This is a genomic window from Campylobacter concisus (genome assembly GCF_002165775.1).
In the GTDB taxonomy this organism is placed as follows: domain Bacteria; phylum Campylobacterota; class Campylobacteria; order Campylobacterales; family Campylobacteraceae; genus Campylobacter_A; species Campylobacter_A concisus_E.
Window position 1 is genome coordinate 1 of record NZ_NDYP01000010.1, and the last position, 57671, is coordinate 57671.

The 57671-nt window shown below is 38.4% G+C and carries 55 protein-coding genes, 2 tRNA genes and 3 rRNA genes (1 of these 60 running past the window's edge); 30 read left to right on the top strand and 30 right to left on the bottom strand.

Features of this window, described 5'->3' with window-relative positions:
- The 3 genes from B9N66_RS08585 to B9N66_RS08595 form a co-directional block, all read left to right on the top strand.
- A partial coding sequence (locus B9N66_RS08585; protein WP_180382095.1) for a flavodoxin-dependent (E)-4-hydroxy-3-methylbut-2-enyl-diphosphate synthase occupies positions 1 to 529 on the top strand: 529 nt, incomplete at its 5' end.
- A gap of 10 nt (positions 530 to 539) precedes the next feature.
- Positions 540 to 1952: a replicative DNA helicase gene (locus B9N66_RS08590; RefSeq protein ID WP_087580679.1), complete on the top strand. Its 1413-nt coding sequence runs from the start codon at positions 540 to 542 to the stop codon at positions 1950 to 1952.
- Positions 1952 to 3226, top strand: a complete 1275-nt coding sequence (locus B9N66_RS08595) for a ComEC/Rec2 family competence protein (RefSeq protein WP_087580680.1) — start codon at positions 1952 to 1954, stop codon at positions 3224 to 3226. Before B9N66_RS08590 ends, B9N66_RS08595 begins: the two co-directional genes overlap by 1 nt.
- On the opposite strand, the gene B9N66_RS08600 is transcribed toward B9N66_RS08595, so the two are convergent.
- The 8 genes from B9N66_RS08600 to B9N66_RS08635 are packed head-to-tail and all read right to left on the bottom strand — an operon-like array spanning position 3223 to position 12619.
- Positions 3223 to 4086 (bottom strand): EamA family transporter, encoded by an 864-nt coding sequence (locus tag B9N66_RS08600; protein WP_087580681.1) that lies wholly within the window; start codon positions 4084 to 4086, stop codon positions 3223 to 3225. The two genes, B9N66_RS08595 and B9N66_RS08600, sit on opposite strands and share 4 nt — an antisense overlap.
- The gene (locus B9N66_RS08605) at positions 4079 to 5314 is read right to left on the bottom strand and encodes a TolC family protein (RefSeq protein ID WP_087580682.1); all 1236 of its coding nucleotides are present in this window, start codon (positions 5312 to 5314) and stop codon (positions 4079 to 4081) included. Before B9N66_RS08605 ends, B9N66_RS08600 begins: the two co-directional genes overlap by 8 nt.
- Entirely contained in the window at positions 5311 to 8337 is a 3027-nt protein-coding gene (locus B9N66_RS08610) for an efflux RND transporter permease subunit (protein WP_087580683.1), read from the bottom strand. Before B9N66_RS08610 ends, B9N66_RS08605 begins: the two co-directional genes overlap by 4 nt.
- The gene (locus B9N66_RS08615; RefSeq protein ID WP_087580684.1) at positions 8334 to 9077 is read right to left on the bottom strand and encodes an efflux RND transporter periplasmic adaptor subunit; all 744 of its coding nucleotides are present in this window, start codon (positions 9075 to 9077) and stop codon (positions 8334 to 8336) included. The genes B9N66_RS08610 and B9N66_RS08615 overlap by 4 nt, the downstream gene beginning before the upstream one ends.
- Positions 9074 to 10339, bottom strand: a complete 1266-nt coding sequence (locus B9N66_RS08620; protein ID WP_087580685.1) for a TolC family protein — start codon at positions 10337 to 10339, stop codon at positions 9074 to 9076. Before B9N66_RS08620 ends, B9N66_RS08615 begins: the two co-directional genes overlap by 4 nt.
- Positions 10339 to 11061: a flagellar type III secretion system pore protein FliP gene (fliP, locus tag B9N66_RS08625; protein WP_374057423.1), complete on the bottom strand. Its 723-nt coding sequence runs from the start codon at positions 11059 to 11061 to the stop codon at positions 10339 to 10341. The genes B9N66_RS08620 and fliP overlap by 1 nt, the downstream gene beginning before the upstream one ends.
- 11 nt (positions 11062 to 11072) lie before the next feature.
- Positions 11073 to 11852, bottom strand: a complete 780-nt coding sequence (locus B9N66_RS08630; RefSeq protein ID WP_087580687.1) for a flagellar motor protein MotB — start codon at positions 11850 to 11852, stop codon at positions 11073 to 11075.
- A complete protein-coding gene (locus B9N66_RS08635; protein WP_054196832.1) occupies positions 11852 to 12619 on the bottom strand; it encodes a motility protein A in 768 nt (255 codons plus the stop codon). Before B9N66_RS08635 ends, B9N66_RS08630 begins: the two co-directional genes overlap by 1 nt.
- A gap of 136 nt (positions 12620 to 12755) precedes the next feature.
- On the opposite strand from B9N66_RS08635, the gene glmU reads away from it, so the two are divergent.
- The 8 genes from glmU to B9N66_RS09815 all read left to right on the top strand — a co-directional run bounded on the left by glmU (position 12756) and on the right by B9N66_RS09815 (position 19383).
- The gene (gene glmU, locus B9N66_RS08640; RefSeq protein ID WP_087580688.1) at positions 12756 to 14063 is read left to right on the top strand and encodes a bifunctional UDP-N-acetylglucosamine diphosphorylase/glucosamine-1-phosphate N-acetyltransferase GlmU; all 1308 of its coding nucleotides are present in this window, start codon (positions 12756 to 12758) and stop codon (positions 14061 to 14063) included.
- On the top strand, positions 14050 to 15222 hold the full coding sequence (gene coaBC / locus B9N66_RS08645) for a bifunctional phosphopantothenoylcysteine decarboxylase/phosphopantothenate--cysteine ligase CoaBC (RefSeq protein WP_087580689.1): 1173 nt from the start codon (positions 14050 to 14052) through the stop codon (positions 15220 to 15222). Before glmU ends, coaBC begins: the two co-directional genes overlap by 14 nt.
- The gene (locus B9N66_RS08650) at positions 15219 to 15905 is read left to right on the top strand and encodes a hypothetical protein (protein ID WP_087580690.1); all 687 of its coding nucleotides are present in this window, start codon (positions 15219 to 15221) and stop codon (positions 15903 to 15905) included. Before coaBC ends, B9N66_RS08650 begins: the two co-directional genes overlap by 4 nt.
- A 3-nt stretch (positions 15906 to 15908) precedes the next feature.
- Positions 15909 to 16580, top strand: coding sequence for a polyprenyl diphosphate synthase (gene uppS, locus B9N66_RS08655; RefSeq protein WP_087580691.1), 672 nt, complete (start codon positions 15909 to 15911; stop codon positions 16578 to 16580).
- 7 nt (positions 16581 to 16587) lie between these two features.
- Positions 16588 to 17376: a prepilin peptidase gene (locus tag B9N66_RS08660; protein ID WP_087580735.1), complete on the top strand. Its 789-nt coding sequence runs from the start codon at positions 16588 to 16590 to the stop codon at positions 17374 to 17376.
- Positions 17369 to 18397 (top strand): LptF/LptG family permease, encoded by a 1029-nt coding sequence (locus B9N66_RS08665; protein ID WP_087580692.1) that lies wholly within the window; start codon positions 17369 to 17371, stop codon positions 18395 to 18397. Before B9N66_RS08660 ends, B9N66_RS08665 begins: the two co-directional genes overlap by 8 nt.
- Positions 18397 to 19128, top strand: coding sequence for a tRNA pseudouridine(38-40) synthase TruA (truA, locus tag B9N66_RS08670; RefSeq protein WP_087580693.1), 732 nt, complete (start codon positions 18397 to 18399; stop codon positions 19126 to 19128). The genes B9N66_RS08665 and truA overlap by 1 nt, the downstream gene beginning before the upstream one ends.
- A gap of 66 nt (positions 19129 to 19194) precedes the next feature.
- The gene (locus B9N66_RS09815) at positions 19195 to 19383 is read left to right on the top strand and encodes an Rrf2 family transcriptional regulator (RefSeq protein ID WP_236842027.1); all 189 of its coding nucleotides are present in this window, start codon (positions 19195 to 19197) and stop codon (positions 19381 to 19383) included.
- A 152-nt stretch (positions 19384 to 19535) separates the two neighbouring features.
- Here the strand turns inward: B9N66_RS09815 and B9N66_RS10125 are convergent, their stop codons facing one another.
- The 11 genes from B9N66_RS10125 to B9N66_RS08730 all read right to left on the bottom strand — a co-directional run bounded on the left by B9N66_RS10125 (position 19536) and on the right by B9N66_RS08730 (position 30344).
- Positions 19536 to 19979, bottom strand: a complete 444-nt coding sequence (locus tag B9N66_RS10125) for a ComEA family DNA-binding protein (RefSeq protein WP_087580694.1) — start codon at positions 19977 to 19979, stop codon at positions 19536 to 19538.
- Between the two features lie 221 nt (positions 19980 to 20200).
- Positions 20201 to 20319: ribosomal RNA gene (rrf, locus tag B9N66_RS08685) — 5S ribosomal RNA — on the bottom strand.
- Positions 20320 to 20452: 133 nt separating this feature from the next.
- A 23S ribosomal RNA gene (locus B9N66_RS08690) occupies positions 20453 to 23356 on the bottom strand.
- 327 nt (positions 23357 to 23683) lie between these two features.
- Positions 23684 to 23759 (bottom strand) — tRNA-Ala (locus B9N66_RS08695).
- Positions 23760 to 23771: 12 nt separating this feature from the next.
- Positions 23772 to 23848, bottom strand: a tRNA-Ile gene (locus tag B9N66_RS08700).
- A gap of 94 nt (positions 23849 to 23942) precedes the next feature.
- Positions 23943 to 25453: ribosomal RNA gene (locus B9N66_RS08705) — 16S ribosomal RNA — on the bottom strand.
- Together the 16S, 23S and 5S rRNA genes with 2 tRNA genes alongside form the textbook arrangement of a ribosomal RNA operon.
- Before the next feature lie 263 nt (positions 25454 to 25716).
- Positions 25717 to 27057 carry a DUF945 family protein gene (locus B9N66_RS08710; RefSeq protein WP_087580695.1) on the bottom strand — a complete coding sequence of 447 codons (1341 nt, stop codon included), beginning with the start codon at positions 27055 to 27057 and terminating at the stop codon, positions 25717 to 25719.
- The gene (locus tag B9N66_RS08715; protein ID WP_087580696.1) at positions 27054 to 27620 is read right to left on the bottom strand and encodes a DedA family protein; all 567 of its coding nucleotides are present in this window, start codon (positions 27618 to 27620) and stop codon (positions 27054 to 27056) included. The genes B9N66_RS08710 and B9N66_RS08715 overlap by 4 nt, the downstream gene beginning before the upstream one ends.
- Positions 27620 to 28216 carry a lipid-binding SYLF domain-containing protein gene (locus B9N66_RS08720; RefSeq protein WP_084042204.1) on the bottom strand — a complete coding sequence of 199 codons (597 nt, stop codon included), beginning with the start codon at positions 28214 to 28216 and terminating at the stop codon, positions 27620 to 27622. The genes B9N66_RS08715 and B9N66_RS08720 overlap by 1 nt, the downstream gene beginning before the upstream one ends.
- A 9-nt stretch (positions 28217 to 28225) precedes the next feature.
- Positions 28226 to 29779 carry a ribonuclease Y gene (gene rny / locus B9N66_RS08725; RefSeq protein ID WP_087580697.1) on the bottom strand — a complete coding sequence of 518 codons (1554 nt, stop codon included), beginning with the start codon at positions 29777 to 29779 and terminating at the stop codon, positions 28226 to 28228.
- Positions 29700 to 30344, bottom strand: coding sequence for a 5-formyltetrahydrofolate cyclo-ligase (locus B9N66_RS08730; RefSeq protein WP_087580698.1), 645 nt, complete (start codon positions 30342 to 30344; stop codon positions 29700 to 29702). The genes rny and B9N66_RS08730 overlap by 80 nt, the downstream gene beginning before the upstream one ends.
- A 49-nt stretch (positions 30345 to 30393) precedes the next feature.
- Between B9N66_RS08730 and B9N66_RS08735 the strand changes: the two genes are divergently transcribed.
- Genes B9N66_RS08735 through radA form a run of 4 tightly spaced genes read left to right on the top strand, consistent with a single transcriptional unit; the run spans position 30394 to position 33562 of the window.
- The gene (locus B9N66_RS08735) at positions 30394 to 31026 is read left to right on the top strand and encodes a TlpA family protein disulfide reductase (RefSeq protein ID WP_087580699.1); all 633 of its coding nucleotides are present in this window, start codon (positions 30394 to 30396) and stop codon (positions 31024 to 31026) included.
- A complete protein-coding gene (ftsY, locus tag B9N66_RS08740; RefSeq protein ID WP_087580700.1) occupies positions 31026 to 31892 on the top strand; it encodes a signal recognition particle-docking protein FtsY in 867 nt (288 codons plus the stop codon). Before B9N66_RS08735 ends, ftsY begins: the two co-directional genes overlap by 1 nt.
- Positions 31885 to 32247, top strand: coding sequence for a VanZ family protein (locus B9N66_RS08745; RefSeq protein ID WP_087580701.1), 363 nt, complete (start codon positions 31885 to 31887; stop codon positions 32245 to 32247). Before ftsY ends, B9N66_RS08745 begins: the two co-directional genes overlap by 8 nt.
- Positions 32222 to 33562, top strand: a complete 1341-nt coding sequence (gene radA, locus B9N66_RS08750; protein ID WP_087580702.1) for a DNA repair protein RadA — start codon at positions 32222 to 32224, stop codon at positions 33560 to 33562. Before B9N66_RS08745 ends, radA begins: the two co-directional genes overlap by 26 nt.
- A 145-nt stretch (positions 33563 to 33707) precedes the next feature.
- Here radA and B9N66_RS10015 read toward each other — a convergent pair whose 3' ends face one another.
- The 3 genes from B9N66_RS10015 to fliL form a co-directional block, all read right to left on the bottom strand.
- Complete coding sequence (locus B9N66_RS10015; protein ID WP_087580703.1) at positions 33708 to 34535, bottom strand: polyribonucleotide nucleotidyltransferase; 828 nt, start codon at positions 34533 to 34535, stop codon at positions 33708 to 33710.
- Positions 34536 to 34679: 144 nt separating this feature from the next.
- Positions 34680 to 35024, bottom strand: a complete 345-nt coding sequence (gene acpS, locus B9N66_RS08760) for a holo-ACP synthase (RefSeq protein ID WP_087580704.1) — start codon at positions 35022 to 35024, stop codon at positions 34680 to 34682.
- Complete coding sequence (gene fliL / locus B9N66_RS08765) at positions 35021 to 35557, bottom strand: flagellar basal body-associated protein FliL (RefSeq protein ID WP_087580705.1); 537 nt, start codon at positions 35555 to 35557, stop codon at positions 35021 to 35023. Before fliL ends, acpS begins: the two co-directional genes overlap by 4 nt.
- 58 nt (positions 35558 to 35615) lie before the next feature.
- Here fliL and ybaK point away from each other — a divergent pair, with 58 nt between their 5' ends.
- On the top strand, positions 35616 to 36098 hold the full coding sequence (gene ybaK / locus B9N66_RS08770) for a Cys-tRNA(Pro) deacylase (protein WP_087580706.1): 483 nt from the start codon (positions 35616 to 35618) through the stop codon (positions 36096 to 36098).
- Here ybaK and B9N66_RS08775 read toward each other — a convergent pair.
- Together B9N66_RS08775 and B9N66_RS08780 are read right to left on the bottom strand one after the other, a co-directional pair.
- Positions 36087 to 37073 (bottom strand): SAM-dependent methyltransferase, encoded by a 987-nt coding sequence (locus B9N66_RS08775; protein ID WP_087580707.1) that lies wholly within the window; start codon positions 37071 to 37073, stop codon positions 36087 to 36089. The genes ybaK and B9N66_RS08775 overlap by 12 nt on opposite strands.
- Positions 37070 to 37678 (bottom strand): trimeric intracellular cation channel family protein, encoded by a 609-nt coding sequence (locus B9N66_RS08780; protein WP_084110085.1) that lies wholly within the window; start codon positions 37676 to 37678, stop codon positions 37070 to 37072. The genes B9N66_RS08775 and B9N66_RS08780 overlap by 4 nt, the downstream gene beginning before the upstream one ends.
- 117 nt (positions 37679 to 37795) lie before the next feature.
- Here B9N66_RS08780 and B9N66_RS08785 point away from each other — a divergent pair, with 117 nt between their 5' ends.
- On the top strand, positions 37796 to 38458 hold the full coding sequence (locus B9N66_RS08785) for a lipid-binding SYLF domain-containing protein (RefSeq protein ID WP_084110084.1): 663 nt from the start codon (positions 37796 to 37798) through the stop codon (positions 38456 to 38458).
- 91 nt (positions 38459 to 38549) lie between these two features.
- Here the strand turns inward: B9N66_RS08785 and B9N66_RS08790 are convergent, their stop codons facing one another.
- Entirely contained in the window at positions 38550 to 38759 is a 210-nt protein-coding gene (locus B9N66_RS08790) for a hypothetical protein (protein WP_002942234.1), read from the bottom strand.
- 150 nt (positions 38760 to 38909) lie between these two features.
- Here B9N66_RS08790 and B9N66_RS08795 point away from each other — a divergent pair, with 150 nt between their 5' ends.
- The 10 genes from B9N66_RS08795 to modD all read left to right on the top strand — a co-directional run bounded on the left by B9N66_RS08795 (position 38910) and on the right by modD (position 46058).
- On the top strand, positions 38910 to 39356 hold the full coding sequence (locus B9N66_RS08795; protein ID WP_087580708.1) for a Fur family transcriptional regulator: 447 nt from the start codon (positions 38910 to 38912) through the stop codon (positions 39354 to 39356).
- Between the two features lie 100 nt (positions 39357 to 39456).
- Positions 39457 to 39780, top strand: coding sequence for an HMA2 domain-containing protein (locus B9N66_RS08800; RefSeq protein ID WP_087580709.1), 324 nt, complete (start codon positions 39457 to 39459; stop codon positions 39778 to 39780).
- A complete protein-coding gene (locus B9N66_RS08805) occupies positions 39773 to 40423 on the top strand; it encodes a ferritin-like domain-containing protein (RefSeq protein WP_087580710.1) in 651 nt (216 codons plus the stop codon). Before B9N66_RS08800 ends, B9N66_RS08805 begins: the two co-directional genes overlap by 8 nt.
- Positions 40416 to 40766, top strand: coding sequence for a hypothetical protein (locus B9N66_RS08810; protein ID WP_087580711.1), 351 nt, complete (start codon positions 40416 to 40418; stop codon positions 40764 to 40766). The genes B9N66_RS08805 and B9N66_RS08810 overlap by 8 nt, the downstream gene beginning before the upstream one ends.
- 9 nt (positions 40767 to 40775) lie before the next feature.
- Positions 40776 to 41090 (top strand): hypothetical protein, encoded by a 315-nt coding sequence (locus tag B9N66_RS08815; RefSeq protein WP_021091246.1) that lies wholly within the window; start codon positions 40776 to 40778, stop codon positions 41088 to 41090.
- The gene (locus tag B9N66_RS08820) at positions 41090 to 41413 is read left to right on the top strand and encodes an oxidoreductase (protein ID WP_087577962.1); all 324 of its coding nucleotides are present in this window, start codon (positions 41090 to 41092) and stop codon (positions 41411 to 41413) included. The genes B9N66_RS08815 and B9N66_RS08820 overlap by 1 nt, the downstream gene beginning before the upstream one ends.
- On the top strand, positions 41397 to 43472 hold the full coding sequence (locus B9N66_RS08825; protein WP_087580712.1) for a heavy metal translocating P-type ATPase: 2076 nt from the start codon (positions 41397 to 41399) through the stop codon (positions 43470 to 43472). Before B9N66_RS08820 ends, B9N66_RS08825 begins: the two co-directional genes overlap by 17 nt.
- Before the next feature lie 14 nt (positions 43473 to 43486).
- The gene (locus B9N66_RS08830) at positions 43487 to 44950 is read left to right on the top strand and encodes an alanine/glycine:cation symporter family protein (protein WP_257639819.1); all 1464 of its coding nucleotides are present in this window, start codon (positions 43487 to 43489) and stop codon (positions 44948 to 44950) included.
- A gap of 12 nt (positions 44951 to 44962) precedes the next feature.
- A complete protein-coding gene (locus B9N66_RS08835) occupies positions 44963 to 45223 on the top strand; it encodes a helicase (protein ID WP_087580714.1) in 261 nt (86 codons plus the stop codon).
- 1 nt (position 45224) lies between these two features.
- Positions 45225 to 46058: a ModD protein gene (modD, locus tag B9N66_RS08840; RefSeq protein WP_087580715.1), complete on the top strand. Its 834-nt coding sequence runs from the start codon at positions 45225 to 45227 to the stop codon at positions 46056 to 46058.
- Positions 46059 to 46416: 358 nt separating this feature from the next.
- On the opposite strand, the gene B9N66_RS08845 is transcribed toward modD, so the two are convergent.
- The 4 genes from B9N66_RS08845 to abc-f all read right to left on the bottom strand — a co-directional run bounded on the left by B9N66_RS08845 (position 46417) and on the right by abc-f (position 53419).
- Positions 46417 to 48357 carry a BCCT family transporter gene (locus tag B9N66_RS08845; RefSeq protein ID WP_087580716.1) on the bottom strand — a complete coding sequence of 647 codons (1941 nt, stop codon included), beginning with the start codon at positions 48355 to 48357 and terminating at the stop codon, positions 46417 to 46419.
- Positions 48358 to 48484: 127 nt separating this feature from the next.
- Entirely contained in the window at positions 48485 to 49930 is a 1446-nt protein-coding gene (locus B9N66_RS08850; protein ID WP_087580717.1) for a DKNYY domain-containing protein, read from the bottom strand.
- Positions 49930 to 51444, bottom strand: a complete 1515-nt coding sequence (locus B9N66_RS08855; protein WP_087580718.1) for a DKNYY domain-containing protein — start codon at positions 51442 to 51444, stop codon at positions 49930 to 49932. Before B9N66_RS08855 ends, B9N66_RS08850 begins: the two co-directional genes overlap by 1 nt.
- Positions 51445 to 51487: 43 nt before the next feature.
- On the bottom strand, positions 51488 to 53419 hold the full coding sequence (abc-f, locus tag B9N66_RS08860) for a ribosomal protection-like ABC-F family protein (protein ID WP_087580719.1): 1932 nt from the start codon (positions 53417 to 53419) through the stop codon (positions 51488 to 51490).
- A 103-nt stretch (positions 53420 to 53522) separates the two neighbouring features.
- Here abc-f and B9N66_RS08865 point away from each other — a divergent pair, with 103 nt between their 5' ends.
- From B9N66_RS08865 to B9N66_RS08875, 3 genes are all read left to right on the top strand, one after another.
- Positions 53523 to 54842, top strand: a complete 1320-nt coding sequence (locus B9N66_RS08865) for an MATE family efflux transporter (protein ID WP_087580720.1) — start codon at positions 53523 to 53525, stop codon at positions 54840 to 54842.
- On the top strand, positions 54818 to 55480 hold the full coding sequence (locus B9N66_RS08870) for a M48 family metallopeptidase (RefSeq protein ID WP_087580721.1): 663 nt from the start codon (positions 54818 to 54820) through the stop codon (positions 55478 to 55480). The genes B9N66_RS08865 and B9N66_RS08870 overlap by 25 nt, the downstream gene beginning before the upstream one ends.
- 72 nt (positions 55481 to 55552) lie before the next feature.
- Complete coding sequence (locus B9N66_RS08875; RefSeq protein ID WP_087580722.1) at positions 55553 to 56038, top strand: tetratricopeptide repeat protein; 486 nt, start codon at positions 55553 to 55555, stop codon at positions 56036 to 56038.
- 167 nt (positions 56039 to 56205) lie between these two features.
- Here the strand turns inward: B9N66_RS08875 and B9N66_RS08880 are convergent, their stop codons facing one another.
- Positions 56206 to 57671: the 3' portion of a TRAP transporter permease gene (locus B9N66_RS08880; RefSeq protein ID WP_087580723.1), read on the bottom strand. The gene runs 601 nt beyond the window's last position; 1466 of the gene's 2067 nt are visible here — the last part of the coding sequence; its start codon lies beyond the right edge, outside the window; the stop codon is at positions 56206 to 56208.

Here is a 57671-nt window from a genome sequence, read left to right on the forward strand (position 1 = left end):
TGAACGCACGATGCAAGCTTATAGAGCGCTTCGTCCAAAGACAAATTATCCATTTCATCTAGGTGTAACAGAGGCAGGTACCACTTTTCACGCCACTATCAAGTCCGCGATCGCTCTTGGTGGGCTTTTGCTTGAGGGTATAGGCGATACGATGAGAGTTAGCATCACTGGCGAGCTTGAAGAAGAGATAAAAGTCGCAAAGGCGATCTTAAAAGATAGTGGCCGCCAAAAAGAGGGACTAAATATCATCTCATGCCCAACTTGTGGGCGTTTGCAAGCTGATCTCATGGCTGCAGTAAAGCTCGTAGAAGAAAAAACAAAAGGTATAAAAGAGCCGCTAAACGTTTCAGTCATGGGCTGCGTGGTAAATGCTATCGGCGAGGCAAAAGGCGCAGATGTCGCCATAGCATTTGGTAAAGGCAATGGCATGATCATGCGACACGGCGAAGTGGTCGCTAGGCTGCCTGAGAGCGAGCTTGTGGATAGATTTTTACAAGAGATCGATGACGAGATAAAAAGTAGAGACTAAAGGAAAAGTTGTGGCAAAGCAAAGAGTTAACGAGATAGAATTTACCAACCTTTACGACATTGATATGGAGCGAGCTATACTAAGCTCCATTTTACAAAACAACGATATTTTAGGTGAAATTTTTGACATTGTTAAGGCAAAGGATTTTTATCTAAAAGGGCATTCGCAAATATACGATGCAATGGTAGCATGCCTAAATAGCGATGATCCTATAACTATGCCATTTTTAAAAAATAGACTTGGCGAAAAATACGACGAAGAGCTAATACTGGATATTTTGGGCACAAATTCCCTAATAGACATTCAAAAATACGCAAACGAACTAAGAGAAAAATCTATAAAACGAAGTCTTGTAAAGATCGCTCACAACATACCAAGCAAAGTAAATGAAGACAAGCCAAGCCGCGATATGGTCGATGATCTTAGCCAGGAATTTTACTCTTTGATAGAAGGTGGAAGCACTGGAGTTATAAAAGAAGGCAAAGAGATCATCATGAAAATGATGGATCATATTAATGCTCAAGCCTTGCTTGGTGAAAAAGATATCGTTGGACTTGATACTGGATTTAAAAAGCTAAATGAGATGATAAAGGGCTTTAAAAATGGAGACCTCATCATCGTCGCAGCTCGTCCAGGCATGGGAAAAACGACACTTTGTTTAAATTTTATGAGTCAGGTTCTAAAAAATAATGCTGGAGTTGTTTTTTTCTCGCTCGAGATGCCAGCTGAGCAAATAATGATGAGAATTCTAGCAAGCAAGACCTCTATCCCGCTTCAAGACATAATGACCGCAAAGATGGATGATGAAGCGTTGGCTAGATTTAGCGATGCTTGTGAGGAGTTTGCTGCTAGCAAGCTTTTTGTGCATGATAGTGGCTATGTAAATATCCATCAAGTAAGAACGCAAATGCGAAAACTAAAGGCTATGCATCCTGAAATTTCACTTTGCGTGATCGACTACATCGGTCTTATGATGAGTACAAATAACTACGCTGATCGTCACGTCCAAATAGCTGAAATTTCTCGTGGATTAAAGCTTTTGGCACGTGAGCTAGATATGCCAATCATCGCTCTTTCTCAGCTAAACAGAAGCCTTGAATCTCGCGCAAATAAACGCCCTATGCTAAGCGATCTAAGAGAATCAGGTGCGATCGAGCAAGATGCCGACATCATTCTTTTTGTTTATAGAGATGAGTTTTACCTAGAGCAAGAAGAAAAAGAGAAAGAAAAACGCGCAAGTGCCGAGGGCAAAGAGTACAAGAGCAATCATGTCTTTAATAAGCTTCAAGAAAAGGCTGAGATCATAGTTGGCAAAAATAGAAATGGTGAAACTGGCTCAGTTGATGTGCTCTTTCAAAAGCAACACTCAAGGTTTGAAGATATGTCTGCAATGCCTGTATCTGATGTTTCATTTGAAGGCTGATGCGTTTTAAAGCTTTAAAAAATAAAGAATTTTTCACTATATTTTGTCTGTTTTGCCTTTGTATTTTTTCTATAAATTTAGCCATTAGCTACCATAAATATCAAATTTTTATGGACAAAGGCGAACAAGAGCTAACAGCAACCGTGATTTCTAGCTACGAAAAGCTTGGAGATGACGGCAAGAAAAGGCAAATTTTAAAGCTTAAGACTGATGAGTTTTTATTTTATACGCTTGGAGCCAAAACAGATGACTTTAAAGCCGGAGATAATATATTTCTAAGCGTCATAAATTTAGACGTTAGTTTTAAAGACTATCTTGCTTCCTCCTTTTACATGCCTAGCTTTTCACGCGAAAAACTTCCACAAAAAGCCACGCTAAATATCAACCAAAAACTACAATCACTAATCTACGCCCAGCATAAAAATAGTAAAATTTCACAGCTCTACTCAGCTCTATTTTTAGGCACAAGTATTGACACAGAGTTAAGAGATGACGTCTCGCACCTTGGTATAGCGCATCTTATAGCCATAAGTGGCTATCATTTAGGTTTCATAAGCGCAGTTATATTTTTTGTATTTAGGCCACTTTTAAAATTTTTATATGCGAGGTTTTTACCTTTTAGAAACTACAACTTTGATCTAGCCATTATAGTTTTTATAGTCTTGTCATTTTACTTTTTTATAATAGGCTTTATACCAAGCTTTTTGCGAGCATTTTTAATGAGCATTTTAGGATTTTATTGTACGTTAAAAGGCGTCAAAATTTTAAACTTCAAAACACTTTTTATAGTAGTGCTTGTTAGCATATCGCTCTTTCCGCAGCTACTTTTTAGCGTAGGTTTTTACTTTTCACTCATGGGCGTTTTTTACATATTTTTATACTTTAAACACCTAAAAGATAAATTTTCGCCCTTCATTCATCTTATTCTTTTAAATTTATATGTTTGCTTTGCAATGGAAATTTGCGTGCTTTATTTCTTTCCGCTCATTAGCTTACAGCAGCTTAGTGTCCTTGCTATCAACTACATCTTTAGCGTTTTTTATCCATTAAGTGCTGCGCTTCATATTGCTTCGTATGGCGATATTTTTGATGGATTGCTAAATAATGTTTTAAATTTTAGACTAAGCTCGACTAAAATTTTCGTGCCAGCCATTATTTTTATCTTTTATAATATCGCTTCGCTTCTAGCTATAAAATTTAGATCCATATTCTACATTTTGCCGCTGCTTGGGCTTTTGTGCTTTTTCGTTGCTAGCTATAAAATTTACGCCTAAGCGATCTTCATACCATAAAATTTCATTATCTTATTGTGAATTATCAAAGATATATACATTATAACAGCGCCTAAAATTAGCCTAGTTAAGTCTGTATCCTTTTGCCAAAAGACTAAATTTACGATGATGGCGGCTGGAATGAGAGCGTTATTCATGATGGCAAGCACGCCACTATCGACCTCGCAAGCACCTTTGTTCCACATAAAATATCCAACTCCACTAGCGACCACGCCAAGCCAGAGAAGCACTAAAATTTGCGTTGAAGTAAGTGAAAATTTGGCTGGATTGCCAAGAGTAAGAAGCGCAACGACAGCTACAAAAAATGCCCCAAAATGAAAGTAGCCAAAGACATTTTTTTGGTCCACGTCAAATTTTTCTAAAAGTGCCTTATATGCACTCTGTCCTGCTCCAAAGCAGATATTTGCTGCTTGCACTAGCAAAAAGCCCTTTAATACACCATCGTTTATAGCACCATATTTTATAACCAAAGCTCCAAAAACCGCAACGCCAACACTAAATAGATAAAGTGGCCTAAATTTAAAGCTAAATGCGTCGTAGATGAGCGTCACATAAAACGGCGTAAAAATGGTAAAAAGTGCTACTTCTGGCACACTTAGATACAAAAATGAATTGTAATAAAATAGATACATAAGCCCTATTTGCACCGCTCCGATCGCCATGATGCCAAATGCTAGCTTTGGGCTGATGCCACGAAATTTTGTAAATGGCAAAAAGACTAAGCTCGCAAGCGCAACCCGAATAAAAACAGCCAAATAGCTATCAACCTTGCCAGCTAAAAACTCACCTATCAAACTAAAGCTAAACGCCCATAAAATAGTCACAAAGATCAGTTTATTCAATTATCACCTCATTTATTTTTCTTGCACATTCAAAAAAATACTCAAGCTTGTTTAGCTCAAGTAAATCGCCATCAAGGATAAAATTTGCCCTATCGCTAAAATTTTTCTCACTCACAAACAAAAATTCTTCATATTTTATCTCGCCATTAAGATAGCCATTTAGCAGATCAATAAAATCACTATCAAGCTTATCTTGCTTCAAATCTTGCAAATTTAACTTTGCATTTAAGCCTTTGATTGTGCTTTCTAGCTCTTTTAGGCGAGTGATTATCCTATTTTCCTCATCGCTTAGATCAAGTGCCGCCTTTTGCTCTTCAATGCGTTTAACTTGACTTTGCTTGCTAAGACTTAAGCTATCAGGCAACTTCCACTCAAATTCCACTCTAGGCTTGTTCGCATCAGCGTAAGCGCCTATCATCTGCGAAGTCGTCCTCTCACCTTTTTTAAAGCTGTTATTATTCACACTTTGCGTATCTTTTAAGTAAATTTTTGGAGCAAATTTACTCTTTTGTTTCTCATTTTCTTGCTCTTTTATAAATTTTTCTTGCTCCATCGCCCCAAGTTTTGCGCTTATATCATCTTTACTAAAATCAGGCATCATTATCTTTGAGCCAGCATTAAAGCCGATCTCGCCGTTTGAGAGCAAATTTATCCTTGAGTTTAGCTCGGCTAGCTTAAGCCCAAGTTCGTCTAGCTCGGCTCTTTTTTTATCAAGAGTGAAATTTATCGCATCAAACTCGGCTTTATTTATCTCGCCATACTCAAACCAAAACTCATTTTCAGCCGCAGCCTTAGCAAAACTATCCACAAATTTTGTCTCTAAATTTATAAGAGAATTTAGTGCGATAGCGTTGAAATAGACCTTTGCGACCTGAAAAGCAGTGAGATTCATCAGCTCTTCATCTTTGTAAATTTTCTCCACACCTTTGTGATCTAAAATTTTATCAGCAGCCTCGCTTGCACCACCATCAAAGATAAGATACTCAACCTTTGCCGTGATCGATCCCGCCTTTGTCATATATCCGCCCTTTATCTCATCAGGCACAAAGGTATATCTGCCATCAAGGGATAAATTTAGCTTTTTACTCTTATTTTTATTTATATATTCATTTTTATTAAATTCTTTCAAACTCTCAAGCCTTGCACTTTGCGCTAGAGCGATGATCTCTAGTAAATTTCCAGCCCAAAGAGGCAAAGCAAAGAGCAAAACTGTCAAAATTTTCTTCAAATTCTCTCCCTTTCATAAAATTTTCTTATAAATCTATCAAGATTATAGACCCATGCAAACAGAACTGGCACGACAAGCAGGCTAAGCAAGGTCGAGCTAATGAGCCCAAAGATGATGCTTATAGCCATAGGTGAGTTGGCCTCATAGCCAGCACCCCTGCTAAGTGCCAGCGGAAGCATAGCAAATATCATCGCAAAAGTGGTCATCAAAACAGCCCTTAACCGCTTTTTAGCAGCCATTTTCACAGCTTCGTTTGCCTCCATGCCACTATTTGCAAAGTGGTTTGCAAAATCAACGACCAAAATGGCGTTTTTACCGACCATTCCAAAGAGCAAGATGACGCCAACCATGACAAATAGGCTAAATGGATTGCCGCTTATAAAAAGTCCGATCACGACGCCACAAAAGGCAAGCGGCATGGCAAGCATGATGAGAAATGGCAGCAAAAAGCTCTCATAAAGTGCAGCTAGCACCATGTAAATAAGTACCGCACTAGCGCTCACTGTAAAGATAAAAGAAGCGTTTGTATCATCCATGAGCTCAACAAATCCAAGAAATTTATACTTGAAATTTGCTGGCAAAATTTCATCAAGCTTCTTTGAAATTTCATTTGCCACGCTATTTAGCGGAGCATTGTTTTTGGTATTTGCTAGAAATTTTATCTCATCAGCTCTATTAAACCTTGAAATACTAGCTGGCTTTTGCTCAAAACTAAGCGTCGTCACATCGCCAAGTGTCACGAAAAAGCCCTCATTGCTTCTTATCTTGGTCTTTAAAATATCATTTGTATCGCTTCTAAATTTATCATCAAGGCGCATGTAAAGCTCATACTCTTTGCCATTTTCGTTTTCAAAAACAGAGACCTCATTCTGGCTAAATGCGCTATAAACGGCGCTTGCAATGCTGGCTTTATCTAAATTTAGCCTTTTTGCCTTATCTTCATCGATAGAAATTTGCACACGCTTTAGCAGATCTTCTTCAGGCGAATTTACATCCGTTGCGTCATTTATCTCTTTTAGCATCTTGCTGATCTTTGGTACAAATTTCTCTAAATCTTTGCCATTTTCAGAGGTGATAGTAAGCTTAACTGGCTGCACATCGCCACCTTCAACAACTGGCAAGTCAGCCACAATGACACTCATATCGTCACTTTTTAGCTTGTCGCGAAACCTCTGCATGATAGCGTTTTGCCGCTCGTGATTAGCTCTATCTTTTATTTCCTTTAGCCTAACGTAAGCTTTTACAAGATAAGGCTGCTTGGCGTCTGTGTAGCCAAGGATGAAGTAGGCGTAAGCGACCTGAGGATTGGCGTTTATGAGTGAAATTTTATCTTTTAGCCTCTCTTTGCTAGCTTGCAGGCTAAGCGAAGGGTCAAGCTTAAAGTAGATGTTAAACTCCGAGTTATCCTCGCTTGGCATGAAGTCGCCACCTACAAATTTAGCTAGTCCAAACGAGCAAACAACGACCACAAGCGTTATAGCTAAAAATATGAGCTTAAATTTAAGCGCTAAAGCTAAAATTTTCTCGTAGCCATTTTCAAGCGCCTCAAAAAATGGCTCGCTTTTTAGAAAAAAGCCACTTTGTTTGGCATTTACAAACCTAGCACTAAGCGTTGGTACAAGAAATATGCTCACAAAAAACGAAATGACGATGCCAGCTGCCACGCTCATCGCAAATGAGTTAAAGTACTTGCCAACGATGCCACTCATAAAGGCGATAGGCACAAAGACACAAAGCAGCACGAGTGAGATCGCAAAGACACTAAATGCTATCTCTTTTATGCCTGCAAAGCTTGCCTTTAGGGCATTTGGCTCATCTTTTAGCTTGCTAGCGATATTTTCAGTGACAACTATCGCATCATCGATGAAGATGCCAATACCTAGTGTGAGCGCTATGAGACTTAAGCGGTTGATGTCGTAACCTAGGGCATTTATGATGAAAAATGTCGCCACGATGCTAGTTGGTATCGCTACGACCGAGATGATAGTGATCGAGAAATTTCTTAAAAATAAATACACGATCACGATGGTTAGCAAGACGCCAAGAATCATATCAAAGGCGGTTTGATCGATGTGTTTTTGTATCACTTCGCTCTTATCATAAGCTATTTTTACCTCATACTCATTGTCAAGCAGGCTTTTAAACTGATCTAGTTTTGACTTAGCTAGAGCGATCACGGTTAGAGCGTTTGCGTCTGGAGCTAGCTCAAGACCCAGCAAGACGCCACTTTTTTTATCCATTATCGCTGCTTCATTTGCATCTTTGTAGGCAAGATCAACACTTGCGATATCTTTTAAAAAGACCCCTTGTTTGATCGTTAAATTTCTTATCTCATCTACGCTTTTGGCGCTAAAATTTGACTTGATTGCCATTTGTATCTGCTCATTTTCTATCTTGCCAAGGGGTGCTTTTAAATTTTCAACCTTTATCAAATTTGCCACTTCATTTGCGCTAAGGGCGTTTTTATCAAGCTTAAATCTATCTAGTAAAATTTTCACCGCTGGCTCTAAAAAACCATTTGTCTTAACCTTTGAAACGCCGCTTATGCGCTCCAAAAATGGCTTTGCTACGTCATCTATCTCTTGCATGAGCTTGGTTTTATTTCCATCAAGCCTTGTGATAAAGAGGCTAAAGACAGATGACGAGAGCCCATTTAGCTTTTCTATCTCGTAGTTTGCGCTAAGTCTTGCTTTTTGCATCTTGTCGCGAACGTCATTTGTGGCGCTCTCTAGGTCTTTATTTAGCTCAAATTCGATGCTGACTACACTTAGATTATCAAAGCTAGTTGAGTAAATTTTCTTGATACCTTCAATGCTTGAAATTTCATCCTCGATCTTTTGCGTGATCTTAGTTTTTATATAGTTCATATCGCCGTTTGCGTAGGTCGTGATCTTAACGATTGGGATATTTACTTGTGGGTATAAATTTACATTCATCGTCTTTAGAGAATAAATTCCAAAGACAACAAGGCTTAAAAAAACCATTAATGTAGTTATAGGGCGATTTATGGCTGTTTTTATCATTTTCTTTTACTAACTAGCACTTTGCCTTGACCAAACATGCCAGGTTTTAGGCCGCTGTCATAAGCCTGGGCGTAAAATTTTCTAGTCTCTCGCTTAATCTCTGGATAGATGAGTGCGATTTTTACCTCTTTTTCATCGCTTGTTGAGTCAAGTTTAAATTTAAATATGTCGCCAACTTTTACTAAATTTGCGTATTTTTCATCGATCGCTATTAAAATTTTAGCCTCATTTGAATTTAAAACAAAAGCTGGACTAAGCGGCGAAACACCCTCTCCAAGCTCAATATTTTTACTAGCGATAACGCCATCAAATGGAGCTTTTAAAACAGCTTTTTTAAGGCGATCTTGTGCATTTAAAATGGCGATTTGTGCACTTTGAACCCGAAGTATCGCTTCGTCAAATTTATACTTTACCTCGTCAAATTCTTGCTTTGAAGTGACGTCCCTTACTTGAATAAATTTGTTTAAAGTATTTTTTGCAAATTCACTAGCATTTTTTGCCAGCTCAAGATCATTTTTTGCCTTTTTAAGAGCGATTTCTAGACTGCTTTGATCAAGACTAGCTAAATCGTCGCCTTTTTTAACATGACTTGAAACATCTACAAAAATTTTATCCACCTTGCCACTGCTCTCAAATGCGAGCTTTGAGCTTTGTTTGGCATAAACTTCAAAGTCAGCAAAAATTTCCTCACTAGCAAATGAAAAAATACCAAATATCATCAAAATTATCAGCTTTTTCAATCTCTAATCCTCTCTAAAATCGGCTCGCCATTTTCAAAAAAGAACTCCGCTTTTTTGATCTCAAGCTCATCTTTTGCACTCTCAAAAAGACTAATGGCGTCAAATTTTTGAGAGAGTGCCTCAAGCAGATCGCTATATCCCAAAAGCCCGGAGTTATACTTTTCATAGCTAGCTTTTAATGCCAAATCGCTTGCTTTTACATATTCGTTTAGTGAAGTGATTTTTGAAGTAAGCACCACGATTTCACTTTGCAAATTTTTAAGCTTTGTCTCGTTTTCACGCTTTTTATACTCCAAATTTAGCCTTGCCTCATCAAGTGCGATCTTTTGAGCCTGACTCATCTTGCTAGTGGCGAAAAAATCAAAAATTTTCCATTTAAAAGCGATACCAAATTTATTGCCATGAGTATCTTCTTTTAGGTATTTATCCACGTATGAGCGGTAAGAACTAAGCCTGCCTAGATCGATATCGTAATTATTTTTATAAAATCCATATGTGTCATAAAGCATTATTTGAGGCAAAAAACCAGCCTTTGCCTCGCTAAGCTTGGCCTCGCCTAAAAATATATCTTGGCTTAGTCTATCAAGCTCGGCATTTTTTGAAGCTAAATTTGAGCTAATATCAGCCATCTTTGCTCCAGCTACTGGCAAAATTTGCTCACCAGTTAGCAAATTTATCTCATTTAAAATTTGCTCCATTTTGTTTTTGTATTCAAGCTGCGTGCTATTAGCTAAGTAATATTTAGCCCTTACATTTTCAAGCTCATCTTTTGCGGCAAGGCCTGCAATGTTTGCCTTTTCAAGCTTATCTAAAACGCCTTTTAAGAAATTTGCCTGAGCTTGCTTGGCTGCGATTATATTTTCAAGTGCTAGAGCATTAAAATATAAATTTACAGCCTTAAGTGCAAGATAGTTTTTGGCTTCATCGCTTGCGATGGCGGCTTTGTTTTTTAAAAGCTGGCTCATCTTTAGCCTAGCCTCTCTCGCTCCGCCATCATAAAGCAAAAAATCTATCCTAGCTAGCACACCGGCTGACTCTTTAGCGACTATGCTTGGAAAAGTGCTTGCATTTTTGCCGTATGAGCCCTCTAGGCTAAGGCTTGGCATATATGAGCTTAATGTGGCTTCATCGTTTAAATTTGCTCTTTTTAGCTCAAGCTCTTTGATCTTTGAAATTTCATTTTGCGTTGCTTTGTTTGCGATCACACTTAAATTTGAACCAAGCAAAAATACCGGCAAAAAAATGAATAAAATTTTTTTCATTAGTGAAAGCTTTTTACAAGATTTCCTATTAGTAAATTCCAGCCATCAACAAGCACGAATATGAGCAGTTTAAATGGTAGTGAGATCATTACAGGAGGAAGCATCATCATACCCATAGCCATTAGCACTGAGCTTACGACCATGTCGATGACAAGAAATGGCAAATAGAGCAAAAATGCTATCTCAAAAGATGTCTTTAGCTCACTTATCATAAAAGCTGACATTGCGATACTTAGCGGTATCTCTTCAATATTTGCTGGATTTTGTAAATTTCTAATCCTAAAGAAAAGTGCAAGGTCTTTTTCTCTTGTGTTTTTTACCATAAATTCTTTAAATGGCTTTAAGCTCTTATCAAGCATCTCTTCATAGCCTATCTGCTCTGCGATATAAGGCTTTATGCCCTCGTCGTAGCTTTTTTGACCAACTGGCTCCATTATAAAAAATGTAAGCACCATGGCAAGTGAGAGAAGCACTGTTGAAGGTGGAACTTGTTGTGTTCCCATGGCCTGGCGTAAAAATGAAAAAACAATAACAAGCCTTAAGAAACTTGTCATCATAAAGATGAGCGAAGGAGCAAGTGCAAGTGCTGTTAAGATCAGTAAAACGTTTAGAGAATTTACTAGTTGCTCAGCATTTGCAGGAGAATTTAGACTTAAATTTATAGTTGGCAAGGCCGGATCAGCCCCAAAAACCACACAAAATAAAACCGCTAAGCTAAGCAGTGCTTTCAAGACTAATTCCTCATATCAAGGATACTTTTCTTAGTAGCCTCTTTGTTTTTTGGTTCAAGAGAGACGAAGTGAATTTCTACTCTATTGTTTTTTGCCCTACCCTCTTCTGTGTTATTAGTAGCGATAGGATCAAACGAAGCCTTTCCTGAAGCTATCAGCCTATTTTGTGGCACTCCATCGCTGCTAAGCTGCTCTACTACGCTTAAAGCTCTTGCAGTTGAAAGCTGCCAGTTGTTTTTGTAGGCTGAGTCTTTATTTGGCTCTATGTTATCAGTATGCCCGATGATGTTGACCTTTACTTCATTTGGCATTTTTGCCACAATCATACCAATACGCTTTAAAAATAACTTTGCATCTTCACCAGAAATTTCAGCACTATCCTTATCAAAAAGCATGGCTGCTGGAAGCCTTACAATAAAGCCATCTTCGCTCTCTTCCATCGTAATCTCAGGTGCGCCACTGGCAGTTAGTAACTCATTTATCTTTTTAATTGTCGCACTTAGCTCGCTTTGCGAGCCTTTTTGCCTACTTGATTTTTTTGCACGAGTGCTTTCTGGGTCTGTCTCTTTTTCTATCTGATTTTCAGGCCTAGCACCGCCTTCAAGTACGCTTAGAGCACCAGCTAGCGAGCCAACAGCAGCCTCCATCTTTTTAGCATCCATTGTTGCCATCGAAAGAAGCAAAACGAAAAAACAAAGCAAAAGCGACATGAGATCGCCAAAAGTAGCAAGCCACTCAGGCATACACTTTGGGCACTCTTTAGGATCTATTAATTTACCCATTATTCAAACTGACTTTTTCTATCTTTTGGTGGTAAAAACGCCAAGAGCTTAGCTTCAAGAGTTCTTGGATTATCCCCTGCTTGTATCGCCATGATACCCTCTAAAATGACTTGTTTTTCAAGTGCCTCGTCAGAGTCACGTATCGAGAGGATATTTGCCACAGGTGCACCTATGATGTTACCTATCATCGCGCCATAAAGTGTCGTAAGCAAAGCAACCGCCATTGATGGGCCGATCGCACTAGGATCTGACATGTTAAGAAGCATCGCAACAAGACCTATTAGAGTACCGATCATACCCATCGCACCAGCAAAACCGCCAATTTGTTCAAAAATTTTAATGTTATTTGTATGTCTAGCACTAGTTTGGTCTATATCAATCTCTAAAAGCGCTCTTATAGCATCCGGCTCGTTACCATCAACTGCCATCGAAAGACCTTTTTTCAAAAACTGATTTGTTTCGTTATTTACTTCGCTCTCAAGAGCTAGTATTCCATCGCGTCTAGCTTTTGTAGAGTAATCAACTATCTTTTTTATAGTCTCAGGCAAATTTACAACAACAGGTGGCTTAACGGCAACACCGTAAAATTTACCAATACCTTTAAGCGTCTCCATCTTGAAGCCAACCATCATAACGCCGATAGTACCACCAAAAACGATCATTATCGAAGGTACGTCGATATATGGTCCTATACCAACGCCAATTGCCATTGATCCAAACAAAAGCACTAGGGTCAAAACCCAGCCGACGACGGTTCCTAAATCCATTTAAACTCGCTTTATTTATAAATTCTTAAGATTGCCTATTCTATTAGCTTTTTGTTGAAAAAATCGTTAAATTAAAAAAATTGTTTGCCATTTTTTGATACAATCTGCGAAATTTTTAACGTTAAAAGGCTTAAAAATGAACAATACTTCAATCATAATCTTAGCTGCTGGTCTTGGCACCAGAATGAAATCAACCCGCCCAAAAGTCCTATTTGAACTTTGTGGTGAGCCGATGATAATTCACATCTTAAAACAAGCCTATGCCATCACAAATGACGTTAGTGTCGTGCTTCACTACGAAAAAGAGTTAATTGGCAAAAAGATAAAAGAAATTTTCCCTCAAACTAAAATTTTCGAGCAAGATTTAGAAAATTTCCCAGGCACTGCTGGAGCGATAAAGAGCGTAAATTTAAGCGGCGAAAAGGTGCTTGTCACTTGCGGCGACATGCCACTTGTTAGATCAACTGATCTTATGCGTCTAGCAAATGCTGAAGCAGACGTGGTTATGAGCTCATTTGAAGCGGCAAATCCTTTTGGCTACGGCAGAGTTATCATAAAAAACGGCAAAGTTGAGGCCATCATAGAGCAAAAAGATGCGAGCGAAGCACAGCTTGCCATAAAAAGCGTAAATGCTGGCTGCTACTGCTTTAAACGCGAGGCATTAGAGCAAATTTTACCGCTCATAAATAATCAAAACGCACAAAAAGAGTACTACCTAACTGACGCCATAAAAATAGCAAATGAAAAGGGCTTAAAGTGCGTTGCAGTAAATGTTAATGAGCAAAATTTCATGGGCATAAATGATAAATTTCAGCTTAGCATCGCTGAAAAAATAATGCAAGATGAGATTAAGCAAAATTTGATGAAAGCTGGCGTTTTAATGCGCATGCCTGAGAGCATTTTCATAGACAGCAGGGCTAAATTTGAAGGCGAATGCGTGCTCGAAGAAAACGTAAGCATCCTTGGCGAGTGCGTCATCACAGAGAGTATCATCAAAAGCTCATCAGTGATCGAAAGTAGCGTCATCAAAAACTCAGACATCGGTCCACTAGCTCACATCAGGCCAAATTCTGAAATTTCTGACACACACATAGGAAATTTTGTCGAAGTTAAAAAAGGCGTTCTTAGCGGCGTAAAAGCTGGACATTTGAGCTATCTTGGCGACTGCGAGATAGAAAGTGGCACAAACATAGGTTGTGGTACAATCACATGCAACTACGACGGCAAAGCAAAATACAAAACCAAAATCGGCAAAAACGTATTTGTTGGCTCAGATACACAGCTAGTTGCCCCTGTAAATATCGCTGATAATGTCATCATCGCAGCAGGTAGCACTATCACAAAAGACGTTGAGAGCGGCGCTCTAGCTATCAGCAGAGGTCGTCAAGAGAACAAAAGCGGCTTTTTTGAGAAATTCTTTGGCAAAGACGATGTTAAAAAATAAGAAAATTTTACTAGCCGTTTGCGGTAGTATTGCCTTTTATAAAGCTTACGAGATTTTATCGCTGCTTAAAAAACAAGGTGCTGATGTCTACGTGGCTTTAAGTGATGGAGCGCTTGAATTTTGCAGCGTAAGCGGCTTTGAAGCGCTAAGCGAGCATAAAATTTTAAGCTCACAAACGCAAAACTGGCAAGATGGCGTAAATCACATAGCCTACTCCAAAATGGATCTAGTACTTATCGCGCCAGCCTCTGTAAATACGATAAACAAACTAACTGCTGGCATCTGCGATAATGTCTTTATGCAAACGCTAATAGCTGCCTCGCATGTGCCTTTAGTCATAGCCCCTGCTGCAAATAACAACATGATCGAGCACTTTTCGACTCAAAATTCACTTCGAATTTTAGAACAAAACGGTGCATTAATAGTAGAGCCGATCGTAAAAACTCTAGCTTGTGGCGACATTGGTAAAGGCGCTTTAGCAAGTCCTGAGGTGATAGTAGAAGCCGCCATTAAAAGGCTTAGTAGGCCACTTTTTGCAGGCAAAAAAGTAGTGATCACTGGTGGCGCAACGACAGAAAAGATAGATGACGTTAGAGCCATTACAAATTTCTCAAGCGGCAAGATGGCGATGGCGCTTGCAAGGGCTTTTTACTACGCTGGCGCTGATGTTATGCTGCTTGCTAGCTTTGAAGCGGAAAACGAGCCATTTGGGATTTTGAAATTTGGCTCAAGTAGCGAGCTTTTAGAGCTTTGCAAGAGCGAGTGTGAGAGTGCAAATTTACTTGTGATGTGTGCAGCAGTAAGCGATTTTATGCCGACAAAAATTGACGGCAAGATAAAAAAAGAGGACGTTGGCGAAATTTTAAGCTTAAGTCTAAAGAGAAATGTCGATATTTTGCAAAGCTTAAAAGAGTTTAATTGTAAAAAGATCGGCTTTAAGCTTGAGATCTCAAAGGAGAATGCACACAAAAATGCTAGAGCAATGCTAGAGCAAAAGGGGCTTGACGCAGTTTGCCTAAATATTTTGGGTGAGAAAAATGGCTTTGCAAGCGAGCAAAATGAGGTAAATTTCATCACGAAAAATAATGAAACTTTGCTACCGCTTGCCGCAAAAGACGAGATCGCAAGACATATCGTGGAGCTAGCGGTAAATTTATGATAGAGAAAATTTCTCGCATTCAAAAAATAGCAAAAAATGTAAATTCACCGTTAGTAACTATAAATTCGTCACTTCCGCTTAGTATCTTGGTAAGCCAAAAGATCGGTTTTAACAGATACATTTTAAATTTTGCAAATAAAAATTTAAACACAAAAAGCGCAAAAGAGCTAAACGTAGGCTCGAAATACTGGGGCGAGGTGCAAAGCCAGGGCGAAAATATCGTCATAAAAAATTTATACGAAAAGCCAAGAATTTTAGACGAAGATGTCTTGGCAGATGGGCTAAATCTTATCGAAAATTTGATAGAAAATGAGAATTTATCGTGGTTTTATGACCATTTATTTAAAAGTTTAAGTGAAGCTAAGACAAAAGACGAAATGAAAGTGCTAGCGAAAATGCTCTTTGCTCTGCAAGAAAATGTCTTGCATATACCATTTATTTATAATGGCATAAACGGCGTTTTTCAGCTAAAAAAAGAGGAGAATGATATGAAAATTTTTTTAATATTTTCAAATTTTGCTCCACTTATTTTTAAATTTAAAGATGAAGTTTTATACGAGATCGCCACTCCATTTAATAATGTAGCTAGCTTGTTAAAAAGTGAATTTAGCGCCAACATAACAGTGCAAAATGTGAGTGCTCTTTGGAGCAAAAAAGAACAAATTATTGATATAAAAGGCTAAAGATTGAATGAATTAAACCACCTTGCTATTATCATGGATGGAAATGGGCGCTGGGCTAAAAAACGTGGATTCTTACGGACAAATGGGCACGAAGCTGGAGCAAATGTAGTAAGCAATATGTGCGAATTTTGTATCGATAATGGAGTGAAAATTTTAAGTCTTTACGCATTTAGTACTGAAAACTGGAAAAGACCGCAAAAAGAGATCGAGTTTTTGATGAATTTGCTTAAGAAATTTCTCATTTTAAAGCGTGCTGATTTTATAAAAAATGGGATCAAATTTAACACGATCGGTGACATTTCGCCATTTAGCGATGAGCTAAAAAACGAGATAGAAATCACCAAAAATGCTACAAGAGAGAATAAAAATTTATTATTAAATTTAGCGATAAACTACGGCTCAAAAGATGAGATCATTAGAGCCGCAAGAAAGCTAACTTTAGAAGGCTGCGAGATAAACGAAGCAAGCCTAAATGCAGCACTTGATGAGAGTGAGCCGGTGGATCTTCTCATTAGAACTGGTGGCGAGAGCAGGCTTTCAAATTTCATGCTTTGGCAAGCAAGCTATGCAGAGCTATTTTTTACGCCCACACTTTGGCCTGACTTTAGCAAGGATGAGCTTGCAAATATCGTTAGTAAATTTAAAAACATAGAGCGAAGATTTGGCGGAGTTTAGCGAGATAATGGATAATTTAGTCATCTTTTTTGCCGTTTTTGCTTTTGTTTTGGGTATTTGCGTGGGCTCATTTTCAAATGTGCTGATATATCGCCTACCAAAAAATGAGAGCATAAATTTTCCAGCTTCTCATTGCCCAAACTGCGATCATAAGCTAAATTTCTATCACAATGTTCCAATTTTTTCGTGGATATTTTTAGGCGGCAAATGTGCCTTTTGTAAGCAAAAAATAAGCCTCATTTATCCAGCAATCGAGCTAGTTTCTGGGATACTTTTTTTGATCTGTTTTTTTAAAGAGTGCGGCGAAATTTTAAGTATAGAAACATTGCTTTACGCGCTATTTTTAGGGCTTTGTTTTATAATGCTGCTAGCTCTTAGCGTCATAGATATAAGATATAAAGCTGTGCCGGATCCGCTTCTTTTTGCAGCACTATTTTTCGCATTTATCTACGCTTTGATACTTTTTATAGTTAAAGGAAATTTTGCCCAAATTTTAAATTTATTCCTTTTTGCACTTATCTTTTGGGTGCTTAGATTTGTCGTAAGTTTTGCCATAAAAAAAGAAGCGATGGGTAGTGCAGATATCTTTATAGCAGCGATCATCGGAGCTATTTTGCCAGCCAAACTGGCTCTAGTGGCGATCTATCTTGCAGCGCTTTTTACACTTCCAGTCTATGCGCTCGTTCAAAAAAAGGGCTATGAGCTGGCTTTTGTGCCATTTTTAAGTCTTGGCTTACTTATTGCATACGCTTTTAAAGAGCAAATTTTAGAAATTTTAAGGTTTATTTATGAGTAGAGTGAATAGATATCTTTTGTTTAACTTCCTAGGGACTTTTGGGTCGCTATTTAGTACGCTTTTTTTGATCATGTCGATCGTATTCTTCATCCAGATCGCGCGCATCACTTCTTACATTGAAATCAGCTTTGGCGAGCTTTTTAAACTCTACTCATTTATGCTTCCACGCGTACTACTTTTTGTCGTACCTATCGCATTTTTTGTATCACTTGCGATGACACTTTTTAGGCTATCAAAAGAGAACGAGAGTATCGTAATTTTTACGCTTGGTGGCTCACCAAATAAGATTGCTAAATTTTTCTTAATATTTTCAGCATTTTTAAGCACCGCTCTACTTGTAATCGCTACCATAATGATACCAATAGCTGCACAGCTAAATGCAAATTTTATTGATTATAAAAAGACTGTTGCAAAGCTAAATTTAAAACCAACTCAGTTTGGACAAAAATTTTCTGACTGGATGGTCTATGTGGGTAGTGAAATGCAAGATAACAACGGCACTACCTATAAAGATATCGTGATGTTTAATCCTTACATTAAAGACTCCCAACGCTTAATCACTGCTAAAAATGCAAAGATCACTAATACAAATCAAAGCATTGAACTCTCCTTAGCAGATGGAAAAATGTATGACATAAAAGATGAAATTTATCATCAAAGTAACTTCAAATCTATGAAGATAAGGACTACCCAAAGTGAAGAGATAAGCGATATAGGCAGTATAAAAGAGTACTGGACGGAGGCAAATAGTAGTGAAAAAAGAAGAAAAGATCTTAGTACGTATGTACTTGTTGCACTATTTCCACTTGCCAGTACACTTTTTGCTATAAGCTTTGGCATCGTTACTTATAGATATGAAAAAGGCATGGTTTATGTTGGGACATTTGGCGTTTTATTTGGGTATTTTACGCTCATAATGCTATTTTCATCAAAGCCATCTTTTGCGATTCCACTCATATTTTTTGTTTTTTTATTGGCAGGAATTTTGCTTTTTAAAGCCAAGATCATGCGAAGATACTAATGAAAATCCAACTAATTTATAGCTACGATGGCTCCAAATTCCAAGGCTCGCAAACTCAGCCGCATAAAAATGGCGTAGAAGATGAGCTTTCGCGTGCTCTAGCTCACGTTGGAATATTTGAAAAAATAGTCTCTAGCTCACGTACAGACAAAAACGTTCATGCGATTAATCAAAGCTCAAGCGTAATTTGTGGCGATCATTTTAAAAATTTAGAGCATCTAAAAGAGCTAATCAACCGCCATGCTCATCCAAATATTCATATAAAACGTATAAATTTAGTTGATGAAAACTTTCAAGCAAGGTTTGATGCCGTAGCAAGGTCTTATAGATACATTATAGATCATGGAGAATTTGATGTTTTTAGCTCAAACTATAAAGTCTTTTTGCCAAAATTTGATATCAAAAAAGCAAATGAAATTTTATCTAATTTTGTTGGTGAGCATGATTTTAGCTCCTATATGAAAACAGGAAGTAACACAAAAAGTCCGGTGCGAGAAATTTTTAAGGCATTTTGTTATGAATACAAAAACCAAACTATCATAGTTTTTAAAGCAAATGGATTTTTACGCGCACAAGTACGGCTTATGGTTGCAAATCTACTTAAAGCCTTAAGTATCAAAAATGGTGGTAAGCTCATTAATGTTTCACTTAACGGATACCCCGCCCTAACTCGTATCCCAGCTCCAGCTGAAGGACTTTATCTAAATAGAGTTTTTTATAAATTTAACTAGGTTTTTAGAATATTCAATAGTAAGCTTACTTAAAATATTAAATAAAGAATCTTAACCCTCCTTCAAATTTTTAACGCAGTAAATGATAAAGAAAAACTTTTTAAGATCCACTCTGACTCACCTAAAGCCTGCCCACTTGGTAGCAAGATCGAGGGACTTTTAACTGGTCACTTCCTAAAAGCACAAGAAGCTTTAGAGGATAGTTTAAGAAGCATTACTTTACAAGATCTATTAGATGAGCTTATTGATTTATAAAATTTAAAAAGTAGGCAAACCAAGTTATAGAATTTAAAAAGTAGGCAGATATATAAAAAAACCAATCTATTTTATTTATTAGGAACGCTATGCGCTCCTAACTATTTTTATATATATTTTATGTAAGAATTTTTATAAATTCCTAGATTTTATTACTCTTTGCTTTTCTCTTTTTTAGCTTTGCTCTTTTTCTCTGCTTTATCTTTTGGGCTTTCTTTCTTATCTTTGACTTCTTTTACGCTATCTTTAGCACCATCTTTTTTCTCTTTTACTTCATCACTCTTTTTACTTACTTTTTGTTTTGTGTCATCTTTTTTAGATTTTGTTTTAGCTTTTGTTTCGTCTATCTTTGTAGTGCCTGATACTGATATATCTGATTTTAAATTTTCAAATGTCTTATCACCTATACCATTTACATTTTTTATATCTTCTATTGAGTTAAATTTATTTGCTTTTCTATACTCTATTATTGCATCTGCCTTTGAAGATCCTATGCCATCTAAACTCATTAACTCTTCTTTTGTGGCGGTGTTTAAATTTATGGCTGCTAGTAATGTAGAAGCTGCTGCTAATAGTGAGAATATAATCTTTTTCATTTTTGTCCTTTTTGGGTAAATTTGGGTTTGGAGTCTATCATATTTGGTGTTTTTAGTCAACACTCGCATAAAAACATAAGCTAAAAGATATTTATAAATGTAAAGATAAAAAGTCTAATTATTTAAAAATATAAATAAATTTTAGATTTGATATTTTGTTATAAATTAAGAAATAATACTAAAAGAAGATTGTTTAGATAAAGAAGATTAAAAATTAACAAAGCCCGCAACGACCTACTTTTCCAACATCCCAGTAAGGGAGAGTATCATCAGCCAGGACGAGCTTAGCTTCTTGGTTCGAGATGGAGCAAGGCGTTTCCTCGTCTGTATAGTCACGGGCAGTGTTAAATAAAAGATATATTAGATAAATCTCTTATTTAACACTACTTGATAAAGTTAAAAGTCATAAACAAAGTTTTGCAAAAACATATCTTATTAAGTTTTTATCCTTAACAAGGAAGTGATGCTTATAAAAAGATAAGCAGACGAGCTATTAGTACTGGTCAGCTAAAGGACTTTCATCCATTACACACCCAGCCTATCAAACACATAGTCTATATGAGCTCTTAAAAGAAGATTCATCTTGGAGTTGGCTTCCTGCTTAGATGCTTTCAGCAGTTATCACATCCCAACATAGCTACCGAGCGGTGCTCTTGGCAGAACAACTCGTGCACCAGTGGTTGGTTCGACCCGGTCCTCTCGTACTAGGGTCAACTCTCCTCAATCTTCTTGCGCCCACGGCAGATAGGGACCGAACTGTCTCACGACGTTCTGAACCCAGCTCGCGTACCGCTTTAAATGGCGAACAGCCATACCCTTGGGACCTGCTCCAGCCCCAGGATGCGATGAGCCGACATCGAGGTGCCAAACCTCCCCGTCGATGTGAGCTCTTGGGGGAGATCAGCCTGTTATCCCCGGGGTACCTTTTATCCTTTGAGCGATGGCCCTTCCACACAGAACCACCGGATCACTAAGACCGACTTTCGTCTCTGCTTGACGTGTATGTCTCGCAGTTAAGCTGGCTTATGCCTTTATACTCTACGAACGATTTCCAACCGTTCTGAGCCAACCTTTGTAAGCCTCCGTTACATTTTGGGAGGCGACCGCCCCAGTCAAACTACCCACCAGACATTGTCCTACTTGAGGATAACTCAAGCTAGTTAGCTATCAGAATAAAAAAGAGTGGTATCTCAACAATGGCTCACCATAAACTGGCGTCTATGGATCAAAGCCTCCCACCTATCCTGCACATTTTTATCCCAATAGCAGTGTCAAGCTGTAGTAAAGGTCCACGGGGTCTTTCCGTCTTGCCGCGGGTAGGAGGAATTTTCACCTCCACTACAATTTCACTGGATCCCTCTTCGAGACAGCTCCCATCTCGTTACGCCATTCATGCAGGTCGATATTTAATCGACAAGGAATTTCGCTACCTTAGGACCGTTATAGTTACGGCCGCCGTTTACTCGGGCTTCGATCAAACGCTTCGCAGAGCTAACGTCATCAATTAACCTTCGAGCACCGGGCAGGCGTCACACCCTATACATCCTCTTACGAGTTAGCAGAGTGCTGTGTTTTTGGTAAACAGTCGGGAGGGACTCTTTGTTGTAACCTTCAATGCTTACGGAGTAAATCCTTAACAAAGTTAGGCACACCTTATACCGAAGATACGGTGCTATTTTGCAGAGTTCCTTGAAGAGAGTTCTTCCACGCGCCTTAGAATACTCATCCCACCCACCTGTGTCGGTTTACGGTACGGGCAACTATAACTAAACTTAGAAACTTTTCTTGGCTCGACAGTATCGGCAATTCGCTATCCATTCCGAAGAACTTCAAACGCCTGTGGGGTCTCGGCTTAAAAAGATCCGGATTTGCCTGAATCTTAACCTACACCTTTCGACTAGCACTACCATCCGCTAGCTTGCTTAACTCTAAGCGTCCTTCCATCGCACATTATAGTTGGCATTGGAATATTAACCAATTTTCCATCGCATACCCCTTTCGGACTTTGCTTAGGACCCGGCTAACCCTACGATGACGAGCATCGCGTAGGAAACCTTGGGTTTACGGCGTTGGGGATTCCCACCCCAATTATCGCTACTCATGCCTGCATGCTCACTTGTATTCGCTCCAGCACTCCTTACCGGTATACCTTCAACGCAAATACAACGCTCTCCTACCACTTAGTAAAACTAAGTCTAAAGCTTCGGTACTCATTTTAGCCCCGTTATATTTTCCGCGCAGAATCACTAGACCAGTGAGCTATTACGCTTTCTTTAAAGGATGGCTGCTTCTAAGCCAACCTCCTGGTTGTTTAAGTAACTCCACATCGTTTTCCACTTAAATGAGATTTAGGGACCTTAGCTGTTAGTCTGGGTTGTTCCCCTCTCGACGACGGATTTTATCACTCGCCGCCTGACTGCCATGATTACACACTAGGTATTCGGAGTTTGATAGGGTTTGGTACATTGGTGTATGCCCTAGCCCATTCAGTGCTCTACCCCCTAGTGTTACTACATGACGCTATACCTAAATATATTTCGGAGAGAACCAGCTATCACGATGTTTGATTGGCCTTTCACCCCTATCCACAAGTCATCCCATAGCTTTTCAACGCTAGCGGGTTCGGTCCTCCACCGGCTCTTACACCGGTTTCAACCTGCTCATGGATAGATCACATCGTTTCGGGTCTGCAACGTCTGACTAAACGCCCTATTAAGACTCGCTTTCGCTACGGCTCCGGGTTTCCTTAACCTTGCCAGACATCACAACTCGCAGGCTCATTATGCAAAAGGCAGTCCATCACCCTGATAAATCATAGGGCTCTGAATGATTGTAAGCAAATGGTTTCAGGTTCTATTTCACTCTGATCACCTCAGTTCTTTTCACCTTTCCCTCACGGTACTTGTGCACTATCGGTCTAGTAGTAGTATTTAGGGTTGGATAGTGGTCTACCCAGCTTCAGACAGAATATCACGTGTTCCGCCCTACTCAGGATACTGCTAAGTAAAACAAAGCTTTCATATACGGGAGTATCACCCTCTATGCTTAATCTTTCCAAAATATTCTATTAGCTAAGTTTAGTCTATATTGCAGTCCTACAACCCCGTTAGTAAACTAACGGTTTGCCCTCTTACGCGTTCGCTCGCCGCTACTAGCGTAATCTCTTTTGATTTCTTTTCCTGAGGGTACTAAGATGTTTCAATTCCCCTCGTTCGCTCCATATTAGGTAGTTAAGCTCGCGCTTAACTGGGTTGCCCCATTCAGAAATTCCCGGATCAAAGCCCCTTGACGGCTCCCCGAGACTTATCGCAGCCTGGCACGTCTTTCATCGCCTCTACTAGCCAAGGCATCCACCACTTGCTCTTTGTAGCTTACCTTTTCTATATTAGATTATTCTAATTCGCATCACTTCCTTGTTAAAGATAACTTTATGTTACTAAATTTAAATCCCAGCTCTCAAGACGGAAAGCATTGACTACTATTTAGATAAGTTTTAAATCCTAAATAGATTGTGATGTCAAACTTTTGCATTAAATGCAAAGAGAATAGAAATTTAAATCTTTAACAAGTCCTGTAAAATTGTTTTTAAAACTTGCTTGTGACTATTAACAATATTAATTAAAAGAACATTTAGACAAAAGTCTAATTAGAAAGTTTAAATTTTTAAGCTCTCTAATTAGACTTAATATAGTTAAACTATTTTATGGTGGAGAATAGCGGGATCGAACCGCTGACCTCCTGCGTGCAAAGCAGGCGCTCTCCCAGCTGAGCTAATTCCCCAATTAAATTCTCTGGTGGGCCTAACAAGACTTGAACTTGTGACCTCACCCTTATCAGGGGTGCACTCTAACCAGCTGAGCTATAGGCCCCTATAGGTCTATCAATCTTTCAAAACTAAACAAGGATGATTGAGAATATCTTTCTTATAGATATCTTGTGAGAGAATATCTATATGTACTCTAGAAAGGAGGTGATCCAACCGCAGGTTCTCCTACGGTTACCTTGTTACGACTTCACCCCAGTCGCTGATTCCACTGTGGACGGTAACTAATTTAGTATTCCGGCTTCGAGTGAAATCAACTCCCATGGTGTGACGGGCGGTGAGTACAAGACCCGGGAACGTATTCACCGTAGCATGGCTGATCTACGATTACTAGCGATTCCGGCTTCATGGAGTCGAGTTGCAGACTCCAATCCGAACTGGGACATATTTTATAGATTTGCTCCATCTCGCGATATTGCTTCTCATTGTATATGCCATTGTAGCACGTGTGTCGCCCCGGACATAAGGGCCATGATGACTTGACGTCGTCCACACCTTCCTCCTCCTTACGAAGGCAGTCTCATTAGAGTGCTCAGCCGAACTGTTAGCAACTAATGACGTGGGTTGCGCTCGTTGCGGGACTTAACCCAACATCTCACGACACGAGCTGACGACAGCCGTGCAGCACCTGTCTTAACATTTCTGCAAGCAGACACTCTTCTATCTCTAGATGATTTGTTAGATATCAAGTCCGGGTAAGGTTCTTCGCGTATCTTCGAATTAAACCACATGCTCCACCGCTTGTGCGGGTCCCCGTCTATTCCTTTGAGTTTTAATCTTGCGACCGTACTCCCCAGGCGGTATACTTAATCCGTTAGGTGCATTACTGCCAAGACTAGCTTAGCAACAACTAGTATACATCGTTTAGGGCGTGGACTACCAGGGTATCTAATCCTGTTTGCTCCCCACGCTTTCACGCATTAGCGTCAGTTGAGTTCCAGCAGATCGCCTTCGCAATGGGTATTCCTGGTGATCTCTACGGATTTTACCCCTACACCACCAATTCCATCTGCCTCTCCCTCACTCTAGATTACCAGTTTCCCAAGCAGTTCTATGGTTAAGCCATAGGATTTCACAAGAGACTTGATAATCCGCCTACGCGTCCTTTACGCCCAGTGATTCCGAGTAACGCTTGCACCCTCCGTATTACCGCGGCTGCTGGCACGGAGTTAGCCGGTGCTTATTCGTTAGGTACCGTCATTGTTCTTCCCTAACAAAAGGAGTTTACGCTCCGAAAAGTGTCATCCTCCACGCGGCGTTGCTGCTTCAGGGTTTCCCCCATTGAGCAATATTCCCTACTGCTGCCTCCCGTAGGAGTCTGGACCGTGTCTCAGTTCCAGTGTGACTGATCATCCTCTCAGACCAGTTATGCGTCATAGCCTTGGTGAGCCATTACCTCACCAACTAGCTGATACAATATAGCCTCATCCTACACCGAAAAACTTTCCCTATCTAACTTATGTAAGACAGGAGTATAGAGTATTAGCAGCCGTTTCCAACTGTTGTCCTCTAGTGTAGGGCAGATTAGCTATACATTACTCACCCGTGCGCCACTAACTCATAAGAGCAAGCTCTTACTTGTCCGTTCGACTTGCATGTATTAGGCACGCCGCCAGCGTTCACTCTGAGCCAGGATCAAACTCTCCATATTAATTACCTATCAAAATTTATTTGATAGGATTTTATTATGAAGTTTTTAATCAAAAAACTTTTAGTTTTATTTATTAGTTTGTCTAATCTATTATAAATTATAAAATAATAGACTGGCTCAATCGATCACTTGTTTAGATTTCAAAGATTGACTAATAGTTTAACAATTGTAAGTTAAAAGAACTTTCTGCTCTGCGTTTTGCAAAACAGAAAGTGAAGTATATAGAAGTGATGCTTAAATGCAGATAAAAATCAGGATAATTTTTAAAAACCCATAAAGAAATTTTGAAGTCCAACTTTTCCATTAAATATAATATCTTTTTTGTTTGGATCATATTTAAATTCGCTTATTACTTTTTTGTCCTCTTCTTTAAAATATCCAGCAGATATCAAAGTAGGCTCAACAAAAGCTACTTCTGGTACTAGTGTATCAAAAAAATTCGTCAGACTTTCATCGACGCTTATTTTTCCACTAAGAGATAATTTATCAAAAATTTCTGACTGATTTGTTCCCTTTTTAAAGCCATTTACTGCTGCATCTAAATTTAGCTTTAGAGCCTTATCTCCCTTTTTGAAACTTAATGTATCTATTTTTATGGTTGGATTCTTTTCTAAGATTTGATCTATTATCTCATCAAAATTTAATCCAGTCAAAACATTATATTTTTCTTCATTATTTAAATTATTAAGCTTTTCTAATACATTATTTAATGCAGGCACATTGATATTTGAGATTTTGCTATCAAAGATAAAATCTGTATATTTTACTTTATCAACTGCCACTATACCTATTTTTATAACATCGTCTGATTTTCCAAGATCATTTGAGATTTCAAATTTTGAGTCATACTTAAAGTCATCTATCAAAATATTACTTATATCATTAGATGCAAAAGACACCTTTTTAAATTTAACTTTTGCCAAATAAGGTACAAGCTGACTCTCTAAAATTTTTGAAATCTTAACTGGCTCTTTATAACTTGAGTCAATATAAAATCCTTCGATATTTAGATCAACTTTGTTGTACTCACTAAAATCTTTCAAAACAATCTTATCTGCTTCAACCTTTAAGCTGTTTATACTATCTTTTGAATCAAGCGTCATACCAATCTTTATATCTTTTGTATTAACGGCGGTTTTTTGCTTATCATTAAATTCAATATTGCTAAATTTAATATCCACATCTTTATCGCCAGTTAGGCTAACTTTTGTTTTAGTTGTTGCAATAACATTTGAACCCATGAATGTTGCGATAATGTTTTTAATCATATCGTTTTGGATAGAAATTTTTGAGTCGATTTCAAAGCCATCTATAAAAGCAAGCACTGTATGAGAAATTTCATTTTCTACTTTAAAAACCAAATCCTCATTTACATTTTTACCAAATATATTTTCCAAAAGATCTTTTGAAACACTAAAATCAAATGATCCTTTTGAGCCAAAAAAACCTTTTTTGTAATTGTTATTAGAAATTTTAAAGCCCTTAATATTGTTTAGATCATTCACTATCCTTTGATAGTTTTTCTCCACCTCATTTGAAGCAAAACAAACCGCTCCAATGGCTACCACGATAACTACGATTAAAGCAGATATCACCTTTTTCATATTTTTCTCCTTTTTGTCATATTCTGTAAAAAATACCAAATCCCAAACAGCAAGCCAAACATCACTAGCGGCGTGATATATCCGTGTTTGCCTAGATAGTCATTTGCGTTCATAAAATAATCCCCTGCCTTAAAGCTAGCAAACCCGACTATAATCGCCCAAAGAATAGATGAAACCAAATTTATAATGCTAAATTTATAAAATGAATACTTCGTAAGTCCAAGTGCGATAGGCACCAAAGTTTTGACGCCGTAGATAAATTTTTTGATAAATATTATCTTATCACCGTGTTTTTTGGCCAAAATTCCTACATAAGCAAGCTTTCTTTTATGATTTTTGATATAAGGCATAAGTGAGTTTTTATTAAATCTTGCGACATAAAAAATTAGTGTGTCACCGATTGTATTTGCCACGGCAGCGACGATTATACTAAGAGTGATGTCCATCTTGCCAGCAAAACTTAAAATTCCAGCGGCGATTAATGCAACCATACCGCCACCAAGGCTGTAAAAAAACAATACAATATAGCCGTATGTTGAAACTGAGTTTATAATATCTTGCATTAATCTCCTAAAAGTTTAGATGCTGAGGCTATTAGCTGTTCATAGGCATAGCCACTTTGCTTTAAAATTTCTTCCTTTGCACTGATGACTGCTCCACCAAAGCTAGCTCCCGCAAAAAACCCATCATTTGCGGCATATGCGTAGATATCACTTGAAAATTTAAAATCGCTTACTTTACTGTAATTGCGTCCAATATCACCAAAAGCTACTGATAGCTTTGTATCAAGTGTGATCTTGGCATCTTTAATATCGTGGATAATACTATCTTTAAATATAAAAAGCACAAGCGAACTATCTTCATAACCAAGCTGTATACCGATGCTGCCGCCACTTATGCTAACTGGTAAAATTTCACTTGGCGAGTTAATGTTGCCAACAACCATGATGCCATCTCCGCCCATGCCACCAACGACAAAACCGACCTTTTTAACACTTGGAAAGATGATCGTCGCTTTTGACTGCTCGATTAGCTCTTTTATAGGAGCGTTTCTAGCACCTCTCATCGTTGTTATAAACGAGTTAGCCGAGTCCAGCACGAGCTCCTCACTGGCAAAGCCAAGTGAGAAAAATAATAAAATTGAAAAAAGAAATTTCATATCTTGCCGTTATTTTGCAAAATCAACAGCACGAGTCTCTCTGATGACACTTACTTTTATCTCACCAGGATACTGCACCTTACTCTCGATCTCTTGAGCTATCTCTTTTGCTACAAGCACTGCCTCGTCGTCGTTTATGAGTTTAGCATTTGCGATGACACGAATTTCACGGCCTGCATTTATCGCATAAGCTTGCTTGATGCCATCTTTACTTTTTGCGATGTTTTCGATCTCTTCAACACGCTTTAAGAAGCTCTCAAGCACCTCACGCCTTGCACCTGGACGAGCTGCACTTAGTGCGTCAGCTGCGCAAACAGCCGCACTTTCTATACTTGTTGCCTCTTCGTGGCCGTGGTGAGCGTAGATAGCGTTAATGACTACTGGATGCTCTTTATAGCGTTTACAAATTTCAGCTCCAAGATCAACGTGACTACCCTCGTATTCGTGAGTTAACGCCTTGCCGATATCGTGAAGTATGCCAGCTCTTTTTGCAAGTTTCTCATCTCCGCCACACTCAGCTGCGATGATGCCAGCTAAATGTGCCACTTCAAGGCTGTGAGCCAAGGCATTTTGACCGTAGCTTGCTCTAAATTTAAGCTTGCCTATTAGTTTTACGATCTCTGGATGAATTTTATTTAAACCAAGATCCATGACGATATTTTCGCCCTCTTCTTGTATGCTTTGTTCAAATTCTTCAGTCACTTTTTTGTGAAGGTCTTCTATCCTCGCAGGTTGGATTCTTCCATCCTCTACCAAAAGCTCGATCACTCTTGTTGCGATCGCACGTCTGTAAAGATTGAAGCTGCTTAGTATGATCGCGTGAGGCGTATCGTCGATAATGATATCAACGCCAAGCACCATTTCAAGGGTCTTGATGTTACGTCCTTCTTTGCCAATGATCCTACCTTTTAGCTCATCATTTTTAATATTTACGACATTTATCAGACGCTCAGCCGCAAATTCTCCAGCAAATCTTGACGTAGCCTGTGCCAAGATGTAATTAACCCTCTTTTTAGCCTCTCTTTTTGCTTCTTCTTCATACTTTCTAACGATGTGAGCGATATCCGCACGAGACTTCTCCTCGACCTTTTTAAGCACGACTTCTTTTGCCTCTTCTTCTGTTAAACCAGCAGCGTGCTCAAGCACTCTTATCGCTTCTTCTACTTTATTTTGGTAAGTAGCCTTTAAATTTAACCCCTCTTCGTAAGTGACCTTAGCATCTTGCTTATCTTTTTCAAAAAGCTCTTTGCTCTCATTTAAAAGCTCTTGCTCATTTAGCAAAATTTTCTCTTTTTTGGCTAGTTCATCAAATTTACTTGCATACTCTTTTTGAAGCTTTGTCGTCTTGTCATCGTATCTTTTTTTAGCCTCAAATTCAGCCTCTTGTACTGAAATTTTAGAATTTTTTAGCGTTAGCTCAGCTTCATACTCAATAGCTTTTGCTTTTGCTTTTGCTTGTTCTAAGAAGATATTGTAGTTTGCATCATTTATCTTTTTGGCGTATAGATACCCTGCTCCAACGCCCGCCACACCGGCTCCTAAGCCTATTAAAACCTCTATCATTTATTCCTCTTTTTATATAATTTTTATTTGGGGTTATATAAAAGTCTGCTACCGCGTCTTGTGCATTTGAAAGCACATCTTTGGTGTAAAAGTCTTTTATCTCAAGAAAAACTATCCGTTTTGGCTTAATGGGTAAAGAGTCAAAAAATCTATCATAAAATCCTTTTCCATGCCCTATCCTTGCCATAGCTCCATCAACCCCAATCGCTGGAACTACCGCCATATCAAGTCTAACATTATCCATTTTTTTGCCAGATGGCTGTCTGACATTAAATTTATAAGTTATAAATGGCATTCGCAATCTTACCATCTTTAAGCTAAGACCTACCATAAAAGGGGCAAAAATTTCACATTTACGTGATAAATTTCGCCTTATTTTAAGCACATCGACTTCGTAGTTAAGTGGCAAATAAAACAATACTTTCTTAGAATTTGTAAAATTTATCAATTTCAAAAGCGTTTTTGTAGCTTTATAGTGCGAGCATTTGGCCTTAAATTTTGTAAGCTTCATTAAATTTGCTCTTGCATTTTTTCTAAATTCATTTTTTTCTAAATTAACGCTCATTTTATGCTCTTTCTTGTATAATCCTGAAATCTTATTCAAAAGGAAATTTATGACATTAAAACGAGCAATTATAACATCACTTTGCATTTTTGCATTTTTTGGATGCGGCGACGAGAACAAGCAAAAAAAAGAGCAAAATACAAGCGAACAAACGCAAGGCAAAATTTTAGATAAAAATGCCAGCAAAGATGAAAATTTAAGCAAAGACTCACTCACTCCAAAAATAAGTGAAAATGCCCAAGAAAACGAGATAAAAGAGGTAAATCTAAAGCTGCTAAGTGGAGCAACTATGCAGATTACAAAAAGAAGCAATGGCTTTGATGTAAAAGATGGCAAAAAAGCAACTCTTTACGTATTTTTTGCCACTTGGTGCCCTCCTTGCAAGGCTGAGATCCCACACCTAAACAACCTAAGCGAGAAATTTAAGAACGAGCTAGATATCGTTGGTGTGCTACTTGAAGACAAAAGTGAAGATGAAGTAAAAGATTTTGCTCAAAAATATAAAATAAAATACGAAGTCGCGGTTGGCGAGGGAAATTTTTTATTTGAAAAAGCGATGGGCGGCATAAAAGGCTTGCCTGCGTCAGCACTTTTTAAAGCAAATGGTGACTACGTTCAAGGCTACATCGGTCTTGTGCCTGAAGAGATGCTTGAAAACGACATAAATAGGGCCACAAAATAATGCTTGATTTTCTAAAAAAAGGCCTTGAGAAGACTTTTGGAGCGATAAGCTCAGCTAAGAAGTCAAAAAAAATAGACAAAGAGAGCTTAGAAGAAATTTTACTTGAAGCTGACGTAGCCTATGAGATCGTGGAAGAAATTTTATACTACTTACCGCCACAAGATGAAGTAAGTAGAGCCGATCTTAGGCGCGTTATGAGCAGCTATTTTATCTACGAAAATGAGCGTGTGATCGAGCCAGATAAGCCATTTGTCGATCTCATCCTTGGCGTAAATGGTGCTGGTAAGACGACAACGATCGCAAAGCTTGCAAATTTATATAAAAATAATGGCAAAAGCGTCATTTTAGGCGCTTGTGATACATTTAGAGCTGGGGCGATCGAACAGCTACGCCAATGGTCGATCAGACTAAATGTGCCAATAGTCGCCACCCAGCAAGGGCATGATCCTTCAGCTGTGGCTTACGACACGATCAGCTCGGCTCTTGCAAAAGGCATCGACCGCGTCATCTTAGACACGGCTGGCAGGCTTCAAAACCAGACAAATTTAGCAAACGAACTTGATAAGATCGTTCGTATCAGCAAAAAAGCCTACGAAAAGGCGCCTCACCGCAAGATCCTCATACTTGATGGCACGCAGGGCAACGCTGGCGTCGCGCAGGCAAAGGCATTTAACGAGATCGTCTCGCTTGATGGCGTCATCATCACAAAGCTTGACGGCACCGCAAAGGGCGGAGCACTATTTGGCGTAGCAAGAGAGCTTGAGCTACCTATATTTTATATAGGCGTTGGTGAGAGCATGGATGATATCATCAAATTTAACCCAGACGAGTTTTTAGACGAGCTAATGGACGCTATTTTTGAGTAGAGTAAAAATTCTAAGCCGTTTTTGTTTTTTTGCCACTCTTTTGGCGATCGATTTTCTTGCATTCACTCCAAAAAGTCCTGCGATCATCGAAAATTCGTGGGACAAAGCAAACCATTTTTTAGCTTTTTTCGTCCTTTATATACTGCTCTACCTTGGCTATGAGTTTAAAATTTTAAAAAATTTAGCCCTACTTTTAGCCTTCGGCGTGCAAATAGAGCTCGTTCAGGCATTTTTACCAAACAGGAGCTTTAGCCTGCTTGACATCGTGGCTGACATGATCGGAACGGCTTTTGGAGTGATAGTAGTTGAAATTTTAAAAAGGATATATTATGGCAAAAGCAAAGCCAGTTTTTGAGTGTCAAGCCTGCGGTAATCAGCAGGCAAAGTGGCTGGGTAAATGCCCACAATGTGGGGCTTGGGATAGCTTTGTCGAGCTTAGCCAGCAAGAGATAAAGATAAGCAAAGAGATAGCAAAAAGCACCGGAGTAGCCAGCAAAGCCATAAGTATAGACGAAGTTGAAATTCAAAATTTCACGAGATTTAGCACCAAAGATAGCGAGCTAGACCTTGTTCTTGGTGGTGGCGTGGTTGAGGGCTCACTAGTTTTAATAGGTGGCAGTCCGGGCATCGGTAAATCAACCTTGCTTCTAAAAATTGGCTCAAATTTAGCAAAAGACGGTAAAAAAACACTCTATGTAAGCGGCGAAGAGAGCCAAAGCCAGATAAAAATGAGAGCTGATAGGCTAAATGCGGTGGATAAAAATTTATACCTGCTAACTGAAATTTGCCTAGAAGATATCTTGCTTGAAGTGCAAAAGAGCGATTATAAAGTACTCGTGATCGACTCCATACAAACGCTTTATAGCCAAAATATAAGCTCCGCTCCAGGCTCGATCACACAGGTTCGCGAGATCACATTTGAGCTAATGAGGCTAGCAAAGAGCCAAAATATCTGCGTTTTCATCATCGGACATATCACCAAAGAAGGTTCGATCGCAGGGCCCAGAGTGCTTGAACACATGGTCGATGTGGTGCTTTATTTCGAGGGCGATGCGAGCAGAGAGTTAAGAATTTTACGTGGGTTCAAAAACCGCTTTGGCTCGACAAGCGAGGTTGGTATATTTGAGATGAGCCAGCACGGACTGGTAAGTGCAAACGAGGTATCTAGTAAATTTTTCACACGTGGCGGAGCGATGAGTGGCAGTGCGATCACCATCATAATGGAAGGTTCAAGAGCGCTTAGCATCGAAATTCAGGCACTTGTTTGCGAAAGCGCCTACCCAAAACGAAGCTCGACTGGCTTTGAGAGAAACCGCCTAGATATGCTGCTAGCACTTCTTGAGCGCAAGCTTGAAATTCCACTTGGGCACTACGACGTCTTTATAAACATTTCAGGTGGCGTTAAGATAAGCGAGACTGCGGCCGATCTAGCCGTCATAGCAGCGATAATCAGTAGCTTCAAAAACCGCCCTATTAGCAAGGATAGTGTATTCATCGGTGAGCTAAGCCTAAACGGCGAAATAAGAGAAATTTTCAACCTAGATCAGCGCCTAAAAGAGGCAAAAATGCAGAAATTTAAAAATGCTATCATCCCAAACAAGCCGCTTGACACGCAAGGGTTAAAATGCTTTTACGCCAAAGATATCACACAAGTGCTTGAATGGATGTAAATTTATCTTGCCAGCAACTTAATATCAATACTTTGCTGGCTAGGCCATGTTTTTTGAAATTTATCTTTTACATAAATCTGTGAGCATCTATGCTTTTTCTTTGAAATTTAAATTATAAAAATTCCGTTCTTTGCTTATAAAATACCTATGCCCTCTTATCCACTTTAAGCTTTGCCACTTTTTCTAAAATTTCAAACATACTCTTGCCACTATCAAATTCACTCTTTATAAATTTATAAAGCTCTTTAAATCTCTCATCGGCTTCAAGCTTATAGGTGTGAGATTTTTTAGTAACTTGTATAGGTGTAAATTTCTTCTCTTTGGCGTTGTCTTCTTTTTCAAGATTATCTATATTCTGAACACCTTTTTCGTTTAGCTCTTTTAATATATTAACAGTATTTTTAGCATCTTCGCCAGATAAAGTTATATTAAACCGCTCTTTTAGTGCATATTTAGCCCACTCCTCTTTAAACTCATCAACGCTCATATCGCTATCAAGCAGATCAATAGTCCTTGAGTTTTGCATAAATAGCAAATCGCTATCGCCACGATATTCATTTAAAAATTCATTTACAGTATATGGGGTATCTCTTAAAATTTTTGGCTTATCATTATCTGGTTTTGCTTGCTGACCTTGTATATACTCTACAAATAAACCCTTGCTTTCATTTATGAAATTTTTAAGATCTGATAGCTGTTCACTTGTAAAGTCAGGATCATAGCCTCTGAGCTTTCCTATGATAGTGACTTTTGCTTCATCTCCCTTTGTAAAGCCAGATAGTGGATATATATGTCTATCATAAGACGCAGCTTGAGCTTTTCTATCAAGCCTTGCGTATTTAGGAAAGCTCATACCATATCCCATATCGTTACTAAGTATCTCGTTTATATCATTAAATTTAAAGCCCATCTCTCTTGCTATGTTCTCTCTTGAGAGATAGTTAGAAGTTGGGAGGTTATTAGAAATTTGCATTTTACTATCCTTAGTTTCTTTGGCTCCATTAAATCTTAATTAAAGATATCGTCTTTTCTTTAAAAAATTTTATAAAAATACGTTTTTTAAATTTATCAAAAGTAGCTAAAAGATATTAAAAAGCTTTGTAAAAATGCATAAATTTTAGACAATCATCACTGCAGCTACAGCAAATCCACCGTCGTGAGTTATGCTAAGGCTTGCTTCTTTGATATTAAAATTTGTATAAATTCTTGGGCTAAATTTTATCTTTGGTGCGTTTTTTGCGTCTTTGCTAAGTACAATGTCTAAAAAGCCACACTCTTTGCTGATGCCCACACCAAGTGCTTTGCTAGCTGCTTCTTTGGCCGCCCAAAATCCAGCCAAAGTCGCATCATTTTTTGCTAGCGCGATCTCGTCATCACTAAGAAATTTTTTTAAAAAAAGCTCGCCATAACGAGCTTTAAGTCTAGAAATTCTATCTATTTTAATGATATCAATACCTATCATTGCACCACAAAATCAGTAAAAAATATGTTTTTGATGTAGCCATCATTTAGCACTTCATTTAGCTTGCCGACGATCTCGTCTTTTAGCCTATCTTTGCCTTTTGCGGTGCTTACTTCTTCGTAAGTTTTTGATGAAAGTGTTCTGATGATAATATCTCTTAAAAGTGCTTTTTTCTTATCAAGCTCAGGAGTTAGCAACTCATCGCTTTGCTCCATATCAATCTTGGTTTTAAGAAATCTTGAGCCATTTTCACTAAGCAAATTTACAATGAACTGATCAAGCGGATATATCGGTCCCATATTTGAATAGTCGTTGCTACCATGCTTTGTCTTATTTTGAGCTGGCATGGACTGCGTTTGAGTCTGAGCTGGTGCTTGCATCATATTTGCCTCTTTTGGCTCGTCAGAACTAAGCATCAAAAACGCGACTAGCCCTCCAATAACTAGCAGCAAAACAAATATCGCAATGATAATTATCATTAATGCACCATTGCCACCTTTTTTTGCTTTTTTCTCTTCAACTTCTTCAGCCATCTTTCCTCCTTTAAGTTTTGGCTATAATTATACAAAAAATTCGCAAAAATGAGAAAAAATGATACATAAAACAAATGCTGCTAGAGCTTTAGACAAGCTAAAAATTAATTATGAAATTTTAGAGTATGAGGTCGATTTAAACGACCTTTCAGCCATTCACGTAGCAGCTAGCACCAAGCAAAATATAAAGCAAATTTATAAGACTATCGTTTGTGAGTGTGAGCCTAAAAATTTCGTTGTTGCTTGCTTGCAGGGCGATTTGGAGCTTGATCTAAAAGCACTTGCTCACGCGTGTGGTGCCAAACGCTGCGAGCTTATAAATTTAAAAGACTTAGAAAAGATCACTGGCTACATCAGGGGCGGCTGCTCACCGCTTGCTATGAAAAAACACTTTGCAACATTTATCGATGAACGTGCAAAAGAGCAAGAATACGTGTTAGTAAGTGCTGGAGTAAGAGGCAAACAGATAAAAATAGCACCAAATGATCTTTTAAAGGCTTGCGAGGCAAGTTTTGCCAATATAGCTAGGCTAGCTCTTTAAAAACTCTATAAATTTAAACTTCTCGCCTAAAAACTCTGGTGAGAGTAGAAATTTTGCCTGTTTAGCTGCATTTTCATAGGCTTGCTTGCTACCTTTTTCAAGCACTAAAGATAAAATTTCATCCACGCCAAGATCACAAACTAAAGCTTCGTTTTGTTTTTTAAATTTAAGCATCTCAAAGCCAGCCTCGCAAAAAGCCTCTTTTACTTGTTTAAAACAAAGGCTATATGTTAGATCCGAGCTTTTAAAATATGGCTCAAGGTCTGAAATTTCAAATAAAGAAAATACTTGATGGTCTTTAAAAAACCTTAGGCTAAACTCATTTTTTGGCTCAAATTCGCCGTAGTCAAAGCTTAAAAATCTCATCTTTTTTGCTGCACTTGCAAGCTGGAGCGCAAATTTAGCGTAGCTAGTTGATATCTCGCCCTTTTTTATGCCAAATTTCTTTGCAAGAGTTAGCAAGTTTTGATCCGCTTTTTGCCATTGAAATTTTAGATCATTATCCACAAAAAGCATATTTTGCCCATCTATCACCTCGCAACTAAATGCGTCAAGCAGCTCATTTGAGATGACAAAAATTTCATCAAACGAGCACTCGCCCAAATTTTCATAGTGTTTTATTTTTACTTTGCCACCAAAGCATTTTGTAAAAGTCTCAAGCTGTTTTTTACGTAAAATTTCATGAGGTTCGATGATTATAAACTCTAAATTTGGCAAAATTTCTGGCTCAAGCGTAAAAATTCCTTGCGCAAAGTCAGCTAGCATATCGCCAGAGTTTGCACCGATCTCCACAATCTTGCAAGAGCTAGAAATTTCGCCGTTTCTAAGCAGCTTTAAAAAGTAGTTTGCAAGGCAGGCGCCAAAGAGATAGCCAACGCTTACATTTGTGTAAAAATCGCCCTTTTTACCGATATCTATGCCAAATTTATAGTAGTTTTCATTGACCCAGATATCAAAAAACTCGCTAAATTTCATAGATCAGGCAGCTTCCAACCTCTGTAAAACGCAAACATCCTAACTGTAATGCCAGCAGCGAGCAAGAGCATGGTAAAAAATATATTGGTAAGGCCTAGATGATATAGCACAAAGTAAACAAGCCCCACACCAAGGCTTATCGTGCCGTAAAGTCCGGTGCGTAAAAACCATGGAATTTCATTTAGCAAAATATCTCTTAAGATACCGCCGCCAACTCCGTTAAAAAAGGCGATCATCATCACACCAAAGATGTTGTAGTTGTACTCAATGGCAACCATCGCACCAACGATCGAAAAACAAATAACATCGATCGCATCGGCGAAGATAAATACAAATTTTCGCTCCAAACCTTCTCTTTTTATGTGTAAATTTGCCACTCTTGAAACAATCAACATAAAAATAACAACGCTTACTGGCATGTAGTGTGTAAATGAATAAACCGCCCTACCAACAAGCATATCACGCATGATACCGCCACCAAGTGCAGTCAAAAATGCAGACAAAAAGACTCCAAGCCAGTCACACTCCTTTTTTACTGCAAATAAAAAGCCACTAAGTGCAGCTGATGCGATACCGACGTATTCGACAAAAAGTATTAAACTCATATTTTTTCCTTAAAAGGTCGCATTTTATAATGAACTCTCATAAAAAATCATTAATAATATTTTTACCATTAGTTTATTTTAGGCTATAATAACGAAAAATTTAAGGAAGGAATTTTAATGAAAAGACTATTGATCATATTTCTTGCTAGTTTATTTTTCACGCCATGCTTAAATGCTGATGTGATCCAAAATCAAAAGCTAAAAAATGCAATAAATATTTTAAATGCTTTTGGTGCGAGAAATTTAAAGCCAAACACTAAATTTGAAGGCATAAAAGCGATCGCCATAATCCCTGATGTGACAAAAGCAGGCGCTGTTGTAACTGGCTCAACAGGTAAAGGCGTATTTATCGCTAAAAACGATGATGGTGAATGGTCAAGTCCATTTTTTGTAAATTATACATCTGGAAGCATAGGCTTACAGCTTGGTTACAGCTCAGCTGATATGATCATTTTATTTAAAAATTCAGAAGCTTATGCAAATTTATTTAATGCAAAAGATACGATCAGCCTAAAGGCAGAAGCAACTGGTGGCGTTGGTAATGAAGTAGCGATCACAAGTGATTTGCCTGAAATTTCAGCATTTGCTGAGGAGCGTGGCAAGACAAGTGGTGCTTTTGTGGGAGTTAGCCTAGATGTGGCAAGGCTAAAAATAAATAGACAAGATACAAATGATTACTATGAGCGAATGTATGATTTTGAAAATATCTACAACAATAGTCCAAAAGCTAGTAAATACACAATAAAATTTAAAGAAATAATCTCAAAATACTTCTTATAGCTCAAATTCCTTGACTCATTAAGTGGGTCAAGAGCTCTTTTTATTTTTACTTTTTTGATTAATTTTATAGAAGTTATGGCTTAGCTTTTTGCTAAACCATAAATAGTGAAACAAAGCGTTTTTTAGGGATTGGAGAAAATTGAGTCATATACTCAAACGCCTCTTCGTAATCGCCATCTGTATATTGTGCAACTTGTTCGATAAGCTCATAAAGCTCCTCATCGTCCATAGAATCAAAACTGCCTCTATTTTCTAAAACCTCTAACAAAACGGCGTCTAATTCAAGCTCGTCGTAAGTCATTTTATTCCTTAATTTTGATTTAAAAAATGCGACACTATACCAAAACAATCTTATAAAATACTTTACTTGAAATTTGTAAGAAATTTTATGCTTTTTTTATAAGTAAAGTTGTAAAATCCTTATATTCATTATCATTTTAGTTAGGTTTTTGTGGATAATTTTGAACTATTTTATAAGCATTTTAAAGAGTTTTTAGAAGCCTTTGGGCAGAAAAGCTCAGAGTTAAAAGAACAAATTTTGCATGTACTTTTCATTAGCAACTCTCATCTAAGTGCTCAAGAAATTTCTTCAGAAATTTACAAAATACACAAGAATGAAATTTCAATGACATCAATTTATTCTTTTTTAAATTTTCTCGAAATGCATCATCTTACAAACTGTTTTGAAGAAAATGGAGTAAAAAAATTTGAGTTAAATTTAAAATCCTCGCACGACCATTTGATATGTGAAATTTGTAAAAAGATAGTTGATTTTGAAGATGAGATGATAGAGCAAAGGCAAGAGCAAATTTGCAAAGAAAAAAATTTTAGTGAGCAGTCACATACGATGATACTTTATGGTATTTGCAGTGATTGCCAAGAGAAAAATGGAAATTAAATTTTATCATTTCATTTTACTTTTTGATAATGAAAAACAAAAAAATTTAAGATTTATTTAAGCTGTGAAATAGATAATACGCAATTAAAAAAGGATAAAAATGGATATAAAAACACAAACTTTAGCACAAGTTGCAAGCTATTTTTCAATGATAGCTCACACAAACGGTAGACTAAGAGTAAGAGTTAGTCCAAAGATAAAAGAGCTAAGTAGCAGCGTGAATTTAGCTAGCCTAGATGATGTGATAACTCAGATAAATGGTATAAAAAATGTAAAATTTAACAAGCTAATCGGCTCTGTAACGATCGAATATGATCATGAAATTTTTCCAAAAAACCTTTGGGAAGATCTTTTAAAAGGGCAAAATTTAGAAGAGATTTCAACTAGAGTAAATGAAGTTGCAAAAGAAGTAAAATATGCTTAATGAACTTTTAAATGCATCATACACCAGCGAAAAAAACGCACTTAGTTTATATGAAAATTTAGCTTCATTTGGTGATGTTTTTAACGAGATCGCAAATATCAGAAAAAATGCGATCATCTTGATAGAAAAATTTGCGAGCACACATGATTATGAGCTTGCTTGCGAAAATGAAGCTATATTTTTACCAGCAAAAAATAAAGAAGATGCGCTAATACAAGCTTTAAACTACGAGTTAGAGCTAAATAAAATGTATGAAAAATTTTGTGAAAGCTTAGATGACGAAGAGCTAAAAGATCTATTTTTTAGACTTTGGGCTACTTCAAATAACGAATATATCACCTCTCTAAAGCAACGCTTAAAAGAAATTTATAGTGGCTGTGAAATAAAAAATGAGCTAAATTTAAATGAAATTTCACAAAATTTTGAGCAAAATGGCATAACAAATATTTTAGAAAACTATCAAAATGACTTTAATGAGATAACTAAAAGCTTGCAAAATATCGCAAGCGGCAAAGCTGATAAAAGCGAGTTGGCAAAGATAACTAATAATCCAAATTTCTCGTTTTTTAGCGGACTTGCGCTTGGGGCATTAGGCATTTCAGTAGTTAGCAAAAATTTTAATAAGGATGAAGAAAATGAATAATTTACAAAATCAAACAAAGAAAGGATTTAAAATGGCATTACCATTTTTAGCAGGTTTAGCAGTAGGCGGTTTAGCAATAGCTGCTTGGAATAAAAGAGATAAGATCAAAGAGTACGCCCAAGATGGCTTAGATAAAGGCAAAGAGGCTGCAAAAGATCTTTACAAAAAAGGTAAAAGTGTTGCAAAAGATGCAAAAGACTTTATAGTAAAAGAAGAGAAAAAAGTAAAACGTGGTGCTAAAAAAGTAGAAAAAGAGGCTGAAAAAGTGGTAAAAAAAACAAGAAAACCACGCGCTAAAAAGCCAGCTGCTCCAAAAGCTATAACACCAAACGATATAGCTTAAGGATAGAGAATGCAAGAAAATAGTCTTTTTACACTTTCAAGCACAAGACTTCCATTTGATCACTTCATCAGCGGTGCTTTAATCGCTGGCATGGGCGCAGCTGCACTTGGCTTTAGCGACTATCTAAATAATAGAGCAACTAAAAAAGATGTTGCTAAAAAGATAGCGAAATACGCTGTAACAGGTGGTTTTGTAGGTGCTGTTGGCATTCATGCTTCAAATTTAATAGCACAAAAAAAATATCTAAATGCAGCAGCTTTTACAGCAGCTGGCATCGGCGGTCTTTTGATAGCAGAAAAACTAATAAAATTGGAGAGTAAATAATGAATAACCCTTACATCAACGAAGAAAACGTGGCAAGTGAAACTGCGGCTAACAATGCAGCAGCTACTCAGCCAAGCGCAATCGATAATGCAATAAACAATGCAGCTCAAAATTTACCATTTGTACCTGAAAATTTTAATGCTGCTGGCTTTGTAAAAGGTCTAGTTTTAGGTGGTATCGCAGCTTATGTACTGACTAATCCAAAAGCACAAGAGTGCGTATTTAAAGCGATTATCAAAGGTGGCGAGCTTATAAATGCTGGCATAGAAGAACTAAAAGAGCGTTTTGAAGATGTCAAAGCAGAACTTGACTCACAAAAATAAGATCACTCTAGCTCACAAGAGTAAAAATAGAGCGAGGTTTATTTGCGAGAGCCTAAACGCTAGAAGCGACGTCAGTGCTATCGAGGCTGCGATCTCGGAACGAACTGATGCACTAAGTGTTCGTGTAAATAAATACGCAAAAAGTATTGTTGTCGAGTTTGATAAAAGCTATGAGAAAATTTTAGATTTTATAAAAAGCTATGATTTTCCAACAAAGGCAAAAGATCCAAATTTGCCAAGCAAGGCAAATATCTATAAGGCTGCTGCTGCACTTGGCATAACGCCATTTATGAGTAATAAAACTCTAAAATCAGCCGTGACTCTTTATGCCACAGCGCCAAATTTAATAGAGGGTGCAAAAGAGCTAAGGCATGAGGGCGTCACTTCAAAAGTACTTGAGGCAACTGCCATTGGTACTAGCTTAGCAATGGGCGATCATTTAGCAGCAAATAGCACAAATTTGATGATAAATATCGGCGAATATATGGAAGAAAGTGCTAGCCACAGAAGTGATGATCTCATCAAAGAGCTAGCAAAACCAAATATCGAAGAAGTCTGGGTCGAGAGAAATTTAAATGGTGAAAAGACGCTTGAAAAAGTAAAAACCGAAAATTTAAAAAAGGGCGACATCGTAGTAGTCGGAGCTGGTGAGACGATAGGCGTTGATGGTTATATCGTTGAAGGTAACGCCGATGTAAATCAAGTCTCAATGACTGGAGAGGCTGAACCTATACCAAAAGCTAGAGGCGACCGTGTTATAAGCGGCACCGTAGTTGATGAAGGTAGGATAAAAATTTGGGCTGAAAATGTAGGTAGCGACACAGCGACAGCTAGGATCAAAGAGTACATACAAACTTCACTCAATGAAAAATCAGCCATTGGTGTAAAAGCGTTAAAACTAGCCGATAAACTTGTGCCTGTTACGCTCTCGCTTGCTGGACTTTCATACATTATAAATAAAAATATGAATAGTGTTGCTAGCGTACTTCAAGCGGACTACTCTTGCGCATTAAAGCTTGCTACACCAGTTGCTTTTAAATCAAGCATCTCAAAAGCTGGTAGAAACGGCATTCTTGTAAAAGGCGCAAAGGCGATCGAGGCTTTAAGCTCAGTTGATACTTTTGTATTTGACAAGACCGGCACTCTTACACATGGACGCCTAAGTGTAGTTGAAATTTACTCATTTAAAGAAGGCTTTTCTCAAAATGATATATTAAATTTAACTGCAAGTGCCGAGGAGCACTACTTTCATCCAGTAGCTGAAGCAATAGTTGAAGCTGCAAATAAGCGTGGTTTTCACCATATTCATCACGATGAAGTTGAATTTATCGTAGCTCATGGTGTAAAAACTGCGATGCACGGCAAAGAGGTGGTTATAGGCAGTAGACACTTCTTAGAAGATGACGAGATGATAAGCTTTAAAGCTCATGAAGCTTTAATAAGCAAAGCATTAAATAGCGGTTTAACCTTACTCTACGTAGGATATGACAAAGAGCTAGTCGGAGTCATCGCTATGAAAGATGATATGAGAGAAAACGCAAAAGACATGGTGGCAAAACTACGCAGTCTTGGCGTAAAAGAGGTCGTCATGCTAAGTGGTGACATCAAAAGCAAGGCTGAAGAGGCGGCAAGAGAGCTTGGGCTTGATAGGGTCTATGCAGAGTGCTTACCAACAGATAAAGCAGCTATCATCGAAGAGCTAAAGAGCGAGGGCAAAAAAGTAGCCTTTGTGGGAGATGGCATAAATGATGCTCCAAGCCTAACTAAGGCAAATGTGGGCATAAGTATGCACAAGGGTGCTGATATAGCTAAAGCGACGGCTGATATAAGTCTTTTAAAAGACGATATCATGAGCGTAGCTCTTGTAAAAGAGCTTGCAAATAAAACAATGGATTTAATTAGCTCAAATTTCCGCTCAACAGTTGGCGTAAACACAGCTATACTAAGCGCTGCGACACTTGGTATGTTAAATCCAATAGCAACTGCCATGCTTCATAATGGTACAACGATTTGGCTTTTATTAAATTCAATGAAGGGCGTAAAATTCAAATCAAAATAAATTTGAAAGGGTAGATGGTGCTTGATAGTTTTTTAAATTTTTTAAACGGCAAAATGGACGTAGCCAACGACTTTTTATATGGATATTTTTTAGTCATTATTCTTGTAGCTACGGGAATTTATTTTAGTTATTTGACTCGTTTTGTGCAGTTTAGGATGTTTTTTGAAGCTTGCAGGGTCTTAGTAGAAAAAAAAGACAAGTACAATAAGCACCATTTAACGCCATTTCAAGCACTTATGATCTCGACTGCTTCACGCGTTGGTATAGGCAATATCGCTGGAATTTCAGCTGCTATCGCTGCGGGCGGTCCGGGTGCTCTTTTTTGGATGTGTTTGATGGCATTTTTAGGATCAGCTTCAGCTTTTATAGAGAGTACACTTGCGCAAATTTATAAGACAAAAGACGTTTTTGGGTTTAAAGGTGGTCCAGCTTATTACATCAAAAATGGCCTTGGCATAAAATGGCTGGCTTCACTTTTTGCAGTGATCCTCATCATAACCTACGCGTACGGCTTTAACGGTCTTCAAAGCTATACCATGACATCAGCTTTTGAAATTTACTACGACAAAGCTGGTAGCAATGTGAGCTTTTCGCAAAGCGGCTTGCCAGTTGGCATTGGTCTTATCCTTACTGCATTTGCAGCAGTAATGTTTTTTAGCAAAAGCCACATCATAGGCAAAGTAAGCTCATACATCGTGCCTTTCATGGCACTTGCCTACATCTCATTGGCGCTTATTGCTATCGTTTTAAATTTCAAAGAAATTCCTGATGTTGTTAAGATGATTTTAGAAAATGCCTTTGATTTTAAAGCGATATTTGGTGGATTTGCCGGCAGCGTGATCGTAATAGGCATCAAAAGAGGCCTTTTCTCAAACGAAGCTGGCATGGGTTCAGCTCCAAACGCAGCAGCCGCAGCACATACTAGCCACCCAGTAAAACAAGGCCTAGTTCAAGCAATGGCAGTCTTTATAGATATGACTATATGTATAGCATCTGGTATGATCGTGCTATTTTCACAGGCCTATCTTACGAAGCAGACTGGCTCAAGTGGCGAGGTGCTAACCGCCCTTCCTCTCGTTCAAGCCGCAATGAAAGAGTATTTTGGTGAATTTGGAGTTCATTTTACCACTCTTGCAGTCGTACTTTTTGCCATCACTTCGCTTATTGGCAACTACTACTACGCTCAGGCAAATATGAAATTTTTAACCAAAAACCATAAGCTTACGTTGCTATTTAAGATAACAGCTGTCGTTATGATATTTATTGGTGCTCAGATGAATTTAAAGCTCGCTTGGAATATCGCTGATATCACAATGGCTGCAATGGCAACTATTAACATCATCGCTATATTCTTACTTTCAAAAGTAGTGATAATAGCAGTCAAAGACTACGAAGCTCAAAGAGGTGCTGGACAAAATCCAGAATTTGACCCAGAAAGTCTTGGTATAAAAAATACAAGTTGCTGGAATAAAAACTAAATGGAGAAGAATTTGAAAAACGAAACAAAAATAAGTGGCAAACTACTTGATATAAACACTCATAGACAAGTATCAAAAGTCGGTATGGGAATCACTTTAGCCTCAGTTTGTTTAAGTGCCCTTTTTATGAAAAGAAATAAAAGCATTAAGAAATTTCACGTTGCTTCGGGCATTGCATTTACTTGCTTTGCTCTTTATCATGCTGGACTTTATGATAATGGAGTCTTTAAAAAAATGATAATAAAAGCAAAAAATGAGGTAAAAAAGGCATAAAATGATACTTAGCGACGCAGAAATTCTAAGCTACATAAACGAAGATATACCTTACTTTGATCTTACTACGTCGCTTCAAAATATCGATAAAAAAGCCTCACTTGAAATTTATTCACGTGATGAAATTTGCGTTAGCTGCGCTGATGTAGCCGCAAGTGTTGCGAGGCTACTTGGGTGCGAGAGTAAAATTTTTGTGCAAAATTCTCAAATTTGCAAGGCTGGCGATGTAATCATAAAAATTTATGGCAGCTATGAAAATGTGCATAAAGCTTGGAAACTAGCTCAAGTCGCACTAGAATATGCCAGTGCCATCGCAACTTATACAAATAAAATGGTAAATGCCACAAAGTACGTCAATGAAAAATGTGAAGTGTTGGCAACTAGAAAGAGTTTTCCGTTTGCTAAGAAATTTTGCGTAAAAGCCGTACTTGAAGGCGGTGGTGGCATCCATAGGCTTGGGCTTAGCGATAGCATTTTATTTTTTAAAAACCACATAAAAGCTTATACAAATTTTGATGAGTTTGTATCTCTTTTGCCAGAATTTAAAGCCAAAATGGTTGAGAAAAAAATCTGCGTTGAAGCTGAAAATTTAGACGAAGCAAGCAAACTTCTAAAAGCAAATTGCGACATTGTGCAGTGTGATAAATTTAGCCAAGAGCTTATCAAAAACGTACTATCTTTAAGAGATGAAATTTCTCCAAACACTATGATCATAGCAGCTGGCGGCATAAATTTAGCAAATGTAAAAGAATACGCAAATGCCGATGCGATAGTAACATCAGCGATGTATTCAAAAGGCGTTGCTGATATCAGCACCAGACTTGAGATTTTATAAATTTTTACAATGATCGATACAGCAAAACATCTATCAAAGTTTAAATTTTACAGAAAATGCATTTTGGCTCTGGAATTTAGACGATGTGCAACAAAAAATTAGCATTTTTTTTATTTCAAATTCATCTCATAGCTACAAGCAAAAATATAAACTAATAAAGTTAAATTTTCTAATTTGTTTTCTCTAAAAATAAGGACACTTATATCTTGCTTTACACCACGCACATAAAACTCAATTAAATTTTAAAATTTACAAGCAAGCAAATCACGATTTTAAATTCAGCAACAAATGATAACGAGTGAGTAAGATTTACAATTTGCCTAGAAATTTTCAAATTCCAGGCAAATTTCAGTCAAGTCTACCTTCTAACGACATGCAAAAACTGCATATGTTTGCGGTATTGCTCGATGACGTCGTTTATCAGTGTGGCCTCGCTCCAACCAAGCACGTCGTAGTCTTGACCGCCCTCTTTTAGATATACCTCGGCTCTGTAGTAAAGATCGTCGCCCTCAAGCTCTCTAGTGTAGTCCGGGCTCTGGCTTTTGGTGAGATATACGCCGTATCTAAAGTCCATCTCGTCGCCAAGCCCAACGTTTAAATTTACGAAATTTTCAGCTTTTGTTACATTTGCCTCAAGGCCGTTTTTGGCAAATTCCTCTTTTAGTTCGTTAAAGGCTTTTAGCACGACTTCGTTTAGAAATTTACTGCCGTCTTTTTTGCTAGGTAGCGTGATGATAGCGCTTAGTCGCTCTTGCCAAGGCTTTGAAAGATCGCTAAGAGGCATGTTGTTAAAGTTATTTGTCTCTTTTTTGGTCGCATCGACGCGCAGCGCCTTAAATAGCCCAAAAATCGCACCCAAAAGCACCACCGAAAACGGCAGCGCCGTAGCGATAGTAAGCGCTTGAAGCGAGCCAAGGCCGCCGGCTAGCATCAAAAATGCCGCCACGACGCCCACTGTAACGCCCCAAAAGACCTTTTGCCAAACCGGCGTATCGTCCTTGCCGTTTGAGCAAAGCATGTTCATAACTATCGCCGCTGAGTCGGCCGAAGTGACGAAAAATATGACGATCATAAAGACCGCGATCGTGCTTAGCACGCCTGAAAAGCTAAATTTCTCCAAAAACATAAAAAGCGCCGAAGCCGAGTCGGAATTTACGGTCGTCGCAAGCTCGCTAAATCCACTTTGCACAAGCGCAATCGCCGAGTTGCCAAAAAAGCTCATCCAGGCAAATGTAAAGCCGGTTGGCACGAAAAGCACGCCGATCACAAATTCTCTTATCGTCCTGCCCTTTGAAATTTTGGCGATAAACAGCCCCACAAACGGCGACCAAGATAGCCACCAAGCCCAGTATAGCAGCGTCCAACCGCCAAGCCAGCTCTCATTTTGCCTCTCGTAGGCGTAGAGATTAAATGTATTTGAGATAAGCGTAGATACGTAGTCGCCGCTGTTTTGCACAAACGACTTTAGAAGCTGCGTCGTATCGCCCAAAAATAGTATCAAAAACATAAAACATATAGCTAGCGCGATATTTGCGTTTGATAAGATTTTAATGCCCTTATCAACGCCGCTTGCCGCTGAGATGGTAGCTGCAAAACAAAGCACTATTAGAAGCGTGATGTGCATAGTCGGCAGCCCAAAAACGTGCGTAAGGCCAGCATTTACCTGAAGTACGCCGTATCCTAGTGATGTCGCCACGCCAAAAAGGGTCGCCACAACGGCAAATGTATCTATCGCGCTACCTATCTTGCCATAAATTTTATCTCCTATGATCGGATAAAATGCCGATCTAAGAGTGAGTGGCAAGCCGTGTCTATACGAGAAAAAGGCTAGAATTAGCGCCACGATAGCATAGACCGACCATGCGCCCATGCCCCAGTGAAAAAATGTGATATTCATCGCAAGCTTTTGCGCTGCGATAGTTTGCGCGTCGCCGAGCGGCGGGTTTAGATAGTGCATGAGCGGCTCGGCCACACCAAAAAACACTAGACCTATGCCCATGCCAGCGGCAAAAAGCATAGAAAACCACGAGATATTTTTGTGCTCTGGCTTTACGTGATCAGCTCCTAGTTTGATCTCGCCAAGCTTACTAAAGCCAAGAATGATGACGCTTAGCAGTATGACGGCGACGGCTAGGATGTAAAACCAGCCAAATTTGGCCGCGATGTAGTTTTGCATACCTTTAAAAAACTCATTTGAGAAATTTGGAAAAATCGCTGCAAATGCTGTTATTAAAACTATGACAACAAGCGATGGGATAAATACTGAATTATTAAATTTTGACCTTTGAAATTTAAACATTTTTCTCCTTTTTATAAATTTCAGTTTCGCTTTAAAATAACAAAAAAAGAGTAAATAGGTCAAATTTTCTCTTTAAAGTTTTTATGAAATTTTAAGCTTTAGCCACCAAAAATAGCCACTTTGAAATTTATCTCAAGTCGCTTTTATCTCTCTTTGGTTTTGCAAGGGTTGTTAGCACTATGACGACAAAAGCAATGCCAAATGTGATATACAAAATGATCTTTGGCGAGTCATACTCTATCCTAGATCTCGCGACCTCTTCGCCGCTTTCCTCAACTAGCTCGCCGCGTTTTATCATCTCGCTGATATCTTTTGCGCTAAGCTCTTTAGATGCTCTTGTTAAAATTTCTATGACGCTAGGACCCGCCACCTCATAAACGCTATGCTTTATGCCATAAAATGGCTTTATCTTGTTAAAAAAATAGAGCTTATCGCCGTTCGCATATACTGCGCCATATTCGCCATCTTTTACTAGCCCTATCTCACGCCAAGATGAGCTTGGGGCAAATTTATATAAAGAGACTGTTTGCGCCTCTAAGTGCCTGCCGTGCTTTGAGCGCCGCCACTCTTCGCCTTGCTGTAAGAAATACGCTGAGCTCTCATCTACAAAAACGTCAGCATAGAGCCTTTTTAGCTCGCCTTTTAGCTGGTAGTCTGAAATTTTAGCCTGTTCGTTTTTACTGCCATCCCAGAAGTAAATTCCATCTTTGCTTGCAAAAAGAGGCCAAAACGAATGCACGTTATCCACGCTATAAATGGCGCTATAAGGCATATTTTGAGCGTTAAATTTATGCTCATTTGCAAACACAGCCCCACTTTTTGGCTCAAAAAGATATTCCATATCGTGCTTATCATCATAGCAAATCCGGCGCGTCTCATCTGAATAGCTTGTATCAAGCCTATAAAAGCCCATAAACAAGCTTTTGCCGTCTGTGTAATATCCGCTAGGAGCGCCATTTTCTGCCGTGATGTATCTTAGCTCGTTAGGATCTGCGTCAAGCTTTTCGCCCTTATAGTAAAGCATGCCGCCGTCTCTTGCAAAGCCAGCGTCAAATATAGGCTCTAAATTTGTGCTTTCAACCCTTTTTGTCCTGTAAAAATAAGGGCTATCATTGTAGCTTTTTATAAAAACGTGAACAAGGTTTTTCATAATGGCGATAAATTCGTTAAATCCGGGCTCTTTCTCGCTTCTAGTACTGCAATAATAGCTTATCTTGCCATCACCTAGATAGCCATTGCCAAGCACCTTAGCACTTTTTGGATCAAGACCAGGCAAAATTTCTCTAGCGCAATAGACATGATTTTTATCAGCCGCTACGTTTGAGTAGTCGTATGCGTGTTTTAGCTTTAAGACCCTAAAACTAGCCTCATCGACGCCTTTTAGCTCATACTTGCCGCTGCCTGAAATTTGAACGTAAATTTTACCATCAGGCGAGCGGTAAAACTCGCTACTATCAATGTTTGCAAAGCCTCTTTGATACTCGCCCTCATGCCAGAGATAAAGCATCGCCAAAACAAAAAATAGCGTCAAGATAACTAAAAAATAAATAAACCTAATAGTAATTTTTCTCATTATCTATAGTCATCCACCCTTTTTTTAAGCTCGCTTTTTTGCTTTTTATTTTTAAAAATAGCGCCAACTACCGAGGCCACAAATGCAATGGCAAGAAATATCCAGTAGGCATATTTTTGCGAGTAATCATCAAAGTCGCTTATCGCATCTATCACCACCTCGCCCTCAGCTGGCGTCATAGCGCCTTTATCTACCATTTTTACTATCTCATCAAGTTTTAAATTCTTAACATTTGGACCATAAGGACGAGTGAGAATTTCAACCACGCCAAGGTCGTTTATATCATAAACACTGCTGTTAAAACGCCAGCCATAGCCGACGTTATCAAAATAATATGTCTTATCGCCGTTTGCATATACTGCTCCGTAGCCATCGTTTCTTACAAGCCCTATCTTTCGCCACTGCTCTTTAGTATCAAGCCTAACGATACACGTGTGGCGTGAGCTTAGGCTGTGATCATTTTTCGTGTTGTGCCAAATTTCATAGGTTTTTAGAAAATATGTCTTGCCATCACTTATCACCACGTCGCCATATAGCGGCGTTATCTCGCCTTTAAACGGATCGTCTCCATCCCTTACAAACTCGCCCTCATCTATGCTGTTATACCACTGCCACTTTCGCTCCCAGTGATAGATACCGCCTTTGCCACGAAAGAGCGCATGATAGGAGTGCTCATCTTTTAGGTTAAAAAGTGGCTCGTATGGGGCAAATTTTGGGTCAAATTCATGATCGTTTGCATAGACCATGCCAGAATTTGGCTCATACAGATAGTGAATGCGCCATATCTCGCCGATATCACGCATTTGCGGGCTAAATTTGATCCCTAGTTTTGTGCTGTCATAATAGACATTTTCCCTATCAGTCGTAAAATGCACGCTCTTTCTGCCAGATACCTGCTCGATATAACGCATCTTGCTGGCATTTGCGCCCTCTAGCTCTTTGCCATCATGATAGACCTTCGCGCCGTCGCTTGCATAGCCAAAGCCCAAGATCGCAGCTAAATTAGCGTTATCAACCTGTCTAAATTTATAGATATGAGTTTGCGCTTTTGGGGTGTTAAACATTTTATGTGAGAAGATGTCCCAAAACTCTTTAAGTGCGGATATTTCGAGGTTCGTCTCGCTTACGCTATCGCAAAAATATGTTATCTTGCCATCGCCAAAATAGCCATTGCCAAGCGCTCTAACGCCATTTGGATCAAGCCCACTCATCACGAGATTACCGCAATATACCGCCTTATCGCTAGCGCCAACGTTTCTGTTGTCGTATTTGCCAGTGTCAATGTATCTAAATTTACTGGCCCTCACGCCTATTAGCTCAAATTTACCGCCGCTTGGTACCATGGCATAGACCTTGTCATCTTCGGTGGTATAAAACGCACTGCCTCTTATATCTTTAAATTTTTCTCTATCTTCATCTATATAGCCAGCGGAAATAAACATAAATATATAAATACCAAGCAAGATAAAAGCAAAAAGTAGCACTATGACAATTATTGGATATTTTTTTATCATTTTAATCCTGCAAATGACTCCATCTTGCGATACTTTATCTTCCCTACTCCAGCCCCTCGGCGATCTCAAGTACTTCAAAGTAGTCATTTTCAAGCTCTTCTAGCTCGGCTTTTGCCGCTTCTAGCTCATTATAAAGCGTGGTAAGACCTAGTTCTTGATAAATTTTTGGATCACTTAAACCCTCATTTAGCTCAGAAATTTTTGCTTCAAGGGCTGAAATTTTATCTGGATATGTGTTTAAAATTTGCGTTTGTTTGTAGCTTAGTTTTACGCCGGTTTTGCTCTTTTGTTTAGCTTCATTTTGGTTATTTGAGAGCTCTTTTTCAAATTTATCAAGCTCTTTTAGCTCATCTTCAAGTTCCAAATAAACGCTATACTCTTCATGTAAGACATTTATCTTTGTGCCCTCAAACGCCCAAAGCTTATTTGCCATCTTATCAACAAAATATCTATCGTGGCTAACTAGTAAGATCGCTCCCTCAAAGCTTTGCAAGTAGTCTTCTAAGATATTGATAGTTGCGATATCAAGGTCGTTTGTCGGCTCGTCAAGCACCAGCACGTCGTAGGTTTTTGTAAAAAGAAGTGCAAGTGCCACGCGGTTTTTCTCGCCGCCACTTAAAACGCCTATCTTTTTATCTAAAAATTCCTTTGGAAAGAGGAAATTTTTAAGATAGCCATAAACATGCATATTTCGCCCACGAACCAGCACATGATCGCCGCCATTTGGACAAAATGTCTCGATAAGGCTTTTATCATCATCAAGGACATTTCTAGCTTGGTCAAAGTAGCCAATACTCACCTCACCTCTTTTTATCTCGCCGCTACTTTGCTGCTCAAGTCCTAGCAAAATTTTAAGTAGCGTGCTCTTTCCACTGCCATTTCGTCCAACTATAGCTATCCTCTCGCCCTGTAAGACCCTTGCGTCAAATTTTTCAAAAAGCACCTTACCGTCTATGCTTTTACCTAAATTTTTAAACTCAAAGAGCATTTTTTTGCGGTTTTGGCTCTGCGTTTGGTTGAAATTTTTGCTCGCACGCTCCAGCTCAAGCCTCACGCGCCTTATCACACCTGGATTTTTCTTAGCCTCCTCGCGCATGGCGAGCACTCGCTCTTTTCTACCTTCATTTCGTTTTAGTCTAGCTTTTACGCCGCGCCTTAGCCACTCCTCTTCAGCTTTTAGCTGTTTTAGTAGCGTTTCATGCGACTTTGCAAGGCTTGCTAAAATTTCCTCTTTTTTGGTTAGATAGTTTGCATATCCACCATCAAAGCTTCTAAGCCCAGCCTCCTCGACCTCAACGCACCTAGTTGCCAGCGCATCGATAAAATACCTATCGTGGCTTATAAAAACTATGCTTTGATTTGAACCCTTTAGCATATCTTCAAGAAATTTGACCATGTAAACATCAAGGTGGTTTGTTGGTTCATCAAGTAGCAGCACATTTGGCTTTTTAAGGATGAGCGCACCCAGTGCCACGCGTCTGATCTCGCCGCCACTTAGCGAGCAAATGGGTCTATTTTCATACTCTTTTAGTTTAAATTCTTGCAAAATTCGCTCGATCTTATGCTCGATATTCCAGCCGTCTTTTGCCTCTATAAACTTTAAAAGTCTCTCTTGCTCTTTTAAAATTTCTTTGTTTTCAGGATCATTTGCTAGCAAGACGCCACTTTTTTCATACTCACTTATCGCGTCAAATATCTCTTTTAGCTCGTTATTTAACGCCTGCCTTACGGTAAAAGTTGCGTTAAAATTTGGAGTTTGAGCTAGCATCTCGACGCTTATTAAACTCTGCACTATGCGTCTGCCACTATCTACTGCCACCTCGCCAGAGATGATCTTCATAAGTGTACTTTTACCGCTGCCATTTTTACCGATGATCGCTATTTTCTCATTTTCATTTACACTAAAATTTACAGTGTTTAAAATCTCATTTGCGCTAAATTTTTTACTTACGTCTATCAGGTCGATTAATGCCATTTTTCTCTCATTTTTTAAATTTCTAGCGATTATATCAAAAAGGGAGCTAAAACCTAATTTTGGCTATAATCGCCAAAATTTTAAAATAATTAAGGAAAATTTAATGAACTTATCTATGAGAAAACTCGTAGTTCCAATATTTTTAGATATGTTTTTACACTTCATTACGCTCATCATCAACACCTACATGGTGACAAAGGTGAGCGTGCATCTAGTTGGTGCCATGGGTGCTGGCAATCAAGTGATGGATCTTTTTATGACCATTTTTAACTTCCTAAGTATTGGCTGTTCGGTCGTAGTAGCTCAAGCGCTGGGAGCTAAAAAGAACGATCTTGCTTCAAACGTCATACACGCAAGCATCACGTCAAATACACTCTTTGGTATCTTCTCGGCTATCATCATCTACGTCTTTGGCTATAACATCTTAAATTTACTAAACGTGCCAAAAGAGCTTATAAATGATAGCTTCTCATATCTTCACATCCTTGGCTTTGCCCTACTTTTTGATGGTATCGGTATGGTGCTAGCTGCAGTGCTTCGTGTTTATAACCTAGCAACTGCTGTTATGCTAACTTCAGTTTTAATGAACGTAATTACGATTTTAGGCAATGCTATCTCCCTTTTTGGCTGGTTTGATCTGCCAAATTTAGGTCTGCAAGGTGTAGCTATCTCGACACTTGTTGGCAGATTAGTAGGCATTTTTGTGCTAGCTTATATGCTGAGTAAAAAGGCAAAAGTTAAAATTTACTTTAAAAAGCTACTTGTCGTGCCATTTGAAATTTTAAAGAAAATTCTCTCAATCGGCCTTCCAAGTGCAGGCGAAAATTTACTCTGGATGGCGCAATACATGGTCGCTTTTGGCTTTGTGGCAAGCATGGGCGAGGCTAGCCTTAGCGTGCAGACCATTTACTTTCAGATCACGCTTCTTATCTTGCTTTGCGGAGCCAGTATTAGCGTGGCAAACGAGGTCATCGTAGGGCATTTAGTAGGCGCTAGCGAGTTTAACGAGGCCTATAAAAGGACATTTAGGGCGCTAAGACTCGGCGTTTTTATAACGCTAGTAGTCGTACTTATAGCTTATGCACTAAAGCATCAAATCATGGACGCACTAAATTTAAACGAAAATTTACGTGCGATCATGTTGCCACTTTTTACACTTTCGATATTTCTTGAAGCGGGTAGAACCTTTAACATAGTCATCGTAAATGCCCTTCGTGCAAGCGGCGACGCAAAATTTCCTCTTGCAACTGGTCTTATCTTCATGTGGGGGCTTTCACTGCCACTTGGATATTTTTTAGGCATCTATCTTGGCTGGGGAATCATCGGCGTTTGGATAGGATTTTGTGCTGATGAGTGGCTAAGAGGTCTTGCAAATACGTGGCGTTGGAGAAGTAAAAAATGGCAAGAAAAACGCCTAGTTTAAAGCAAAAGAGCATAATTTCAGACTTTTATGGGCTAAGCGTTTTAATAAATTTTAAAACAAATGTAAAATCCATGCGTTTAAGAGTTGGCAAGGACGCTAAGATCACGCTATCTATGCCATTTTATAGCACACAAAAGATGGCTCTTAGTTTTCTTGAGATGCACAGAATTTGGCTTGAAAATACTTACAAAAAAGCTCTTTTGAATTTACCAAAAGATGATGAGATGAAATTTCTTGGGCAAATTTATAAGATAAAATTTGATGAAAATTTTAAAGAGCCATTTTTTGATGGCGAGTTTATCTTTACTCCAAATTTAAAAAGTCTTGAGCGTTTAAAAAAAACAAGAGCAAAAGAGCTATTTTTAGAGCTTGTGAGCCATTTTCAGCCTTTTATAAACAAACCAATCAAGCGTATCGTCATACGAAATAGCAAAAATCGCTGGGGTAGTTGCAACCACAAAAAAGGCTATATAAACTTAAGTCTAAGGCTCATCGAAAAGCCCATCTCTGCCGTGAGCTACGTAGTGCTTCATGAGCTTACCCACCTACTCTATCCGCATCATCAAAGTAGTTTTTATAAATTTATAGAAGCCATCATGCCTGATTATAAAGAGCAAGAAAGAATTTTAAGAGCGTAATTTATTTTCATCAAGTAAGTGTAAAAATTAATATGCTAAAATCGCATGTTAATTCACAAAAAGGGAATTTCAATGAAAAAAATGATTTTTATCTCAATCTTAGCCACTTGTGCTTTTGCAGGTAACTTTGAAGATGGACTAAAGGCATATGGGAGCTCAAATTTTAAAGAAGCTTTGGCTAAATTTGAAGCAGGATGTTTGGCAAATGACGTAAAATCTTGCGTAAAAGTTGGAGCGATTTACCAACTAGGAAAAACAGCTCTACCTAATCCAAGCAAGGCCTTAGAGTACTATAACAAAGCTTGCGAAGCTGGTGAGGTTGAAGGTTGCTCGGCAGCTGGTGGACTTTATCTAAATACTGAGCCACAAAAAGCAAGAGAACTTTTTAATAAAGCTTGTGAGAAGAATGATGGATATTCTTGCGAGATGGTAGGTTCTATCTTAATAGAAGCTAAGGAATTTAAAAAAGCTTATGAATTTTTAGTAAAAGGCTGCGAATTAGGCGATAAGATGTCTTGCGAATTTGCAGGTGATCTAAGACGCTCAAAACAACTATAATTTTTAGGCTTTCGAGCCTAAAAATTTCTTATTTAATTTATTACACCAATATCCTTAAACAAAAAATCCTAAAAAAACACTTATTTTAAATAGAAATTACTCAAAGTATAAAGGTAGCCCTAAAAAATTTATATTAGAAATTTAGGCAAGAGTGCTCTTGCCTAAGATTAGATTATTTTTATTTGATCAAGTGGTTTGTCTTTAATGCCCCATTGAGTCATAAAAACAAATCCATAAAGTATAGCAGCTACGATATAAGCAGTGTATTCGTTTGGTATAAGATTAAATTTCGCACATATATTTGGCACAAGAGCTAGTGGCACAACAGGGATCAAAAGAATACGCTCCCAAATTCTAAGTTTTGTGACATAGTAGCCTTGAAGTAAGCTTGAAAAAGCAAACATTCCCACGATTGCCATACCAAAGACAAGTAAAATTTCAAGTGGATTGCTCATCCAGACTATTCCTTTTGAATCAAGCGGGTCGCCCTCATTTACGCTTTCTATTAGCATAAGTTTGTTGTTAAAGAAAAAGGCAAATGGTAAGATCGCTGTTCTTAGATCATAAAAGAATCCTTGAACGCCAACGGTTATAGGATTTGCTTTGGCGATACCCGCTGCTGCGTATGCTGCGATACCAACTGGTGGTGTGTCATCAGCTAAAATTCCAAAGTAAAAAACAAAAAGATGCACAGCTATGGCTGGGATTAGAAAGCCATTTTTATGTGCCAAAAATAAAATAACAGGTGCCACAAGGCTTGAAACTACGATGTAGTTTGCTGTTGTTGGAAGGCCCATTCCTAGTATAAGTGACATCATCGCAGTAAGAAGCAATATCATAACTATATTATCACCAGCAAGTAACTCAACTAAATCTGAAAGTACTTGGCCAAGGCCAGTTAAAGAGATAGAGCCCACGATAATACCTGCAAGTGCGGTTGCTATAGCGATCGTTGTCATACTTTTTGCGGCTGCAACCATCGCCCAAAATATATCTTCAAAGCCTATTAACACATCATTTATTCCAACTTTTTCGCCACTTGCTAGTTTTTTAACTGGCTCTTGAAAGATCATTATTAAAAATAAAAATCCAATCGCATTAAATGCTGCAGCGATGGCTGACTCTTTTGCGATTAATAGCGTATAAAGCAAAATCAAAATCGGAGTTATATAGTGAAGTCCGCTTACAAAAATTTTAAATCTTGAGTGAAACTCGCTTTGATTTATACCTTTTAAGCCAAGCTTGACGCTCTCCAAATGAACAATAAAAAATAGTGACAAATAGCAAGCAAAAGCTGGAATTACCGCTGCCATCATAACATTTGTATATGTCATGCCCAAAAACTCAGCGATGATAAAGGCAGCTGCGCCCATGATCGGAGGCATAAGCTGTCCATTTACGCCAGCAGCAACCTCGATGGCTCCAGCTTTTGTGCGTGAAAGACCAGCTTTTTTCATAAGTGGTATGGTAAATGTACCAACTGTTACAACATTTGCAGTGGAGCTTCCTGAAACCATACCTGTTAGTCCACTTGCGATGACCGAGGCTTTAGCTGGACCGCCTCTATATTTTCCAAGAAGAGAGAAAGCTAAATTTATGAAATATTGCCCAGCACCTGCCCTCTCAAGCAATG

What these genes read in the sequence shown, in the direction of transcription:
- B9N66_RS08865 (WP_087580720.1), top strand. Translation starts at nt 53,523, where the DNA reads ATGAACTTATCTATGAGAAAACTCGTAGTTCCAATATTTTTAGATATG.
- B9N66_RS08710 (WP_087580695.1), bottom strand. Translation starts at nt 27,057, where the DNA reads ATGAAAAAGGTGATATCTGCTTTAATCGTAGTTATCGTGGTAGCCATT.
- B9N66_RS08855 (WP_087580718.1), bottom strand. Translation starts at nt 51,444, where the DNA reads ATGATAAAAAAATATCCAATAATTGTCATAGTGCTACTTTTTGCTTTT.
- B9N66_RS08850 (WP_087580717.1), bottom strand. Translation starts at nt 49,930, where the DNA reads ATGAGAAAAATTACTATTAGGTTTATTTATTTTTTAGTTATCTTGACG.
- modD (WP_087580715.1), top strand. Translation starts at nt 45,225, where the DNA reads ATGATACTTAGCGACGCAGAAATTCTAAGCTACATAAACGAAGATATA.
- B9N66_RS08815 (WP_021091246.1), top strand. Translation starts at nt 40,776, where the DNA reads ATGCAAGAAAATAGTCTTTTTACACTTTCAAGCACAAGACTTCCATTT.
- B9N66_RS08775 (WP_087580707.1), bottom strand. Translation starts at nt 37,073, where the DNA reads ATGAAATTTAGCGAGTTTTTTGATATCTGGGTCAATGAAAACTACTAT.
- B9N66_RS08620 (WP_087580685.1), bottom strand. Translation starts at nt 10,339, where the DNA reads ATGAAAAAAATTTTATTCATTTTTTTGCCGGTATTTTTGCTTGGTTCA.
- B9N66_RS08810 (WP_087580711.1), top strand. Translation starts at nt 40,416, where the DNA reads ATGAATAATTTACAAAATCAAACAAAGAAAGGATTTAAAATGGCATTA.
- B9N66_RS08845 (WP_087580716.1), bottom strand. Translation starts at nt 48,357, where the DNA reads ATGTTTAAATTTCAAAGGTCAAAATTTAATAATTCAGTATTTATCCCA.
- B9N66_RS08635 (WP_054196832.1), bottom strand. Translation starts at nt 12,619, where the DNA reads ATGGATTTAGGAACCGTCGTCGGCTGGGTTTTGACCCTAGTGCTTTTG.
- B9N66_RS08660 (WP_087580735.1), top strand. Translation starts at nt 16,588, where the DNA reads ATGGATAATTTAGTCATCTTTTTTGCCGTTTTTGCTTTTGTTTTGGGT.
- B9N66_RS08820 (WP_087577962.1), top strand. Translation starts at nt 41,090, where the DNA reads ATGAATAACCCTTACATCAACGAAGAAAACGTGGCAAGTGAAACTGCG.
- B9N66_RS08870 (WP_087580721.1), top strand. Translation starts at nt 54,818, where the DNA reads ATGGCAAGAAAAACGCCTAGTTTAAAGCAAAAGAGCATAATTTCAGAC.
- B9N66_RS10015 (WP_087580703.1), bottom strand. Translation starts at nt 34,535, where the DNA reads ATGCAAATTTCTAATAACCTCCCAACTTCTAACTATCTCTCAAGAGAG.
- B9N66_RS08790 (WP_002942234.1), bottom strand. Translation starts at nt 38,759, where the DNA reads ATGACTTACGACGAGCTTGAATTAGACGCCGTTTTGTTAGAGGTTTTA.
- B9N66_RS08650 (WP_087580690.1), top strand. Translation starts at nt 15,219, where the DNA reads ATGATAGAGAAAATTTCTCGCATTCAAAAAATAGCAAAAAATGTAAAT.
- B9N66_RS08800 (WP_087580709.1), top strand. Translation starts at nt 39,457, where the DNA reads ATGGATATAAAAACACAAACTTTAGCACAAGTTGCAAGCTATTTTTCA.
- ybaK (WP_087580706.1), top strand. Translation starts at nt 35,616, where the DNA reads ATGATACATAAAACAAATGCTGCTAGAGCTTTAGACAAGCTAAAAATT.
- acpS (WP_087580704.1), bottom strand. Translation starts at nt 35,024, where the DNA reads ATGATAGGTATTGATATCATTAAAATAGATAGAATTTCTAGACTTAAA.
- B9N66_RS08665 (WP_087580692.1), top strand. Translation starts at nt 17,369, where the DNA reads ATGAGTAGAGTGAATAGATATCTTTTGTTTAACTTCCTAGGGACTTTT.
- B9N66_RS08735 (WP_087580699.1), top strand. Translation starts at nt 30,394, where the DNA reads ATGACATTAAAACGAGCAATTATAACATCACTTTGCATTTTTGCATTT.
- B9N66_RS08830 (WP_257639819.1), top strand. Translation starts at nt 43,487, where the DNA reads ATGGTGCTTGATAGTTTTTTAAATTTTTTAAACGGCAAAATGGACGTA.
- rny (WP_087580697.1), bottom strand. Translation starts at nt 29,779, where the DNA reads ATGATAGAGGTTTTAATAGGCTTAGGAGCCGGTGTGGCGGGCGTTGGA.
- fliL (WP_087580705.1), bottom strand. Translation starts at nt 35,557, where the DNA reads ATGGCTGAAGAAGTTGAAGAGAAAAAAGCAAAAAAAGGTGGCAATGGT.
- B9N66_RS08610 (WP_087580683.1), bottom strand. Translation starts at nt 8,337, where the DNA reads ATGATAAAAACAGCCATAAATCGCCCTATAACTACATTAATGGTTTTT.
- B9N66_RS08720 (WP_084042204.1), bottom strand. Translation starts at nt 28,216, where the DNA reads ATGAAATTTCTTTTTTCAATTTTATTATTTTTCTCACTTGGCTTTGCC.
- B9N66_RS08630 (WP_087580687.1), bottom strand. Translation starts at nt 11,852, where the DNA reads ATGGGTAAATTAATAGATCCTAAAGAGTGCCCAAAGTGTATGCCTGAG.
- abc-f (WP_087580719.1), bottom strand. Translation starts at nt 53,419, where the DNA reads ATGGCATTAATCGACCTGATAGACGTAAGTAAAAAATTTAGCGCAAAT.
- B9N66_RS08780 (WP_084110085.1), bottom strand. Translation starts at nt 37,678, where the DNA reads ATGAGTTTAATACTTTTTGTCGAATACGTCGGTATCGCATCAGCTGCA.
- truA (WP_087580693.1), top strand. Translation starts at nt 18,397, where the DNA reads ATGAAAATCCAACTAATTTATAGCTACGATGGCTCCAAATTCCAAGGC.
- ftsY (WP_087580700.1), top strand. Translation starts at nt 31,026, where the DNA reads ATGCTTGATTTTCTAAAAAAAGGCCTTGAGAAGACTTTTGGAGCGATA.
- B9N66_RS08875 (WP_087580722.1), top strand. Translation starts at nt 55,553, where the DNA reads ATGAAAAAAATGATTTTTATCTCAATCTTAGCCACTTGTGCTTTTGCA.
- B9N66_RS08785 (WP_084110084.1), top strand. Translation starts at nt 37,796, where the DNA reads ATGAAAAGACTATTGATCATATTTCTTGCTAGTTTATTTTTCACGCCA.
- coaBC (WP_087580689.1), top strand. Translation starts at nt 14,050, where the DNA reads ATGTTAAAAAATAAGAAAATTTTACTAGCCGTTTGCGGTAGTATTGCC.
- B9N66_RS08595 (WP_087580680.1), top strand. Translation starts at nt 1,952, where the DNA reads ATGCGTTTTAAAGCTTTAAAAAATAAAGAATTTTTCACTATATTTTGT.
- B9N66_RS10125 (WP_087580694.1), bottom strand. Translation starts at nt 19,979, where the DNA reads ATGAAAAAGATTATATTCTCACTATTAGCAGCAGCTTCTACATTACTA.
- B9N66_RS08730 (WP_087580698.1), bottom strand. Translation starts at nt 30,344, where the DNA reads ATGAGCGTTAATTTAGAAAAAAATGAATTTAGAAAAAATGCAAGAGCA.
- glmU (WP_087580688.1), top strand. Translation starts at nt 12,756, where the DNA reads ATGAACAATACTTCAATCATAATCTTAGCTGCTGGTCTTGGCACCAGA.
- radA (WP_087580702.1), top strand. Translation starts at nt 32,222, where the DNA reads ATGGCAAAAGCAAAGCCAGTTTTTGAGTGTCAAGCCTGCGGTAATCAG.
- B9N66_RS08715 (WP_087580696.1), bottom strand. Translation starts at nt 27,620, where the DNA reads ATGCAAGATATTATAAACTCAGTTTCAACATACGGCTATATTGTATTG.
- B9N66_RS08805 (WP_087580710.1), top strand. Translation starts at nt 39,773, where the DNA reads ATGCTTAATGAACTTTTAAATGCATCATACACCAGCGAAAAAAACGCA.